The 55,028-nt window shown below is 64.0% G+C and carries 57 protein-coding genes; 34 read left to right on the top strand and 23 right to left on the bottom strand.

The window, feature by feature from the left end; genetic code table 11:
- Positions 1–216: 216 nt before the first annotated feature.
- Positions 217–630 carry a universal stress protein gene (locus tag DC366_RS10865; protein ID WP_108692228.1) on the bottom strand — a complete coding sequence of 138 codons (414 nt, stop codon included), beginning with the start codon at positions 628–630 and terminating at the stop codon, positions 217–219.
- A gap of 86 nt (positions 631–716) precedes the next feature.
- Between DC366_RS10865 and DC366_RS10860 the strand changes: the two genes are divergently transcribed.
- Positions 717–1,052, top strand: coding sequence for an ArsR/SmtB family transcription factor (locus tag DC366_RS10860; protein ID WP_108692227.1), 336 nt, complete (start codon positions 717–719; stop codon positions 1,050–1,052).
- A 181-nt stretch (positions 1,053–1,233) separates the two neighbouring features.
- Here DC366_RS10860 and DC366_RS10855 read toward each other — a convergent pair whose 3' ends face one another.
- Both DC366_RS10855 and DC366_RS10850 read right to left on the bottom strand, forming a co-directional pair.
- Positions 1,234–2,118, bottom strand: coding sequence for a DMT family transporter (locus DC366_RS10855; protein ID WP_243405101.1), 885 nt, complete (start codon positions 2,116–2,118; stop codon positions 1,234–1,236).
- A complete protein-coding gene (locus DC366_RS10850) occupies positions 2,115–2,996 on the bottom strand; it encodes a LysR family transcriptional regulator (RefSeq protein ID WP_108692226.1) in 882 nt (293 codons plus the stop codon). Before DC366_RS10850 ends, DC366_RS10855 begins: the two co-directional genes overlap by 4 nt.
- 269 nt (positions 2,997–3,265) lie before the next feature.
- Here DC366_RS10850 and ffh point away from each other — a divergent pair, with 269 nt between their 5' ends.
- The 17 genes from ffh (at position 3,266) to DC366_RS10765 (ending at position 16,895) form a co-directional block, all read left to right on the top strand.
- Positions 3,266–4,759 carry a signal recognition particle protein gene (ffh, locus tag DC366_RS10845; protein WP_108692225.1) on the top strand — a complete coding sequence of 498 codons (1,494 nt, stop codon included), beginning with the start codon at positions 3,266–3,268 and terminating at the stop codon, positions 4,757–4,759.
- Positions 4,760–4,832: 73 nt separating this feature from the next.
- Positions 4,833–5,381, top strand: a complete 549-nt coding sequence (locus DC366_RS10840) for a GNAT family N-acetyltransferase (RefSeq protein ID WP_108692224.1) — start codon at positions 4,833–4,835, stop codon at positions 5,379–5,381.
- On the top strand, positions 5,378–5,674 hold the full coding sequence (locus DC366_RS10835; RefSeq protein WP_108692223.1) for a chorismate mutase: 297 nt from the start codon (positions 5,378–5,380) through the stop codon (positions 5,672–5,674). The genes DC366_RS10840 and DC366_RS10835 overlap by 4 nt, the downstream gene beginning before the upstream one ends.
- 24 nt (positions 5,675–5,698) lie before the next feature.
- On the top strand, positions 5,699–6,100 hold the full coding sequence (gene rpsP / locus DC366_RS10830; protein WP_108692222.1) for a 30S ribosomal protein S16: 402 nt from the start codon (positions 5,699–5,701) through the stop codon (positions 6,098–6,100).
- A 16-nt stretch (positions 6,101–6,116) separates the two neighbouring features.
- The gene (gene bluB / locus DC366_RS10825) at positions 6,117–6,746 is read left to right on the top strand and encodes a 5,6-dimethylbenzimidazole synthase (protein WP_108692221.1); all 630 of its coding nucleotides are present in this window, start codon (positions 6,117–6,119) and stop codon (positions 6,744–6,746) included.
- 135 nt (positions 6,747–6,881) lie between these two features.
- On the top strand, positions 6,882–7,403 hold the full coding sequence (rimM, locus tag DC366_RS10820; RefSeq protein ID WP_108692220.1) for a ribosome maturation factor RimM: 522 nt from the start codon (positions 6,882–6,884) through the stop codon (positions 7,401–7,403).
- A gap of 87 nt (positions 7,404–7,490) precedes the next feature.
- Positions 7,491–7,652 carry a DUF1328 family protein gene (locus DC366_RS10815; RefSeq protein WP_108692219.1) on the top strand — a complete coding sequence of 54 codons (162 nt, stop codon included), beginning with the start codon at positions 7,491–7,493 and terminating at the stop codon, positions 7,650–7,652.
- Positions 7,653–7,717: 65 nt separating this feature from the next.
- Positions 7,718–8,512 carry a tRNA (guanosine(37)-N1)-methyltransferase TrmD gene (trmD, locus tag DC366_RS10810; RefSeq protein WP_108692218.1) on the top strand — a complete coding sequence of 265 codons (795 nt, stop codon included), beginning with the start codon at positions 7,718–7,720 and terminating at the stop codon, positions 8,510–8,512.
- Positions 8,513–8,808: 296 nt separating this feature from the next.
- Positions 8,809–9,183: a 50S ribosomal protein L19 gene (gene rplS, locus DC366_RS10805; RefSeq protein ID WP_108692217.1), complete on the top strand. Its 375-nt coding sequence runs from the start codon at positions 8,809–8,811 to the stop codon at positions 9,181–9,183.
- Between the two features lie 11 nt (positions 9,184–9,194).
- Positions 9,195–9,416 carry a 50S ribosomal protein L31 gene (rpmE, locus tag DC366_RS10800; RefSeq protein ID WP_108692216.1) on the top strand — a complete coding sequence of 74 codons (222 nt, stop codon included), beginning with the start codon at positions 9,195–9,197 and terminating at the stop codon, positions 9,414–9,416.
- Between the two features lie 130 nt (positions 9,417–9,546).
- Positions 9,547–10,434: a fatty acid desaturase gene (locus tag DC366_RS10795; protein WP_108692215.1), complete on the top strand. Its 888-nt coding sequence runs from the start codon at positions 9,547–9,549 to the stop codon at positions 10,432–10,434.
- 60 nt (positions 10,435–10,494) lie between these two features.
- Positions 10,495–11,568 carry a phenylalanine--tRNA ligase subunit alpha gene (pheS, locus tag DC366_RS10790; RefSeq protein WP_108692214.1) on the top strand — a complete coding sequence of 358 codons (1,074 nt, stop codon included), beginning with the start codon at positions 10,495–10,497 and terminating at the stop codon, positions 11,566–11,568.
- Between the two features lie 601 nt (positions 11,569–12,169).
- Positions 12,170–12,451, top strand: coding sequence for a YrhK family protein (locus tag DC366_RS10785; RefSeq protein WP_108692213.1), 282 nt, complete (start codon positions 12,170–12,172; stop codon positions 12,449–12,451).
- Positions 12,452–12,519: 68 nt separating this feature from the next.
- Positions 12,520–14,931: a phenylalanine--tRNA ligase subunit beta gene (gene pheT, locus DC366_RS10780; RefSeq protein WP_108692212.1), complete on the top strand. Its 2,412-nt coding sequence runs from the start codon at positions 12,520–12,522 to the stop codon at positions 14,929–14,931.
- Between the two features lie 17 nt (positions 14,932–14,948).
- The gene (locus tag DC366_RS10775; protein WP_108692211.1) at positions 14,949–15,398 is read left to right on the top strand and encodes a YtoQ family protein; all 450 of its coding nucleotides are present in this window, start codon (positions 14,949–14,951) and stop codon (positions 15,396–15,398) included.
- 132 nt (positions 15,399–15,530) lie between these two features.
- Positions 15,531–15,962 carry a large conductance mechanosensitive channel protein MscL gene (gene mscL, locus DC366_RS10770; protein ID WP_108692210.1) on the top strand — a complete coding sequence of 144 codons (432 nt, stop codon included), beginning with the start codon at positions 15,531–15,533 and terminating at the stop codon, positions 15,960–15,962.
- A gap of 120 nt (positions 15,963–16,082) precedes the next feature.
- A complete protein-coding gene (locus DC366_RS10765; RefSeq protein WP_108692209.1) occupies positions 16,083–16,895 on the top strand; it encodes a mechanosensitive ion channel family protein in 813 nt (270 codons plus the stop codon).
- A gap of 34 nt (positions 16,896–16,929) precedes the next feature.
- Here the strand turns inward: DC366_RS10765 and DC366_RS10760 are convergent, their stop codons facing one another.
- Complete coding sequence (locus tag DC366_RS10760) at positions 16,930–17,532, bottom strand: alpha-ketoglutarate-dependent dioxygenase AlkB family protein (RefSeq protein ID WP_165802885.1); 603 nt, start codon at positions 17,530–17,532, stop codon at positions 16,930–16,932.
- Between the two features lie 198 nt (positions 17,533–17,730).
- On the opposite strand from DC366_RS10760, the gene dnaK reads away from it, so the two are divergent.
- From dnaK to DC366_RS10735, 5 genes are all read left to right on the top strand, one after another.
- Positions 17,731–19,644, top strand: coding sequence for a molecular chaperone DnaK (dnaK, locus tag DC366_RS10755; protein ID WP_108692207.1), 1,914 nt, complete (start codon positions 17,731–17,733; stop codon positions 19,642–19,644).
- 72 nt (positions 19,645–19,716) lie between these two features.
- Positions 19,717–20,874 (top strand): molecular chaperone DnaJ, encoded by a 1,158-nt coding sequence (gene dnaJ, locus DC366_RS10750; protein WP_108692206.1) that lies wholly within the window; start codon positions 19,717–19,719, stop codon positions 20,872–20,874.
- 105 nt (positions 20,875–20,979) lie between these two features.
- Positions 20,980–21,189, top strand: a complete 210-nt coding sequence (locus DC366_RS10745; RefSeq protein ID WP_108692205.1) for a hypervirulence associated TUDOR domain-containing protein — start codon at positions 20,980–20,982, stop codon at positions 21,187–21,189.
- Entirely contained in the window at positions 21,189–21,728 is a 540-nt protein-coding gene (locus DC366_RS10740; RefSeq protein ID WP_108692204.1) for a DUF488 domain-containing protein, read from the top strand. Before DC366_RS10745 ends, DC366_RS10740 begins: the two co-directional genes overlap by 1 nt.
- A 99-nt stretch (positions 21,729–21,827) precedes the next feature.
- Positions 21,828–22,637, top strand: coding sequence for a division plane positioning ATPase MipZ (locus DC366_RS10735; protein ID WP_108692203.1), 810 nt, complete (start codon positions 21,828–21,830; stop codon positions 22,635–22,637).
- Here DC366_RS10735 and DC366_RS10730 read toward each other — a convergent pair.
- Entirely contained in the window at positions 22,594–23,493 is a 900-nt protein-coding gene (locus tag DC366_RS10730) for a DMT family transporter (protein WP_108692202.1), read from the bottom strand. The two genes, DC366_RS10735 and DC366_RS10730, sit on opposite strands and share 44 nt — an antisense overlap.
- 136 nt (positions 23,494–23,629) lie before the next feature.
- Here DC366_RS10730 and DC366_RS10725 point away from each other — a divergent pair, with 136 nt between their 5' ends.
- The 3 genes from DC366_RS10725 (at position 23,630) to pdeM (ending at position 26,652) form a co-directional block, all read left to right on the top strand.
- Positions 23,630–23,917 (top strand): hypothetical protein, encoded by a 288-nt coding sequence (locus tag DC366_RS10725; RefSeq protein ID WP_108692201.1) that lies wholly within the window; start codon positions 23,630–23,632, stop codon positions 23,915–23,917.
- Between the two features lie 98 nt (positions 23,918–24,015).
- The gene (locus DC366_RS10720) at positions 24,016–25,971 is read left to right on the top strand and encodes a DNA gyrase/topoisomerase IV subunit B (protein WP_108692200.1); all 1,956 of its coding nucleotides are present in this window, start codon (positions 24,016–24,018) and stop codon (positions 25,969–25,971) included.
- 18 nt (positions 25,972–25,989) lie between these two features.
- A complete protein-coding gene (gene pdeM / locus DC366_RS10715) occupies positions 25,990–26,652 on the top strand; it encodes a ligase-associated DNA damage response endonuclease PdeM (protein ID WP_108692199.1) in 663 nt (220 codons plus the stop codon).
- Between the two features lie 6 nt (positions 26,653–26,658).
- Here pdeM and folD read toward each other — a convergent pair whose 3' ends face one another.
- The 13 genes from folD to DC366_RS10650 form a co-directional block, all read right to left on the bottom strand.
- The gene (folD, locus tag DC366_RS10710) at positions 26,659–27,552 is read right to left on the bottom strand and encodes a bifunctional methylenetetrahydrofolate dehydrogenase/methenyltetrahydrofolate cyclohydrolase FolD (protein ID WP_108692198.1); all 894 of its coding nucleotides are present in this window, start codon (positions 27,550–27,552) and stop codon (positions 26,659–26,661) included.
- Between the two features lie 143 nt (positions 27,553–27,695).
- Positions 27,696–29,372 (bottom strand): formate--tetrahydrofolate ligase, encoded by a 1,677-nt coding sequence (locus DC366_RS10705; RefSeq protein WP_108692197.1) that lies wholly within the window; start codon positions 29,370–29,372, stop codon positions 27,696–27,698.
- 30 nt (positions 29,373–29,402) lie between these two features.
- Positions 29,403–32,183, bottom strand: coding sequence for a formate dehydrogenase subunit alpha (gene fdhF, locus DC366_RS10700; RefSeq protein ID WP_108692196.1), 2,781 nt, complete (start codon positions 32,181–32,183; stop codon positions 29,403–29,405).
- Positions 32,183–33,868, bottom strand: coding sequence for an NAD(P)H-dependent oxidoreductase subunit E (locus tag DC366_RS10695; protein ID WP_108692195.1), 1,686 nt, complete (start codon positions 33,866–33,868; stop codon positions 32,183–32,185). The genes fdhF and DC366_RS10695 overlap by 1 nt, the downstream gene beginning before the upstream one ends.
- A 150-nt stretch (positions 33,869–34,018) precedes the next feature.
- Positions 34,019–34,798, bottom strand: coding sequence for a succinate dehydrogenase iron-sulfur subunit (locus DC366_RS10690; protein ID WP_108692194.1), 780 nt, complete (start codon positions 34,796–34,798; stop codon positions 34,019–34,021).
- 13 nt (positions 34,799–34,811) lie between these two features.
- Entirely contained in the window at positions 34,812–35,132 is a 321-nt protein-coding gene (locus DC366_RS10685; protein WP_108692193.1) for a succinate dehydrogenase, read from the bottom strand.
- Entirely contained in the window at positions 35,132–36,937 is a 1,806-nt protein-coding gene (sdhA, locus tag DC366_RS10680; RefSeq protein WP_108692192.1) for a succinate dehydrogenase flavoprotein subunit, read from the bottom strand. Before sdhA ends, DC366_RS10685 begins: the two co-directional genes overlap by 1 nt.
- 12 nt (positions 36,938–36,949) lie before the next feature.
- Positions 36,950–37,321 (bottom strand): succinate dehydrogenase, hydrophobic membrane anchor protein, encoded by a 372-nt coding sequence (gene sdhD, locus DC366_RS10675; RefSeq protein WP_108692191.1) that lies wholly within the window; start codon positions 37,319–37,321, stop codon positions 36,950–36,952.
- A gap of 13 nt (positions 37,322–37,334) precedes the next feature.
- Positions 37,335–37,718 carry a succinate dehydrogenase, cytochrome b556 subunit gene (gene sdhC, locus DC366_RS10670; protein WP_108692190.1) on the bottom strand — a complete coding sequence of 128 codons (384 nt, stop codon included), beginning with the start codon at positions 37,716–37,718 and terminating at the stop codon, positions 37,335–37,337.
- Positions 37,719–37,992: 274 nt separating this feature from the next.
- The gene (locus DC366_RS10665) at positions 37,993–38,226 is read right to left on the bottom strand and encodes a TM2 domain-containing protein (RefSeq protein WP_108692189.1); all 234 of its coding nucleotides are present in this window, start codon (positions 38,224–38,226) and stop codon (positions 37,993–37,995) included.
- A gap of 56 nt (positions 38,227–38,282) precedes the next feature.
- Entirely contained in the window at positions 38,283–38,564 is a 282-nt protein-coding gene (locus DC366_RS10660; RefSeq protein WP_133176196.1) for a TM2 domain-containing protein, read from the bottom strand.
- A 121-nt stretch (positions 38,565–38,685) separates the two neighbouring features.
- Positions 38,686–39,888 carry a bifunctional phosphopantothenoylcysteine decarboxylase/phosphopantothenate--cysteine ligase CoaBC gene (gene coaBC / locus DC366_RS10655; RefSeq protein ID WP_108692187.1) on the bottom strand — a complete coding sequence of 401 codons (1,203 nt, stop codon included), beginning with the start codon at positions 39,886–39,888 and terminating at the stop codon, positions 38,686–38,688.
- A gap of 69 nt (positions 39,889–39,957) precedes the next feature.
- Positions 39,958–40,836, bottom strand: coding sequence for an RNA polymerase factor sigma-32 (locus DC366_RS10650; protein WP_108692186.1), 879 nt, complete (start codon positions 40,834–40,836; stop codon positions 39,958–39,960).
- Between the two features lie 106 nt (positions 40,837–40,942).
- Here DC366_RS10650 and cobU point away from each other — a divergent pair, with 106 nt between their 5' ends.
- The 3 genes from cobU to DC366_RS10635 all read left to right on the top strand — a co-directional run bounded on the left by cobU (position 40,943) and on the right by DC366_RS10635 (position 43,633).
- Positions 40,943–41,467 (top strand): bifunctional adenosylcobinamide kinase/adenosylcobinamide-phosphate guanylyltransferase, encoded by a 525-nt coding sequence (cobU, locus tag DC366_RS10645; RefSeq protein WP_108692185.1) that lies wholly within the window; start codon positions 40,943–40,945, stop codon positions 41,465–41,467.
- Complete coding sequence (locus tag DC366_RS10640) at positions 41,464–42,036, top strand: histidine phosphatase family protein (RefSeq protein WP_108692184.1); 573 nt, start codon at positions 41,464–41,466, stop codon at positions 42,034–42,036. The genes cobU and DC366_RS10640 overlap by 4 nt, the downstream gene beginning before the upstream one ends.
- A gap of 82 nt (positions 42,037–42,118) precedes the next feature.
- Positions 42,119–43,633, top strand: coding sequence for a YifB family Mg chelatase-like AAA ATPase (locus DC366_RS10635; protein ID WP_108692183.1), 1,515 nt, complete (start codon positions 42,119–42,121; stop codon positions 43,631–43,633).
- Here the strand turns inward: DC366_RS10635 and DC366_RS10630 are convergent.
- Genes DC366_RS10630 through rsmI form a run of 4 tightly spaced genes read right to left on the bottom strand, consistent with a single transcriptional unit; the run spans position 43,611 to position 46,747 of the window.
- A complete protein-coding gene (locus DC366_RS10630) occupies positions 43,611–44,510 on the bottom strand; it encodes an alpha/beta hydrolase (protein ID WP_108692182.1) in 900 nt (299 codons plus the stop codon). The two genes, DC366_RS10635 and DC366_RS10630, sit on opposite strands and share 23 nt — an antisense overlap.
- On the bottom strand, positions 44,507–45,442 hold the full coding sequence (gene gshB / locus DC366_RS10625; RefSeq protein ID WP_108692181.1) for a glutathione synthase: 936 nt from the start codon (positions 45,440–45,442) through the stop codon (positions 44,507–44,509). Before gshB ends, DC366_RS10630 begins: the two co-directional genes overlap by 4 nt.
- Positions 45,443–45,500: 58 nt before the next feature.
- A complete protein-coding gene (locus DC366_RS10620; RefSeq protein ID WP_165802884.1) occupies positions 45,501–45,911 on the bottom strand; it encodes a YraN family protein in 411 nt (136 codons plus the stop codon).
- A gap of 11 nt (positions 45,912–45,922) precedes the next feature.
- Positions 45,923–46,747, bottom strand: a complete 825-nt coding sequence (rsmI, locus tag DC366_RS10615; RefSeq protein WP_108692307.1) for a 16S rRNA (cytidine(1402)-2'-O)-methyltransferase — start codon at positions 46,745–46,747, stop codon at positions 45,923–45,925.
- A 124-nt stretch (positions 46,748–46,871) separates the two neighbouring features.
- Here rsmI and DC366_RS10610 point away from each other — a divergent pair, with 124 nt between their 5' ends.
- From DC366_RS10610 to murJ, 4 genes are all read left to right on the top strand, one after another.
- Positions 46,872–48,059: a penicillin-binding protein activator gene (locus DC366_RS10610; RefSeq protein ID WP_108692179.1), complete on the top strand. Its 1,188-nt coding sequence runs from the start codon at positions 46,872–46,874 to the stop codon at positions 48,057–48,059.
- A gap of 21 nt (positions 48,060–48,080) precedes the next feature.
- Positions 48,081–50,867, top strand: a complete 2,787-nt coding sequence (locus DC366_RS10605) for a [protein-PII] uridylyltransferase (RefSeq protein WP_108692178.1) — start codon at positions 48,081–48,083, stop codon at positions 50,865–50,867.
- Positions 50,868–50,969: 102 nt separating this feature from the next.
- Entirely contained in the window at positions 50,970–51,590 is a 621-nt protein-coding gene (locus tag DC366_RS10600; protein ID WP_133176195.1) for a hypothetical protein, read from the top strand.
- 95 nt (positions 51,591–51,685) lie between these two features.
- Positions 51,686–53,230, top strand: a complete 1,545-nt coding sequence (gene murJ, locus DC366_RS10595; protein WP_108692176.1) for a murein biosynthesis integral membrane protein MurJ — start codon at positions 51,686–51,688, stop codon at positions 53,228–53,230.
- Here murJ and DC366_RS10590 read toward each other — a convergent pair.
- Positions 53,221–53,907 (bottom strand): rhomboid family intramembrane serine protease, encoded by a 687-nt coding sequence (locus DC366_RS10590; protein ID WP_108692175.1) that lies wholly within the window; start codon positions 53,905–53,907, stop codon positions 53,221–53,223. The two genes, murJ and DC366_RS10590, sit on opposite strands and share 10 nt — an antisense overlap.
- Before the next feature lie 82 nt (positions 53,908–53,989).
- Here DC366_RS10590 and trpS point away from each other — a divergent pair, with 82 nt between their 5' ends.
- A complete protein-coding gene (gene trpS, locus DC366_RS10585) occupies positions 53,990–55,009 on the top strand; it encodes a tryptophan--tRNA ligase (protein ID WP_108692174.1) in 1,020 nt (339 codons plus the stop codon).
- The last annotated feature ends 19 nt before the right edge of the window (positions 55,010–55,028 follow it).

The raw sequence follows: 55,028 nt of genomic DNA, 5'->3' as shown, positions 1-55,028 counted from the left end.
CTGCCCTCACCCGGTACGGATGGCGCATTGCTAAGCGCAGGAGGGCGGTGAGTCAAGCGCGCGGAAATTGGTGGCGCAGATGGGTTAAGCGTTTGAAATAGAGTATTATTTTCAAGAAGGCAAAAGTCGCCGGAGCTTACCCCCGAGCGGGAGGCCGACCATTCCAACCCCCGGCGTCATTCAACCAAATGGTTGAGTCAGATCAGGGCCCCGCGATCAGCGGACGACAAAAACCGAGCATTTCGCATGCTGCGCGACGTAACCGCCATGCGAGCTGAAGATGTGCTCCATGATCCCCGGCTGGTGCGACGCCATGATGACCAGATCGGCGCCCACGTCATCGATCGCGCGCATCAGGTGACGGGTGGCGTCGGTGGCTGGATCGGGTGAAGTGATGGGGTGGGCGTCAACTTCGATGCCGTATTTCGTCTTCAATTCCTCGGCAAAAGCGTTCAAGGTAGCGCCGAATTCGGACGGTGTGTGACCCAGTTTTCCGGGCAGCACGCCGCCCACGCTGACCACATGCACCTTGGCGCCGCTCGATTTGGCTATCTGGCCCGCGACATCCAGCGCCTTTTGCAGCTTGTCCTTGTGGACAAGATCGACGGGGACCATGATTTGCGTGAACATCTGCTTTCCTTTCAATGTGCGAGCGCCGACAGGCCAGAACGCAGCAAACCCCGGACGCGGCGGGGCGCATCCGGGGAATGAAAGCAATGACCGAGCAGCTTGACATGACATTCGCCGCCCTGTCGGACCCGACACGGCGCGCGATCTTGTCCATGCTTCTCGAAGACGACATGGCGGTCACCGATGTTGCCGAACCGTTCGAGATGAGCCTTGCGGCGATTTCCAAGCATCTGGCCATTTTGGGCCGGGCCGGTCTGATCAGTCAAGAGCGGCGCGGGCGCGTCAAATGGTGCAAGCTGGAGCCGAACGCCCTGCGCGCCGCATCGGTATGGATGCAGGGCTTTGGCCAATTCGAACCCGTCGACCTCGACGCATTCGAGGTCTTTCTTGCGGTGGAGCTGTCGAAGCAGAACCCCGAATGACCGGCAGGACCTGACGCCGTTACAGAACGAAGCCGACGATGGCCAGAACGATGACGACGAGACCGACAAGATAGATGATATTACGCATAGTGCCCTCATTTTCCGTTATGTTGTGCGCCCTCAACGTCAGCGCGGCACGAATGGTTCCTTGGCTCCGCCGCTCCGTCCTCTGGCGGATGCATCAATGCTCGTCCTTGAGCAGCAGCGCCAGCGCCAGCACCGTCAGACCCACGCCGATCAGCACAAGCGGGCCGGGCAGCGGATTGCCCAGCGCCGCCTGCCAGCACAGAACCCAGCTGGGCGTCAGATAGGTATATGCCATAACCTTGGCACTGGGCAGCCGCAGGGACGCGTATTGCAGCAGCACGAAGGTGACGGCACTGGCGAAAACGGTCACATAGGCCAGCGTCACCCACACGATACCGGGCAGTGCGGCCCAGTCTGTCGCCACCAGATCGGGCGCCCCGACCACCAGCAATATCGCCGCGGCCGCCGCCATGGTGCCGAAGGAGAACACCAGCGGCGATTCTCCCCGGTTCAGCAGCCGGACTAGCGGCGTGTAGATCGCATGCGCCGCGCAGCCCCAGAAATAGATCACCTCGCCGCGCCCCACCTCGAAGCGCAGCAGGGCCGCCAGATCGGCGCGAAAGATCACCCACAGCGCCCCGGCGGCCCCGACCGCCAGCGCGGCCGCCATGCGCCGCGTCGCGATCTGGCGCAGCAGGACGTATCCCGCAATGCCCGACAGGATCGGCGACAGGGTGAACACGGCAGCCGCCGAGACCGGCGGCGCCGTCTTGAGCCCCTCGAACATCAGCACGAAGTAAAGGCCCATCAAGCCGCCAAGGATCCCGTAGCGCCACGGCGCCGCGAAATCGCGGCGGCGCAGCCCCACGCTCGCCACCACGGCCACCCCGATGAGGATCGACGCCATCCCAAACCGCAGCGCATTCAGGGCCGTCGGCGCAATATACGGCGCCGCGAGCGAGCCCAGCGCGAAAGACCCGGCAATCAGCCCCGAGAAGGCCAGCATCGCCAGATGGCCGCGCATCTGCCCGCCGCTCATGTGTCCTGCCACTGCGCCGCGCGCGCCTTGAGAAAGGTCAATAGCGCCTGCACCTTTGCCGTGCGGTGAAGGTCCATATGCGTGACCAGCCACAGCGGCGCGCTCCATTCCGGGCGCGGCGCGAAAAGCTGCACCAGCCCCGGCATCTCGCGCGCGTGCAGGCAGGGAACAAACCCGATACCGGCCCCGGCGCAGATCGCGCGCCATTGTGCGTCATCGTCGTCGCTGCGAAACACTGCACGCGGCACGGGCACGGCCTTGGCCAGCCAGCGGGCATGGGGCGCGCGCGGTGGTTGGCTATCGACGCAGACAAGGCGGTGATCGCCCAGTTGATCGAGCTCCGCAGGCCGTCCGTGTCGCGCGATATACCCCTCGCTGGCATAAAGCGCCGCCCCGAGATCAAAGAAAGGCTGCGCCACATTGTCGGGCTGGTCCGGGGCGCCGCCGGCGCGGATGGCAACATGCGCTTCGCCATATTCCAGACGGAACAGCCGCTCGGCTGTCAGATAGCGCAGCGCAAGGTTGGGATTGGCCTGCTGAAATTCGGCCAGCGCCGGCACCAGGAAATGGCTGAGGACACCCAGCGACGTCACCACCAGATCGCCGCTGACGTCGCTGGCGCTGCCCTTGATGCGCCCGGCCATCTGCCCGAACCGGTCGTTTGCCTCCTGCGCGACACGCATCAGATCCTCGCCCGCCTCTGTCGGGGTGTATCCGCGCGGATGACGCTGAAACAGACGCACGCCCAGCCGGCGCTCCAGCGCGTCGATGTGGCGGATGACGGTGGCGTGATGCACGCCCAGAACCTCGGCGGCGCCGCTGACCGTGCCGACGCGGGCAACGTGGTAGGCCGTCCTGATCTCGTCCCAGTTTTCCATGCGCCGCCCTGCCCCGACCTTTGGCCTTTGTTTTGGCGGCACTGTGTTCAGATGCGGCCGCAACGCGCAAGGCCCCGGCATCTTGACTCCGGTTCGGCGCGCGCATAAACAGCGCCGCAACACCCGGAAGCGTCGCACCTTCCGGTCCCTTGGCCATCGGCCGGGATCGCCCTCCGTCAGCGCGTTTGCGCCCACGGGGGCCATTCCGCTTTGGTCGCCCGCGAGGCCCATTCCGGCCGCATCACTGCCATAACCGCGAGGAGCGCGAGATGTTTGAAAATCTGTCCGAACGCCTCTCCGGTGTCTTCGACCGCCTGACCAAACAGGGCGCGCTGAGCGAAGACGATGTGAAAACCGCCCTGCGCGAGGTGCGCGTCGCCCTGCTGGAGGCGGACGTATCGCTGCCGGTGGCGCGGGACTTCGTGAAAAAGGTGCAGGATCAGGCCACGGGCCAGTCGGTGCTGAAATCCATCACGCCCGGCCAGCAGGTCATCAAGATCGTGCATGACGCGCTGATCGACACGCTGCGCGGCGAGGGTGATCCCGGCGCGCTGAAGATCGACAACGCGCCCGCGCCGATCCTGATGGTAGGCCTTCAGGGCTCGGGCAAGACGACGACCACCGCCAAGCTGGCCAAGCGCCTGACCGAGCGCGAGGGCAAGCGCGTGCTGATGGCGTCCCTCGACGTCAACCGCCCTGCGGCGATGGAGCAACTGGCGATCCTCGGCACGCAAATCGGCGTCGACACGTTGCCCATCGTCAAGGGCGAGGATCCCGTTGCCATCGCCAAGCGCGCCAAGACGCAGGCGGCCTTGGGCGGCTATGATGTCTACATGCTCGACACTGCCGGGCGCCTGCATATCGACGCCGAGCTGATCGCGCAGGCCGCCGCCGTGCGCGACGTGGCAAACCCGCGCGAGACATTGCTGGTGGTCGATGGTCTGACGGGCCAGGACGCGGTCAACGTCGCGACCGAGTTCGACGACAAGATCGGCGTCACCGGCGTGGTCCTGACCCGCATGGACGGCGACGGGCGCGGCGGTGCGGCCCTCTCGATGCGCGCCGTCACCGGCAAGCCGATCCGCTTCGTCGGCCTCGGCGAGAAGATGGACGCGATCGAGACCTTCGATCCCGAACGCATCGCGGGCCGCATCCTCGGCATGGGCGACATCGTATCCCTCGTCGAGAAGGCGCAGGCCACGATGGAGGCCGAACAGGCCGAGCGCATGATGAAGCGCTTCCAGAAGGGTCAGTTCAACATGAATGACCTGCGCATGCAGCTGGAACAGATGCAAAAGATGGGCGGCATGGAATCGGTGATGGGCATGATGCCGGGCATGGGCAAGATGGCCAAGCAGGTGCAGGAGGCCGGTTTCGATGACAAGATCATCGCGCGCCAGATCGCCCTGATCCAGTCGATGACAAAGAAAGAGCGCGCCAACCCCCAGATCCTTCAGGCCAGCCGCAAGAAACGCATCGCCAAGGGCGCGGGGCTTGAGGTCAGCCAGCTGAACCAACTGCTGAAGATGCACCGCCAGATGGCGGACATGATGAAGAAGATGGGCAAGGGCGGCATGCTGAAACAGGCCATGAAGGGCATGTTCGGCAAGGGCGGCGGCCCCTCCCCCGAGGAGCTGCAGGGCATGGACCCCAAGGCGCTGGAGCAGGCAGCCAAGCAGATGGGCGGCAAACTTCCCGGCATGGGCGGGCTCGGCGGCGGTGGCCTGCCGCCCGGCCTTTCCGGCTTCGGCAAGAAAAGGTGACGCAGGTGATTTCGTCTTTCCAGAAACGCTCCCGCCGGGGACTGCGCCTTCTTTCGGCATGTGAGGGCACGCGATGAAGCTCGACATCCCTCGTCTTGAGACGGACCGCCTGATCCTGCGCGCGCCCGCGAACGCGGATTACGAGCCGGTGGCCCAGTTCCTGATGGATCCGGTCCGCGCGCTCGGTTTCGGGATCGAGGCGGACCGCAGCCGCGCGTGGCGCTGGTTCGCGATGAATATCGGCCATTGGGCGCTGCGCGGCTGCGGCTATTTCATCATCGAGGACAAGGCCAGTGGCGCGGCGTGCGGCCTGACCGGCATCTGGTGCCCCGAAGGCTGGCCCGAGCCCGAGCTTGGCTATGCCGTGTTCGAGGGGTTCGAGGGGCACGGCTATGCCTATGAGGCCGCCATGCGGACACGCGAATGGGCCTATACCGATTTCGGCCTGAGCACCGTCGGCTCGCATATCGTGCCGGGCAACACCCGCTCGATCGCGCTGGCCGAGCGGATGGGCGCGACCTATGAGCGGACCTACAAGAACCCCTATATGGGCGAGGACATGATCTATCGTCACCCCTCGCCCGCCGATCTGGGCCTCGCGTCCAAGGATGGTGCGGCATGAGCCACAGCTCGCAAAAGGCCGCGCAGCTTCTGAAGGATCACCGCGACAGCATCGACCGGCTGGACGCGATCCTTGTCTATACGCTGGGCGAGCGGTTCAAGCACACCCAGTCCGTCGGCCGCCTCAAGGCCGAGCACGACCTTCCCCCGTCCGATCCCGCGCGCGAGGCCGCGCAGATCGCACGACTGGAGGATTTGGCAAATCAGGCCGATCTGGACCCTGAATTTGCCAAGAAGTTCCTGAACTTCATCATCGCTGAAGTCATTCAGCACCATAAGCAGCACCAATCGTAAACAAACACCTTAGGAGATACCCCCATGGCCATGAAAATTCGTCTCGCCCGCGGCGGCAGCAAGAAGCGCCCGCATTATTCCATCGTTGCCGCCGACAGCCGCATGCCGCGCGACGGCCGCTTCATCGAAAAGCTGGGCACCTATAACCCGCTGCTGCCCAAGGACAGCGAAGAGCGCGTCAAGATGGACATCGAGCGCGTTCAGGCGTGGCTCGACAAGGGTGCGCAGCCCACCGACCGGATCGCCCGGATGCTGGAGGCCGCCGGCGTGCGCGAGAAGGCAGAGCGCGCCAACCTGAAGAAGGGCACGCCCGGCAAGAAGGCACAGGACCGCGCCGAGGAGCGCGCCGCCAAGGCCGCCGCCGCGACCGAGGCCGCAAACGCCCCGGCCGAGGAAGCCCCCGCCGAAGCGGCCGCGGAAGAGTAAGCAGGGCCGCGCTGGAATGTCCGCGTTCACGCCAGACTTCCAGTCGCAGCTGGCCGATCTGATGCGCTGGCGGCGCGATGTGCGCCGCTTTCGCACGGATCCGGTAGACGAGGCAGCGCTGCGGCGCTGCCTCGATGCGTTTTCGCTCGGCCCGTCCGTCGGGCTCAGCGAGCCGTGGCGCCTGATGCGTGTGGACGGCGTCGCCGCGCGCGCCGCGGCGCTGGCGAATTTCGAAGCGGCAAACGCCGATGCACTGGCGGGTCACAGCGGCGAGCGGGCAGCGCTTTACGCCGGGCTCAAGCTGTCGGGCATGCGCGATGCACCGGTTCAGCTGGCGGTCTGGTGCGATGACGCCACCGAAAAGGGCGCGGGGCTGGGCGCCGCGACCATGCCGGAAATGCGCCGCTATTCGGTGGTCTGCGCGATCATGCAGTTCTGGCTGACGGCCCGCGCAGAGGGGCTGGGCGTCGGCTGGGTGTCGATCCTGGACCCTGCGCAACTGGCCCGCGATCTGGACGCGCCGGCGGGCTGGTGCCTGATCGCGTATCTGTGCATCGGCTGGCCGGAGGAAGACAGCCTCGTGCCCGAGCTGGAACAGGCCGGCTGGGAAGCGCGCGCGTCCGCCCTGCCCATGCTGAGGCGCTAGAGAGATGTTGCGCAAGCTTATCTTTTGGGGTGTCCTTTTCCTTGCCGGTTGGGGATACGCCAAACATCAACACACCGAACGCTGCGCGGCGGCGGGCGGTCAGGTCGTCCACGGCCTGTGCAAGGGAGAAACGCGATGACGGGTGATAGCGATCTTATCTGTATCGGGGCGATTGCCGGTTCCTTTGGCGTGCGCGGCGAGGTCCGCCTGAAAAGCTTTGCCGCCCAGCCCGAGGATATCGCGGCCTACGGCCCGCTGACCACCGAGGATGGCGCGCGCAGCTATGACGTCACCCTGACAGGCCAGACCAAGAACGGCCTGACCGCCCGGCTGACGGGCATCACCACCAAGGAAGAGGCGGACGCGCTGCGCGGCGTGCAGCTGTTCGTGCCGCGCGCCGTCTTGCCGGCGCTGCCCGATGACGAATTCTATCACGCCGATCTGGTCGGGCTGGAGGTGGTCGATACCGGCGGCGCGCCGCTGGGCCGCATCAAGGCGGTGCTGAACCACGGCGCGGCCGACCTGCTGGAGCTTTCGGTGCCCGGCACATCCGAGACCGTGTTGCTGCCCTTTACCCGCGCCGCCGTGCCGACGGTCGATCTGGGCGCCGGGCGCGTCATAGCCGATCCGCCGGATGGATTGTTCACCGATGGCTGACGTTGGGGGAACCCAAGCCCCGCCTGCGGGTTAGGTCCACGCATGCGGGTGCATTACGCGCCGCAAGGTCATCGAAGGATATACCCCATGTTGCAGTGGATTCTCGTTTTGCTGGCGATTGCCGCCATCGCGGCCATTCTGGGCTTTGGCCGGCTCTCAGGCGTCGCATTGTCCGGTGCGAAGATCCTGATCGTCATTGCGCTGATCTTCTTCCTCCTGATGCTGTTCGGCATCGTCGCGATCGCCTGATTTGCGGGATCGGGCACGGCGATTGCCCTGTCGCAAGGCGGCGCGATATGCGCTAAGAGGGCGCCATGTCCGATCCCGATACACCCACCCGGTCCCATGGCCGCAAATCCGCCCTTCCAGACACGCGGCCCCGTGACCTGATGGGCGGCGCCGAACGGCGCGCCGGTCATTGGCATGTGCAGGTGATCACCCTGCTGCCGCAGGCCTTCCCCGGTATTCTGGGCCATAGCCTGACGGGCCGCGCACTGGCGGACGGGCTGTGGTCGCTGGGCGTCACTGACCTGCGCGAACACGGTATCGGCAAACATCGCAACGTTGACGACACGCCCGCAGGCGGCGGTGCGGGGATGGTCCTGCGCGCTGATGTCATGGGCGCCGCGATCGACGCCGCGCAATCCGTGGCAGCGCCCGGCAGTCCGCTGATCTATCTCAGCCCCCGCGGCTGCAGGTTCGATCAGGCGATGGCACAGGATCTGGCGCAGGCGCCGGGAATGACGCTTATCTGTGGCCGGTTCGAGGGGCTCGACGAGCGGGTGATCGACCATTACGGCGCGCTGGAGGTGTCCTTGGGCGATTTCGTGATGACCGGCGGCGAGATCGCAGCGCAGGCGATGATCGACGCGGCGCTGCGGCTGCGGCCCGGCATCCTCGGCAATGCCGAAAGCGCCGTCGAGGAAAGCCATTCCAGCGGCCTTCTGGAGCATCCGCAATATACCCGGCCCGCCGAGTGGCAGGGCCGCACGATCCCCGATATCCTGATGTCCGGCAATCACGGCGAGATCGCCAAGTGGCGGCGCGCGCAGGCCGAGGCGATCACCCGGACGCGGCGGCCTGATCTTTGGGCCCGGCACAAGGCGTAATTCACCAGGGCCGCGCAGCGCACCATCCCGGCCCTTGCATAAAATTCCCATCTCGCCTAAATCCCGCACATCCCGTCCCGGCACTGCCTGAGTCGGGCGCCGAAAGGCGTGTCATCTTGGCGGATGTTCTTTGCATTCGCCGCAGGCGCGCCGCTTGGCATCACGCAGACAAAGGACGATCCGATCTGGGGCGGACTTTCGGCATGGCGCCGGGGGGATCCGGGCAAAGACCACCAGCTCTTGGAACGCGAAAACACTTTGCGGGGCAAAACCGCAAGCCATTCAGGAGAACAGCGATGAATCTTCTCGCTCAGATCGAAGCGGAACAGATTGCCGAACTTGGCAAGGACATTCCCGATTTCAAGGCCGGCGACACCATCCGCGTCGGCTACAAGGTGACGGAAGGCACGCGCACCCGCGTGCAGAACTTTGAAGGCGTTTGCATCAGCCGCAAGAATGGCGCAGGCATTGCCGGATCGTTCACCGTCCGCAAGATTTCCTTTGGCGAAGGGGTGGAGCGTATGTTCCCGCTCTATTCGACCAACATCGACAGCATCGAGGTCGTGCGCCGTGGCCGCGTGCGCCGTGCCAAGCTGTACTATCTGCGCTCGCGCCGCGGCAAATCGGCCCGTATCGCCGAAGACAGCACCTATAAGCCCAAGAAAGCCTGAGGAGCGGACCGATGAAAAAAGACATCCACCCCGATTATCACGAGATCAACGTCAAGATGACCGACGGCACGATGCTCAAGATGCGCTCGACCTATGGCAAGGAAGGCGATCAGCTGTCGCTGGACATCGACCCCACCGTGCACCCCGCCTGGACCGGCGCGTCGGGACGCCTGATGGACTCCGGCGGCCGCGTGTCGAAGTTCAAGAAGAAGTACGAGGGTCTGGGATTCTGATCCAGCCGCCTTTTGCGAATGTGAAAACGCCGCTCCACCGGGGGCGGCGTTTTTCGTTGGGCTGGATGCCTTTACGTCTGGCGGCCGCTTGGCACTGGATCGCCCTCCTCTTCGCACCTATATCCCGCCCATGGATCACAAAGCCTTCATAGCGCGGCTTCCCGCCGAAACGCTCGCCGACCTGAGCGCGACCGAGAATGCGGCGGGGCTGCGCCATCTGGCGGGCCATGCGGCGCTGATCGCTGGGCTTGCGCTGTGGATCGCGCAGGGCTGGCCGCTGTGGCAGGTGGCCGTCATCGTGCAGGGAATCGCCATCTGCTTTCTCTTCACGCTGGAGCATGAGGCGACCCACAAGACGCCCTTTCGCTGGGCCGCGCTGAATGAATGGGTCGGCCGTGTCTGCGGCGTTCTGCTGCTCTTGCCGTTCGAGTGGTTCCGCTATTTCCACCTTGCTCATCACCGCCACACCAACGATCCCGAAAAGGATCCCGAGCTGCTGACGGGCATGAAGCCGCAAACGCGGTGGGAGTATATTCGCCACGTCTCGGGCCTGCCCTATTGGCTGGGCATGGCGCGCGTGACATGGGACAGCGCGCGCGGGCGCATGGATGCGTCCTATATCCCCAAGCGTGCCCGCCCGCGTATCATCCGCGAGGCGCGCGTGATGCTGGCGATCTATGCCGCCGCCCTGGTCAGCCTCATCTTCACGCCGCTCCTTTTCTGGATCTGGCTCTTGCCGGTGCTGCTGGGCCAGCCTTTCCTGCGGCTCTACCTGCTGGCCGAGCATGGGCGCTGCGCCTTTGTCTCGAACATGCTGGAGAACACGCGCACCACCTATACCAACCGGATCGTGCGGTTTCTGGCGTGGAACATGCCCTATCATACCGAGCATCACACGCTGCCGAACGTTCCGTTTCACAAGCTGCCCGCACTGCATGCCCACATGCAGTGCCACCACGGCGTGACGCAGGACGGCTATGCCGCCTTCACGGCCGAGTATGTGCGCGACCTGCACTGAGGCTTGCGCGCAAGGGGGATGCGCGGTAACTCGCGGGCATAACAGACGATAGGTGCCCCGATGGACGATCTGCGCGACAAGTATATCAGCCTCATAGCAGGTGCCGCCGACGAGGCCGCGCTGGAGGATCTGCGCGTGCAGGCCGTCGGCAAGAAGGGCGAGATCAGCCTGAAGATGCGCGAGCTGGGCAAGATGAGCGCCGAAGAGCGTCAGGCCGCCGGGCCGCGCCTGAACGCGCTGAAGGACGAGATCAATTCAGCGTTGGCCGCCAAGAAAGAGGCGCTGGGCGATGCCGCGCTGGATGCGCGTCTGCGCGGCGAATGGCTGGACGTAACCTTGCCGGTCCGGCCGCGCCGCCAGGGCACGATCCACCCGATCAGCCAGGTGACCGAAGAGGTGACCGCGATCTTTGCCGACATGGGCTTTGCCGTGGCCGAAGGGCCGCAGATCGAAAGCGACTGGTACAATTTCGACGCGCTGAACATCCCCGGCCACCACCCCGCGCGGGCCGAGATGGACACGTTCTATACCCATCGCGGCGAGGGCGACGAGCGTCCGCCGCACGTCCTGCGCACCCACACCAGCCCCGTGCAGATCCGCACGATGCAGGAACAAGGCGCGCCCTTGCGCATCATCGCGCCGGGCCGCGTCTACCGCGCCGATTACGACATGACGCACACGCCGATGTTCCACCAGGTCGAGGGGCTGGCGATCGAGCGCGATATTTCCATGGCCAACCTGAAATGGGTGCTGGAAGAGTTCGTCAAGGCGTTCTTCGAGGTGGACGACGTCGAGCTGCGCTTCCGCGCCTCGCACTTTCCGTTCACCGAACCGTCGGCCGAGGTCGACATCCGCTGCTCATGGGAGGGCGGCACGCTGAAGGTGGGCGAGGGCGACGACTGGCTGGAGATTTTGGGCAGCGGCATGGTGCATCCGAAGGTTCTGGAGGCCAGCAAGATTGACCCGAGCGCATGGCAGGGCTTTGCCTTCGGCATGGGGATCGACCGGATCGCGATGTTGAAATACGGGATACCGGATCTGCGGGCGTTCTTTGATTCAGACCTGCGGTGGTTGCGGCATTACGGGTTTGCGGCGCTGGATGTGCCGACGCTGAGGGGTGGGTTGAGTAGGTGAGTAAGATTATTACTTCTCGGCTAGCACGCATTGCAAATTTTAAATGGAATCCAAAAGAGCGACTGTGGAACCGCAAGACAGTTGCTGGAACCAGCCTGGGTGCTGCTGGCGCAATGTCAGTTCTTGGACAGGTCTTTGGCATCTCCGCAGTACCCCATAGCTCTGGCGCAATGATCCTTACTGGATCCGCTGGCAATATTTCGGGAACATTCATTGCTGGCACGCTTGTTTGGATTATTTGGCCGCTTCTAGTGATCGTCGGCCTAATAGCTCTCTTTTGGAAGAGGATCGTGAGGGCGTTCGATTGGGCCATTCGTCGCATCTATTTTTGGAGAAATGACAGATGAGCTTCACCCTCTCCTGACACAAAGAACATCTTTGCCCAACCCAAGCCGGGCGAGCGCCTGCCCGTGGGGTGGCGCTGCGACAGCGCCGTAACACGCTTTATCCCGGCCAAGCCCCTCCACACCACCCAACGATGCACCACGCATCTAAAGCGCCAGCCCGCCGGGACGGGCAGGCGCTCGTCCGGCGGCTTCGCCTTGATTCCGGACGAAGGGGTGTTTCTTATTGGCGGTGCAGCCAAAAAAGGAACCCGTCCATGCGTCTCTTCCAGCACCGCAATCGCCAGCACTCCGCCGAAAGCCGCCGCATCTATGCGCTTTATGAGATCGCCTATACGGTGGTCGATTTTGCCGCCGCCACCAGTTTTGTCATCGGCTCGCTGCTGTTCTTCTGGAAAGAATACGAGACGCCCGCGATCTGGCTGTTCCTGATCGGCTCGATCTGCTTCGCGCTCAAGCCCACCATCCGCATGGCGCGCGAATTCAGGCTGCTGGAACTGGGCGATACCGAAGATCTGGCCAAGCGCTACGAAGGCTGACCGCCCTTCCCCCTTTGCGCCATCTGCGCTATGCGGGGCCAACCCAACTCACCTGCGGATGACGGCACATGAAATTCACGCTTTCCTGGCTCAAGGACCATCTCGACACTACGGCCTCGGTCGATGAGATCACCTATGCGCTGACCGATCTGGGCCTTGAGGTCGAGGGCATCACCAACCCCGCCGCGCGGCTGGCCGATTTCACACTGGGCCGCGTAACGCATGCCGAACCGCACCCCGATGCGGACCGTCTGAAAGTCTGCAAGGTGGCCACCGGCGAGGGCGAGCTTCAGATCATCTGTGGCGCCCCCAACGCGCGCGAGGGGATCACCGTCGTCGTCGCCAAGCCGGGCGTTTATGTGCCGGGCATCGACACCACCATCGGCGTGGGCAAGATCCGCGGGATCGAAAGCTACGGCATGATGTGCTCGGAGCGCGAGATGGAGCTGTCGGACGAGCATGACGGCATCATCGAGCTGCCCCCAGAGTCAATTGGGGCCGAGGTGGGCGAGCGTTATATCGACTGGCTGGCGCAGAATGATCCGGCCAAGGTGGACCCCGTCATCGAGATTGCCATCACCCCCAACCGCCCCGACGCGCTGGGCGTGCGCGGCATTGCCCGCGATCTGGCGGCACGAGGCCTCGGCATGCTGAAAGACGCGCCCACCGCCCATGTCGAGGGCCAGTTCCCCTGCCCCATCACCGTCACCATCGACGAGGACACCCAAGCGAACGGCTGCGAGGTTTTCGCCGGGCGCCTCATTCGCGGCGTCACGAACGGCCCCAGCCCCGAATGGCTGCAGGACCGCCTGCGCGCCATCGGGCTGCGCCCGCGCTCGGCGCTGGTGGATATCACGAACTTCTTCACCTTCGACCGCAACCGCCCGCTGCATGTCTTTGACGCAGGCAAGGTGCAGGGCGACCTGCGCGTTCACCGCGCCAAGGGTGGCGAGACGCTGACCGGGCTCGACGAGAAGGTTTACACCTTCCAACCGGGCCAGGTGGTGATTTCCGATGATAATGGGATTGAGAGCATCGGCGGCATCATGGGCGGGCTGGCCACCGGCTGCACCGCCGAGACGACCGATGTGTTCCTTGAGGCCGCCGTTTGGGACCATGTCCAGATCGCCAGCACGGGGCGCGCGCTGAAAATCAACTCCGACGCGCGCTATCGCAATGAGCGGGGCATCGATCCGGCCTTCAACATGGAGGCGGTCGATCTGGCAACGCAGATGATCATGGATCTTTGCGGCGGCACGCCCTCGAACGTGGTGAAGGCGGGCCGCGTGCCGGATACGCGCCGCGCCTACAAGCTGATCCCGTCCAAGGTCCAGTCGCTGGTCGGCATGGACATTCCCGAATCCGAGCAGCGCCAGACGCTGACGGCGCTCGGCTTCCGGCTGGATGGCGACATGGCCACCGTGCCCAGCTGGCGTCCCGATGTGCAGGGCGAGGCGGATTTGATCGAGGAAGTCGCGCGCATCGCGTCCCTGACCAAGCTGGTTGGCCGCCCCCTGCCTCGCGCGCAGGCCGGCGTTCCCGCGCCGATCCTGTCACCGATGCAAAAGCGCGAGCAGATCGCGCGGCGCACGGCGGCGATGCTGGGGTATAACGAATGCGTCACCTACAGCTTCATTGATCACGCGTCGGCCACGCTGTTCGGCGGCGGTGATGACGCTACGATGCTGGCCAACCCGATCAGCAGCGAGATGAGCCATATGCGCCCCGCCCTGCTGCCCGGCCTTTTGCAAGCAGCTGCGCGCAATCAGGCGCGCGGGATTTCGGACATGGCCCTTTTCGAGGTCGGCCATGCCTTCCACGGCGGCGAGCCGGGCGAGCAGCATTTGCAGGTCGCGGGCGTGATGCTGGGCCGCACGGGGCCGAAGGACGTGCATGGCTCCGCCCGCGCGGTCGACATCTACGACGTCAAGGCCGACGCCGAGGCGATCCTGTCGGCCATCGGCGCGCCCGCCAAGGTGCAGATCCTGCGCGGCGCGCGCGACTGGTGGCATCCGGGCCGCCACGGCATGATCTGTCTGGGGCCGAAAAAGATGCTGGGAATTTTTGGCGAATTGCACCCCAAGACCCTGCGTGCGCTGGATATCAAGGGGCCTGCGATGGCCTTTACCCTCTGGCCCGCCGAGATACCCCTGCCGCGCAATGCAACGGCCAATCGCGGCGCCGCGCAGATGCGCGATCTGCAGGCGGTCGAGCGTGATTTCGCCTTCGTCGTCGATGCCGAGGTTGAGGCGCTGACGCTGGTCAATGCCGCCGCGGGCGCCGACAAGGCGCTGATCGAGGATGTGCGCGTGTTTGACCAGTTCATCGGCGGCAGCCTTGGCGAGGGGCGCAAATCGCTGGCGATCACGGTGCGGCTCCAGCCCACCGAGGCGACATTGAAGGACACCGATATCGAGGCCGTCTCGGCGAAGATCGTCGACAAGGTCGCCAAGGCAACCGGCGGCGTGCTGCGCGGCTGAACCAAAGGAGGAATGACATGCTGAACGTCTATCTGAGCGGAGAGATTCATACCGACTGGCGCGACCAGATCGAAGCGGGTGCCAAGGGGCTGAACATCACCTTTAGCGCGCCCGTGACCGACCATGGCGCCAGCGACGATTGCGGCGTGGCGATCCTCGGGGCCGAGCCGGACAAGTTCTGGCATGATCGCAAGGGCGCGCAGCTGAACGCGATCCGCACCCGCATGGGGATCGAGGAGGCCGATGTCGTCGTCGTGCGGTTCGGCGACAAGTACAAGCAGTGGAACGCAGCCTTCGATGCCGGATATGCCGCCGCGCTGGGCAAGGCGCTGATCATCCTTCAGCCCGAAGAGCATGATCACGCCCTCAAGGAGGTGGACGCCGCCGCGCTGGCGGTTGCGCGCACGTCCGATCAGGTTGTTCAGATCCTGCGCTATGTGCTGGAAGGAACCCTGCCGAAGGCGTAATTGCGGCACGGCCCTCATCCGCGCCTTGATGACATCATAAATCGTGGAAAGGTTAACGCTTTTCTGCAATATAATTTCCCTTCATTGACGTCTGAGGCGCAGAAGCGTTCAAACAAAAAGTGAGGGACATTTATGCTGAATGAATTCAAGGACTTCATCGCCAAAGGCAATGTCATGGACATGGCCGTCGGCATCATCATCGGTGCGGCATTCACGGCCATCGTCACATCGATGGTCGGCGATCTGATCAACCCGATCATCGGGCTCTTCACCGGCGGCGTCGATTTCACCAATAATTACCTGGTGCTGGCCGGTGACGTGCCTGCCGGCGCCTCGCTGGAGCAGGCCCGCGAGACCGGCGCGTCGATTTTTGCTTATGGCGCGTTCCTGATGGCGGTCATCAATTTCCTGATCATCGCCGTCGTCGTCTTCATGCTGGTGCGCTACGTGAACAAGGTAAAATCGCTGGCGGAAAAGCCCGATCAGGTCGCGCCCGAAGTGCCGACCGGTCCCTCCGAAAAGGATATCCTGATCGAGATCCGGGACAGCCTCAAGGCGCGCTGAGCGCGCCTGAATGCGCCGAGAATATGCGGCCCCGGAACTTCCGGGGCCTTTTTTTATTGGGAAATGCCGGATATAGGCGGCAAAACCGAAATTTAACTTTTGAGACCTAGAAGGACAGACATGGAAAATGTGATCGAGGAGCTGGGCGCATATACGCCACTGGTCATCGCGACCGTCAAGGCGCTGGTGGTTCTGATCGTTGGCTGGACCATTGCGGGCTTTGTCGGCAGCTTTGTGAGGCGGCAGGTCAACAAGCATCAGCGCATCGACAAGACGCTGGGAAATTTTGCGGCCACCGTCGCCACATGGGCGATCCGCATCATGGTCCTGCTGGCGGTCCTGAACCTGTTCGGTATCGAGGCGACCAGCGTGGTTGCCGTGCTGGGCGCCGCGACGCTGGCCGTCGGTCTGGCACTGCAAGGCACGCTGGCCGATCTGGCGGCGGGGATCATGCTGGTCATCTTTCGTCCCTACCGACTGGGGCAATATGTCGACATCAGCGGCACCAGCGGCACGGTGACCGAAATCGCGCTGTTCTTTACCGAACTGACTACACCGCAGAACGTTCAGATCATCGTTCCGAACGGCCAGGCGTGGGGGTCCGTCATCACCAACTATTCGGCCCATGATACACGGCGGCTGGATCTGACCTTCGGCATCGACTACGCCGATAATGCCGATACGGCGATGCAGATCGTTCTCGATCAGGCGCGCGCCGACAGCCGCGTGATGGACGAGCCCGAGCCATGGGCGCGGGTGACAAACCTGGGGTCCAGCTCGGTCGACATCACGGCGCGGCTATGGACCTCGACCGATGATTTCTGGAACGTGAAGTTCGAGTTGACGAAGGCCATCAAGGAAGAGTTTGACGCCAAGGGCATCTCCATCCCCTTCCCGCACCAGGTCAACGTGGAGCCGAAGAAAGCCGGTTGAGACATCGCGCCGGGGCGGTCGCCGCCCCGGCGCGTCAATCGACCACCCGGCAGGTCAGATTGATCCGCCCGCCGCCGCTGAGCAGCGAGGAGGAGCCGAACCTGATCCGGTCCACCCCGTGATAGGTCAGCCGCGCGTCCCCGCCCATCACCACGACATCGCCCGAACGCAGCCAGTGCGACACCGTGCTGCCCCCGCGCGCCGTATTGCCGACGCGCAGCAGCCCATCGTCGCCCAGTGAAATCGACAGCACGGGCCAGGAAAAATCCGCCTCGTCACGATCCTGGTGCAGGCCCATGCGGGCGCCTTCGCCGTAGTAGTTGATCAAACAGCAATCCGGATCGCGGCGGGCGCTGACCAGATCGCGCCAGATTTGCAGAACGCCGCCGGGAATATCGGGCCAAGGCCCCCCGCCGGGATGCGCGGCATCATAGCGATAGCCCGAGCTGCCGGAGACCCACCCATACCGCCCGGCCGAGGTCATGCGCACGCTCATCGCGCGGCCCATCGGCGTCATCGGCGTAAACAGCGGCGCCTTTGCGGCCACGGCGCGCAGCCCATCAACCAGCGCCGCCTGCCGCGCGCCGTCCAGATATCCCGGCAAGATACGAAATCCGCGCAGCTCCAGTTCCGTCATCGCCGTCCTTTCGCGCAAAAAACCCGCCTTTTGCGCAAAAACCATTGCAAGCCACCGCTTGCAGGGCGTTGCGCCCCTCCCTATATACGCCTCGACGCAAGGCCAGCAATCGCCAGCCGCGCCGAAACTCAAACCGGGGCCGGGATGCCGAAACGGGTCGCGCCCTGTCATATCGCCTGAAGAGAAAGGGATGAAAACATGTCCAAAGTCATTGGTATTGACCTGGGAACCACCAATAGCTGTGTCGCCATCATGGATGGCAAGACCGCGCGCGTGATCGAGAACTCCGAAGGCACGCGCACCACGCCGTCGATCGTCGCCTTCACCGAGAACGAGCGTCTCGTCGGCCAGCCGGCCAAGCGGCAGGCGGTCACGAACCCCGAAAACACCGTCTTTGGCGTCAAGCGCCTGATCGGCCGCCGCGCCGATGACAGCCACCTGGCCAAGGACAAGAAAAACATGCCCTTCACCGTCATCGACGGCGGCAATGGCGACGCATGGGTTCAGGCGCGCGGCGAGAAATATTCGCCCAGCCAGATCAGCGCGTTCATTCTGGGCAAGATGAAGGAAACCGCCGAGAGCTATCTGGGCGAGGAAGTGACGCAGGCCGTCATCACCGTTCCGGCCTATTTCAACGACGCCCAGCGTCAGGCCACCAAGGATGCGGGCAAGATTGCCGGCCTTGAAGTCCTGCGCATCATCAACGAGCCGACGGCCGCCGCGCTGGCTTATGGCCTCGACAAGGACAACGCCCAGACGATCGCGGTCTATGACCTTGGCGGCGGTACGTTCGACGTGACCATCCTTGAGATCGAGGACGGCCTGTTCGAAGTGAAGGCCACCAATGGCGACACGTTCCTGGGCGGCGAAGATTTCGACATGCGGATCGTCAACTATCTGGCGGACGAGTTCAAGAAAGAGCACCAGGTCGACCTGACGCAGGACAAGATGGCCCTGCAGCGTCTGAAAGAGGCTGCCGAAAAGGCCAAGATCGAGCTGTCCAGCTCCAGCCAGACCGAGATCAACCAGCCGTTCATCTCGATGTCCTCGAACGGCCAGCCGCTGCACATGGTCATGAAGCTGACCCGTGCCAAGCTGGAAAGCCTTGTCGGCGATCTGATCAAGGCGTCGCTCAAGCCGTGCCAGGCCGCGCTGAAGGATGCGGGCCTGTCGGCCAGCGATATCGACGAGGTCGTTCTGGTCGGCGGCATGACCCGCATGCCCAAGGTGATCGAAGAGGTAACCAAGCTGTTCGGCAAGGAGCCGAACAAGGGCGTCAACCCCGATGAGGTCGTTGCCATGGGCGCCGCCATCCAGGCCGCCGTCCTGCAGGGCGACATCAAGGACGTGGTCCTTCTGGACGTCACGCCCCTGAGCCTTGGCATCGAGACGCTGGGCGGCGTGTTCACCCGCCTGATCGACCGCAACACGACGATCCCGACGAACAAGAGCCAGGTCTTCTCGACCGCCGAGGACAACCAGAACGCCGTGACGATCCGGGTGTTCCAGGGCGAGCGCGAGATGGCAGCCGACAACAAGATGCTGGGCCAGTTCAATCTGGAGAACATCCCGCCCGCACCGCGCGGCATGCCCCAGATCGAGGTGACGTTCGACATCGACACCAACGGCATCGTTTCTGTCTCCGCCAAGGACAAGGGCACCAACAAGGAGCAGAAGATCACGATCCAAGCGTCGGGCGGTCTGTCCGATGAAGACATCGAAAAGATGGTCAAGGACGCCGAGGAGAACGCAGACGCCGACAAGGCGCGCCGCGAGCTTGTCGAGGCCCGGAACCAGGCCGAAAGCCTGATCGACTCCACCGAGAAATCGATGGAGGAGCACTCGGACAAGGTGGATCCCACCACGGTCGAGGCGATCGAGCTGGCCATCTCCGCGCTCAAGGACGATCTGGAGAAGGATGACGCCGGCAAGATCAAGGCGGGCATCCAGAACGTTACCGAGGCGGCGATGAAGCTGGGCGAGGCGATCTACAAGGCGGCCCAGGAAGAAGACGACGGCAGCCCCAAGGGCGCCGACGAAGCTGCAGGCCCGGGCGACGACGACATCGTCGATGCCGATTTCGAGGACCTTGACGACAGCAAGCGCGGCTAATGCGGCGCTAGGAGACTTTCGGGCCGGTCCTATCAGGCCGGCCCGTTTCGTTTCAGGTACAGGAGTTCTCGAATGGCCAAACGCGATTATTACGAGGTGCTGGGCGTCGCGCGCGGGGCCTCGGCGGACGAAATCAAGAAAGCGTATCGCCAGAAGGCGAAGGCGCTGCATCCCGACAGCAACAAGGACAACCCCGAAGCCGAGACACAGTTCAAGGAAGCGGGCGAGGCGTATGATGTTCTGAAGGACGCCGAGAAGAAGGCGGCCTATGACCGGTTCGGCCACGCGGCCTTCGAGGGCGGCATGGGCGGCGGCGGCAACGGACGGCGCCCCGGACCGGGCGGACAGGGCCAAGGCGATTTCGCCAGCGCCTTTTCCGACGTCTTTGACGATCTCTTCGGCGATTTCATGGGCGCACGCGGCGGCGGCGGGCGGCAACGTGCCGCGCGCGGGTCCGACCTGCGCTATAACATGCGCGTGACGCTGGAAGACGCCTTCAAGGGGCTGCAAAAGACGATCAACGTGCCAACCTCCGTTCAGTGCAACGCCTGTGACGGATCGGGCGCCGAGGGCGGCGCCGAGCCGACGACCTGCCCGACCTGTTCGGGCATGGGCAAGGTGCGCGCGCAGCAGGGGTTTTTCACGGTCGAGCGGACCTGCCCCACCTGTTCGGGCATGGGCCAGATCGTGCAGAACCCGTGCAAATCCTGTGGTGGTCAGGGCCGCGTCGAAAAGGATCGCGCGCTGAGCGTGAACATCCCCGCTGGCGTCGAGACCGGAACGCGCATTCGCCTGTCCGGCGAGGGCGAGGCCGGCATGCGCGGCGGTCCTCCGGGCGATCTTTATATCTTCATCGAGGTTGCCAAGCACAGCCTCTTTGACCGCGAGGAAAGCAACCTTTATTGCAAGGTTCCCGTGTCGATGATCACGGCAGCCATCGGCGGCGATATCGAGGTGCCCACCATCGACGGCGGACGCAGCAAGGTGAAGATACCGGCAGGCAGCCAGTCGGGCCGCCAGATGCGCCTGCGCGGCAAGGGCATGCCGGCGCTCCGCGGCGGCGGCGCGGGCGACATGTTCATCGAGATGGCGGTCGAGACGCCGGTCAACCTGACCTCGAAGCAAAAAGAGCTTCTGCGCGAGTTCGAGGCCCTGTCGGAGGACAACAACCCCGAAAGCAAGAGCTTTTTCCGCTCGGTCAAGTCCTTCTGGGACAGCATGAAGGGCTGAGCCGCCCCGCCGACCGGACCCATCAAAGGCCCCGCACCCTGCGGGGCCTTTTGCGTTTGGAACGATGCCGCGCGCCGCGACGTTTACCCTGAAAAGGAGGCGACAATGGCAAAGTTTTCAAAAGGCGATCACGTCAGCTGGAATTCCGAAGCGGGCCGCGTCAGCGGCAAGATCATCAAGGTCCATGAACAGGATTTCGACTACAAGGGCCATAAACGGCGCGCGTCCAAGGACGATCCGCAATACGAGATCGAAAGCGACAAGACCGATCACATCGCCGCGCACAAGGAAGACGCCCTGACCAAGCTGGATTGATGTCCACCGGGTTCACCACCATCGGACATTCGACCCGCGATCTGGCCGAGTTCGCAGGAATGCTTCGCGATGCGCAAGTGAATGTCGTTGCCGACGTGCGATCATTCCCGAAATCGCGGAGCAATCCCGCTTATAATACGGACACCCTTCCCGACGATTTGCGCAAATGGCAAATCGACTATCGGCATTTTCCGGACCTTGGCGGGCGCCGCAAGGTGCAGCCGCAGGTTGACGATGCGGTCAATGCGATGTGGCGCGTGCGCAGTTTCCAGAACTATGCCGACTATGCCCTGGGGCGTGAATTTGCCGCAGCGTTCGACGAGCTTTTAACGCTGGGAAAACGCCGCAAGGTTGCGATCATGTGCGCCGAAGCGGTCTGGTGGCGCTGCCACCGGCGTATCATCACCGACTATCTGCTGGCGCGCGAACATCCGGTCGACCATCTGATGGCGCCGGGCCGAACCGAGCCCGCCAAGATGACGCAGGGGGCGCGCATACGCGACGACCGAAATGTCGTTTATCCTGCCGAGGATGAATAAACCGCGCCCTCACTGGCGCGCTCTTTCCTATCACCGATCCGCGCGATACTATGCGCGAAACGCTCCGTGCCGAGGGCGTAGGGTAAGGGAACTTGGGACATGGCGCATATCATCGTCGTCGGAAACGAAAAGGGCGGCGCGGGCAAATCGACCGTGTCCATGCACGTCGCAACCGCCTTGGCGCGGATGGGCAAGACGGTCAGCGCGCTGGATCTGGACCTGCGGCAAAAGACGTTCGGGCGCTATGCGGAAAACCGCAAGGCGTTTCTGGCCAAGTCGGGTCTGGACCTGCCCAGCCCGTTTTATCACGACCTTCCCGAGGTGGATCAGGCAACGCTTGGCCCCGGTGAGAACGTCTTTGACCGCCGCCTGTCCGAGGCAGTCGCCTCGCTGGAGCCGGACAGCGATTTCATCGTGATCGACTGCCCCGGCTCGCATACACGGCTGAGCCAGGTCGCGCATTCGCTGGCCGATACGCTGATCACGCCGCTGAACGACAGCTTTGTCGATTTTGACCTTCTGGCCCATGTCGACGAAGACGGGCGCAAGATCCTGCGCCCTTCGGTCTATTCCGAGATGGTCTGGAACGCGCGCCAGTTGCGCGCGCAGGCGGGGTTGAAGCCCATCGACTGGATTGTCGTGCGCAACCGCGTCGGCGCGCAGGCCATGGTCAACAAGGAGAAAATGGGCGCCGCGCTGGATAATCTGGCCAAGCGGATCGGATTTCGCACCGCTCCCGGCTTTAACGAGCGGGTGATTTTCCGCGAGCTCTTCCCGCGCGGTCTGACATTGCTGGATCTCAAGGACGTGGGCGTGAAGCAGTTGAACATCTCGAACATCGCGGCGCGGCAGGAGCTGCGCGATCTTATCTCGGCGCTGAAACTGCCGGGGGTCGACGCGAATTTCTGACGCGCCCGCGCCGCAAGGCGATCACGTTGGAGATCAGGAGCGCGCCGATCACCACCGCGCCGCCCAGGATTGCCCAGGCTCCGGGATCTTCGCCTATCGCCGCCCACACCAGAAGCGGCGCCAGCACCGATTCCAACAAGATCAACAGCGACACCTCCGCCGAAGCCAGGTAGCGCGGGCCAAGCGTCAGGAGGGACGTGGACACAGCGATGAACGCGCCATGGCCCAGCACCAGCGGCCATTGTGATGGCATCGCCTGACCGGGGGTCGCCCAGATCAGCATGACAAACGCCGACAGCAGATACGCTATCGGGATGGCCGGGATCATCGACGTCGCCCGCACCCTGCGCACGGCCGTCAGCGCAGCCGCGAAACTGGCCGAGACGGCCAGCGCGATCAGATCGCCCCGCCAGTTTGCGATCGCGTTTTCCGAGCTGCCATAGGCAATGACCCCAAGCCCCGGCAACACCGCGGCCAACGTCAAGATCATGCGTTTGCTGAACGGCTCGCCCAGAAAGATCCGGCTGAAAATCGCGGCAAATACCGGGATGGAGGCGAAGATGAACACCACATTCGCCACGCTGGTCAGCGATATTGCCATGACGAACCCCGGCGCGGTCGTCGACATCAGCAGAATATACAGCGCGCCGGGCCAACCGGTGCGCAATACGGCGCGAAAGCCGGATAACCCTTGGAAAACAAGGCATCCGATCAGGATCAGGCCGCCCGCGATCAGGGCGCGCCAAAAGGTGATCGTGACCGGATCCGCCTGAATCAGGCGCACGAAAAGGGAGTCGGGAACCACCATGAGCACGCCCAGCGCGGTGATCAGCAATCCCTTGAAATGCTCGCTCATCCAGATGACCCTCGCGCATATTCCGGCTCAGCCGCAAAACGCCTTAGCGATCTGTTCATGCGAATCGGCCCATTGTAAAGCGCGGGCGCCAGCCGGGCGGCGCCGCGATGTTTCGGTGATGTGAGCAGGGGGCGCGATGATACCGCTGATACAGACGATTTGGCTGGCCCTGTCGGCCGTGCTGTTCGTCCTGTGGATATGGTGGATGTTTCACGCCCTTTTCACCCTGACGCGGGCCGCACGCGCTTCGGCCCAAGACCGCGGCCGCATGTGGCCCACCCCGCGCGAGCAAGCGGCGGAATTCTGGCGGTTCATCCGGGATCCGATCCATCGGCGCGCGCGCTGGCAACTGGCATGCCTGACCGCCGGGCTGCTGGCGATGAACCTTCTGGGCCTTGCCATCTGGAATACCGCACCGCCCTGATGCGTTCCGCGCCTGCGTGACGCCACGCGCGGCTTTCAACCGGTGCGCAGCTCTGGCATAATCACCAAAATCCATCATAAAAAATGAGCAGCGCCCCGATGTCCGATCTTCTGACTGCCGCCACCTCGTCCGGCGACTATGACGCGTCCTCGATCCAGGTTCTGGAGGATATGGAGCATGTGCGCCTGCGCCCCGGAATGTATATCGGCGGCAAGGATGATCGCGCGTTGCATCACATGGTGGCCGAAATCGTCGACAACTCGATGGACGAGGCGGTTGCCGGTCACGCAACGTGGATCGAGGTGGAGCTTCACGAGAACGGCCATGTTTCGGTCCGCGACAACGGGCGCGGCATCCCCACCGGCCCGCACCCCAAGGATCCGGCCAAATCCGCGCTGGAAATCATCTTTTGCACGCTGAACGCCGGCGGCAAGTTTTCCGGCGACAGCTATGAGACATCGGGCGGCTTGCACGGTGTCGGCTCGTCCGTGGTCAATGCGCTGTCGGACCATCTGCGGGTGGAAGTGGCCCGCAACAAGGAGCTGTTCGCGATGGAGTTCTCGCGCGGCCTGCCCGTCGCGCCGCTGGCCAAGATCGGTGCGGCTCCCAACCGGCGCGGAACCGCTGTGACCTTCCATCCCGACCCCGAAATCTTCGGCTCGCTCAAGTTGAAGCCCGCGCGCCTGTTCAAGATGGCCCGCTCCAAGGCGTATCTGTTTTCGGGCGTTGAGATCCGCTGGAAAACGGAAATCGACGATGGCGAAACCCCGCGCGAGGCGAAATTCCATTTCCCCGGCGGCCTTTCGGATTACCTGACCGAGGCGATGGGCGGCGCAACCACCTATGCCGACACGCCCTTCGCCGGCTCCGTCAGCTTCGAGAAGTTCAAGGTTCCCGGCAAGGTCGAATGGGCGATCAACTGGACGCCGGCCCGCGACGGTTTTATCCAGTCCTACTGCAACACGGTGCCCACGCCCGAAGGCGGCACGCACGAGGCCGGGTTCTGGGCCGCGATCCTCAAGGGAATCAAGGGCTACGGCGAGCTGGTCAGCAACAAGAAGGCGGCGACCATCACGCGCGAGGATCTGATGACCGGCGCCGGCGCGCTGGTCAGCTGCTTTATCCGCGAGCCTGAATTCGTCGGACAGACCAAGGACAGGCTGGCCACGGTTGATGCCCAGCGCATGGTGGAAAACTCCGTGCGCGATCATTTCGACAACTGGCTTGCCGCCGACACCAGGTCAGCGGGCGCGATCCTTGATTTTCTGGTCCTGCGCGCCGAAGAGCGTCTGCGCCGCCGTCAGGAAAAGGAAACCCAGCGCAAGACGGCGACCAAGAAACTGCGGCTGCCCGGCAAGCTGGTCGATTGCTCCTCCAACACCCGCGACGGCACCGAGTTGTTCATCGTCGAGGGAGATTCGGCCGGCGGCTCGGCCAAGATGGCGCGTGACCGCAAGACGCAGGCGCTGCTTCCCTTGCGGGGCAAGATCCTGAACGTGCTGGGGGCTGCAAGCTCGAAACTGGGCAGCAATCAGGAAATCAGCGATCTGACGCAGGCCCTTGGCGTCGGGCTCGGCTCCAAGTTCAACCTCGACGATCTGCGCTATGACAAGATCATCATCATGACCGATGCCGATGTCGACGGCGCGCATATCGCATCGCTGCTGATGACATTCTTCTTCACGCAGATGCGCCCGATGATCGACGCGGGCCACCTCTACCTGGCCTGCCCGCCCCTCTACCGCCTCAGCCAGGGCGCACGCCGCGTCTATTGCATCGACGAGGCCGAGCGGGATCTGTGGATGGCCAAGGGCCTTGGCGGCAAGGGCAAGATCGACGTCAGTCGTTTCAAGGGCCTCGGCGAAATGGACGCCAAGGACCTGAAGGAGACGACGATGGACGTCAAATCGCGCAAGCTGATCCGCGTGACGATAGACGAGGATGAACCGGGCGAGACAGGCGATCTTGTCGAGCGGTTGATGGGGAAAAAGCCGGAGCTGCGCTTTCAATACATTCAGGAGAATGCACGGTTTGTGGAGGAACTGGATGTGTGAGGCGCCTCGACACCGCCAATGACGGGCCATTCCTTTACTCTCGCAGGCGCGCGCCTCATCGCCCTGCCTTCAGGTGCGCTGTTCTGGCCGGACAAGTCGCTGCTCTGCGTGTCTGACCTGCATCTTGGTAAATCCGAGCGCCGCGCGCGGCTGGGCAGCGCGTCCCTGCCGCCTTATGAGACCCGCGACACGCTTGCCCGGCTTGAGGCCGATCTGCGCGCCACTGGTGCGAAAACCGTCATCTGTCTTGGCGACAGCTTTGACGACATCGCGGCGGCTGACGCGCTGAGCGACGGGGAAAAGCTGTGGATTGCGACGCTGCAATCCGGGCGGCGCTGGATCTGGATCGAAGGCAATCACGATCCGGGGCCGGTCGATCTGGGCGGCACATATCTGGCCGAGCTTGCGCTGGCGCCCCTTACATTCCGCCACATAGCCCGCCTTGGCGCCCATGGCGAGGTGTCGGGGCACTACCACCCCAAAGCGAATGTCAAAACGCGGGGCCGCAGCCTCAGCCGCCCCGCGTTTCTGATTGATACGGCGCGTGTCATCATGCCGGCCTACGGCACCTATACGGGCGGGCTGCGCAGCGACAATCCGGCGCTGGCAACGCTCATGAGCGCGCAGGCGATCGCGGTGCTGACCGGCAAAACCGCCCGCGCGATCCCGATGCCACGCTAAGGCGCTTCAGACGGTCAGGCCTTCGGGCTCGTCCAGCCCATTGGCCCGGCAGGCGGCAGTCAAGGTATTCGCCAGCAAGCATGCGATCGTCATCGGCCCGACCCCCCCCGGAACCGGAGTGATGGCACCGGCGCGCTTTGCGCAGCTTTCATAATCGACATCACCGACCAGCTTGGTCTTGCCGTCGTCCTTCTCGATCCGGTTGATGCCCACGTCGATGACGGTAGCGCCTTCCTTGATCCAGTCGCCCGGCACCATTTCGGGGCGTCCGACGGCGGCCACGACAATATCGGCGCGGCGGACCACATCGGCCAGGTCCTTGGTGCGCGAATGGGCAATCGTCACCGTGCAGCTATCGCCAAGCAGGAGCTGCGCCATCGGCTTGCCCACGATATTGCTGCGCCCGATCACGACGGCGTCCATTCCCGACAGCGAGCCATGATGATGACGCAGCATCATCAGGCACCCCAGCGGCGTGCAGGGCACCATGCTTTTCTGGCCGGTCCCCAGCAGACCGACGTTCGAGATGTGAAACCCGTCCACATCCTTGGCGGGATCGAGGGAATTGATCACCAGATCCTCGTTCAGATGCTTGGGCAGCGGCAGCTGCACCAGGATCCCGTGAATGCTGTCGTCCTTGTTCAGCTTGTCGATCAGCGCCAGCAGATCGGCCTCGGACGTATCCGCGTCCAGCTTGTGCTCGACGCTTTTCATGCCCACTTCGGTCGTCTGCTTGCCCTTCGAGCGGACGTAGACCTGGCTGGCCGGGTCCTCGCCCACCAGCACGACGGCAAGGCCGGGCACCAGATCGTGCTTTTCCTTCAGCCGCGTCACATGCTCCGCAACCTTGCCCCGCACCTCGGCCGCAAAGGCCTTGCCGTCAATCACCTGAGCCGTCATCGCGCGCCCTCTCCTCATGTTGCAAAGGCGCTGCCCCTGCCTTCATCTTGGGTTAAATACTCCCCGCGCGGAGCGCAGGAGCCGCCCATAGGGCGGCGACCGGAGCGCCGGGGGGTCGATCCCCCCGGCGCTCCGCGCCCCGTTCAGAACAGACCTTCGATCTCGCCGCCATCGTTCAAGCGGATCGACTGCGCCGCAGGCGTGCGCGGCAGGCCCGGCATCGTCATGATCTCGCCGCAGACGACGACAACGAAACCGGCACCGGCGCTCAGCCGCACTTCGCGGATCGGCACGGAATGGCCCGTGGGCGCGCCCCGGCGGCTGGGATCGGTGGTAAAGCTGTACTGCGTCTTCGCCATGCAGATCGGCAGGTTGCCATACCCGGCCTCCTCCCACTGCTTCAGCTGGTCGCGGATCTTGCTGTCGGCCACCACGGCGTCGGCGTGATAGATGTTCTTCGCGATCGTCTCGATCTTCTGGAACAGCGGCATTTCGTCGGGATAGATCGGCTTGAAGTTGCTCTCGCCGCTCTCGGCCACTTCGGCAACGCGGCGGGCCAGATCGGCGCTGCCTTCGCTGCCCAGCTCCCAGTGACGCGACAGGATCGCCTCGGAGCCTTGGGCCTTGACGTAGTCCTTGACCGCCTGAACCTCAGCGTCGGTGTCATTGACGAAATGGTTGATCGCCACGACCACCGGCACCCCGAAGGATTTGAGGTTGGCGATGTGACGTCCGAGGTTCGCGCAGCCTTCCTTGACCGCGTCGACATTTTCGGCGCCCAGATCACCCTTAGCAACGCCGCCGTTCATCTTCATCGCGCGCACGGTGGCGACCAGCACCACGCAGTCGGGTGCCAGACCCGCCTTGCGGCACTTGATGTTCATGAACTTCTCGGCGCCCAGATCGGCGCCAAAGCCGGCCTCGGTGACCACGAACTCAGCGATCTTCAGCGCCGTCGTTGTCGCCGTGACCGAGTTGCAGCCATGCGCGATATTGGCAAACGGGCCGCCATGGACGAAGGCCGGGTTGTTCTCCAGCGTCTGCACCAGGTTGGGCTGCATCGCGTCCTTCAGCAGCACGGTCATCGCGCCCTGCGCCTCGATATCGCGGCAGAAGACGGGGCTGCGGTCGCGGCGATAGGCCACGATCATGGCGCCCAGACGCTCCTCAAGATCCTTGAGGTTCTTGGCGAGGCAGAGGATCGCCATGACTTCGGACGCAACGGTGATGTCGAAACCGCTCTCGTTCGGGAAGCCGTTGGCCACACCGCCCAGCGACGCGGTGATCTGGCGCAATGCGCGGTCGTTCATGTCGACAACGCGGCGCCACACGACGCGGCGGATGTCGATGTCCAGCTCGTTGCCCCAGTAGATGTGGTTGTCGATCATGGCCGACAGCAGCGAGTGGGCGCTGGTAATCGCGTGGAAGTCGCCCGTGAAGTGCAGGTTCATGTCCTCCATCGGGACAACCTGCGCATAACCGCCGCCCGCGGCGCCGCCCTTCATGCCGAAGTTCGGCCCGAGGGATGCCTCGCGGATACACACCATCGCCTTCTTGCCGATGGCGTTCAGACCGTCGCCCAGACCGACGGTCGTGGTGGTCTTGCCTTCGCCGGCAGGCGTCGGGTTGATCGCCGTGACAAGGATCAGCTTGCCGTTTTTGTTCTTCTGAACGCTGTCGATATAGGCCTGGCTTACCTTGGCCTTGTCGTGGCCATAGGGCAGCAGATGCTCGCCGGGGATGCCCAGCTTGTCACCGACCTCCTGGATCGGTTTCTTGTTTGCTGCGCGCGCAATTTCGATATCGCTCTTGTAGGCCATTTAGGTAGTCTCCCTGGGGTTATTCGGACGTCACTCGGCGGCGACGGATTTGGCGTTGTCGGCTTCGACCTTCACGGCGGAGAATTTGAACTCCGGGATCTTGCCGTAGGGGTCGATGGCCGGGTTTGTCAGGATGTTGGCTGCCGCCTCGACGAAGGCGAAGGGCAGGAACACCATGTCCGGGGCCACGGCGCGGTCGGCCCGCGCCATGATGCTGATGCTGCCACGCTTGGTGGTCAGGCGCACATGCTCGCCCGGTGCGACGCCCAGCTTGCGCAAGGTGCTGGGATGCAGCGAGCAGTTTGCCTCGGGCTCGACCGCGTCCAGAACGCTGGACCGGCGCGTCATGGAGCCTGTGTGCCAATGCTCCAGCTGGCGGCCGGTGGTCAGGATCATCGGATACTCCTCGTCCGGCACGTCATCGGGCGCGATGATCGAGGCAGGCGTAAACCGCGCGCGCCCCTCGGGCCGGGGGAAGCCGTCGCCAAACACGATGGGCTGGCCCGGGTCGGTCGGGCTGAGCGACGGATAGGTCACCGCGCCTTCGGTCTCCAGCCGCTCCCACGTGATGTTGTCGAGACTGCGCATGTTCAGCTTCATCTCGGCGAACACATCGGCGGGGCTGTCATAGGACCAGCCAAGGCCCAGACGGTTGGCCAGATCGATGGTGATGATCCAATCCTCGCGCGCATCGCCCATGGGCGGCAGCGCGGCACGGGCCAGTTGCACCTGCCGGTTGGTATTGGTCACCGTGCCCGATTTCTCGGCAAAGGCCGAGGCGGGCAGGATCACATCGGCATAGTTGGCCGTTTCGGTCAGGAAGATATCCTGCACCACCAGATGATCCAGTTTGGCCAGCGCATCGCGGGCATGCTCGACATCAGGGTCCGACATGGCCGGGTTTTCGCCCAGGATATACATCGCCTTGATGTTGCCGGCGTGCACGTCGTCCATGATCTCGGTGACGGTCAGGCCCGGTTTTCTGCTGAAATCGCCGCTTTCCCAGACCTCGGTAAAGGCGTTTCGCACGCCCTCGTCCGTGACGCTCTGATAATCGGGCAGGAACATCGGAACGAGGCCCGCGTCGGACGCGCCCTGCACGTTGTTCTGTCCGCGCAGCGGGTGCAGGCCCGCGCCGGGGCGGCCAACCTGGCCGCACATCAGCGCCAGCGAAATCAGGCAGCGCGAGTTATCCGTGCCGTGGATATGCTGGCTGACGCCCATCCCCCAGAAGATCATGGCGGATTTCGCGCCCGCAAAGGTGCGCGCAACCTCGCGCAACGTTTCCGCCGGGATGCCGCAGATGCCTTCCATCTTCTCGGGCGAGAAATCGGCCAGATGCGCCTTTTCGGCCTCCCAATTCTCGGTATAGGCGTCGATATATTGCTGATCATACAGCTTTTCTTCGACGATCGTGTGCATGATCGCGTTCAGCATCGACACGTCCGCGCCGGGGCGGAATTGCAGCATGTGAGTGGCGAACCGCTTCATGCCCTGCCCGCGCGGGTCCATCACGATCAGCTTGCCACCGCGCTTGGTGAACTGCTTGAAATAGGTGGCGGCGACGGGATGGTTCTCGACCGGGTTGGCGCCGATGATGATGGCGACGTCGGCATTCTCGATCTCGTTGAAGGTCGCCGTCACGGCGCCCGATCCGACATTCTCGATCAGCGCGGACACGGACGACGCGTGGCACAGCCGCGTGCAGTGATCCACGTTGTTGTGGCCAAATCCCTGGCGGATCAGCTTCTGGAACAGATAAGCCTCTTCGTTGGTGCATTTGGCGCTGCCGAAACCGGCCACTTCGCGGCCGCGGCCTTTCAGCCCCTTGGCAGCGAAATCCATCGCCTCATCCCATTCCGCCTCGCGGAAATGCTTGCTCCAGTTGCCGGGATCGACGTTCAGCCCCTTGGCGGGCGCATCCTCGCGGCGAATCAGCGGCTTGGTCAGGCGGTGGGGGTGGTGGATGTAGTCAAAGCCAAAGCGTCCCTTGACGCAAAGCCGTCCCTCGTTCGCGGGGCCGTTGATGCCCTCCACATACTTGACGCGGCCATCCTTGACCTTCAGAGAAATCTGGCAACCGACGCCGCAGAAGGGGCAGATGCTCTTGGTTTCACTGTCGAAATCGGCGCTGTCGCCGACCTGATTTTCGTCCACGACACTCGATTCCATCAACGCGCCGGTCGGGCAGGCCTGCACACATTCTCCGCAGGCGACGCAGGTGCTCTCGCCCATGGGGTCGTCAAAATCGAATACCGGGTAGGCTTCATGCCCGCGCCCGGCCATGCCGATCACGTCATTGACCTGAACCTCGCGGCAGGCGCGCACGCACAGGCCGCACTGGATGCAGGCATCCATGTTGACGCTCATCGCAATATGGCTGTTGTCGGTGCAAGGGACATTGGCCGGTTCCAGCTGCGGAAAGCGGCTGGTCTCAACGCCTTGCAGCGCGGCCATATCCCAGAAATGGCTGGATTTATCGTGCGCGACGTCCTGTTCGGGCTGATCGGCGACCAGCATTTCCATCACCATCTTGCGGGCTTGCTTGGCGCGGGAGGTGTCGGTTTTCACCACCATCCCCTCGCCCGGCTCACGGATGCAGGACGCGGCCAGCACGCGCTCGCCCTCGATCTCGACCATGCAGGCGCGGCAGTTGCCATCGGGGCGATAGCCCGGCTGCGGCTTGTGGCAGAGATGGGGGATGATCAGGCCGCGACCGTGGCTGATTTCCCAGATCGTCATGCCCTTCGGTGCGGTGACTTCGGCGCCGTCGAGCGTGAAGGTGACTGTCTCCGTATTCGTGTCGAGCATCAGATTTCCTCCGGGAAAAACTTTATCGTCGAGCGTATCGGATTCGGGGCCGCCTGTCCCAGACCGCAGATCGACGCGTCGCCCATTGCGGTGCAAAGCTCGTCCAGCAGGGGCTGATCCCACGTATCCGCCTCCATCAGCTTGACCGCCTTTTCACAGCCCACCCGGCACGGGGTGCACTGGCCGCAGCTTTCATCCTCGAAGAACCGCAGCATGTTCAGCGCGGCCTGCTTGGCGCTGTCCTTGTCGCTCAGCACGACAACGGCGGCGGAGCCGATAAAGCTGCCATGAGGCTGAAGCGTGTCGAAATCCAGCGGAATATCGCTCATCGACGCGGGCAGCAGGCCAGAGGACGGGCCGCCCGGCTGATACGCCTTGAAGCTGTGGCCGTCCATCATGCCGCCCGCAGCCTTGATGATGTCGGTGATCGTCGAGCCGGCATAAAGAAGATAGACACCGGGGTTCTTGACGCGGCCCGAGACGGAATAGCTGCGCAGGCCCTTGCGGTCATTATGCTCGTGATCCGACAGGATCTCGGGGCCCTCGCGCAGAACGCGCGCGACCCAGTGCAGCGTCTCGATATTGTTGACCAGTGTCGGGCGGCCAAAGACGCCGACCTGCGCAACGAAGGGCGGACGGTGGCGCGGGATGCCGCGCTTGCCCTCGATGCTTTCGATCATGGCGCTTTCTTCGCCGCAGATATAGGCGCCGGCGCCGCGGCGCAGTTCGATATAGCCCTTCGGCGCGATGCCCGCCTCCTCCAGCGCCGCAATCTCGCGCGCGAGAATTTCCAGAACCGCGGGATATTCGTCGCGCATGTAAATGAAGCACGTATCGGCCTCGACCGCCCAGGCGGCGATCAGCATCCCCTCAAGGAAAAGATGCGGCACCCGCTCCAGATAGTAGCGGTCCTTGAACGTGCCCGGCTCGCCCTCGTCGCCGTTGACGGCCACATAGCGGGGGCCCGGCTCGGCCCGCACGAAGCCCCATTTCTTGCCCGAGGGGAAACCCGCGCCGCCAAGGCCGCGCAGCCCCGAATCCAGCAATCTTTGCTGCACCGTCTCGAAATCGCCGTTCTTGCGCAGATCAGCCAGCACCGAGTAGCCGCCATTCGCGAGGCAGGTCTCCAGCGTCTCGTAGTCGGGGATGGTGGGGTGCGTGTGCCCTGCGGCAATGGCGGCATCCACCTTTTCCGGCGTGGCAAAGTCGATATGCGCGTGGCCCAGTTCCAGCACCGGCGCGGTATCGCAGCGGCCCATGCAGGGCGCGCGCAGCACGCGCACCTCGGCGGGATCATAGCCCTTTTCCAGCGCCGACTTCAGCTCTTGCGCGCCGGCCAGCTCGCAGCTGAGCGAATCGCAGACCCGGATCGTCAACGCCGGAGGGGGCGTCTCGCCCTCTTTGACCACGTCGAAATGGGCGTAGAACGTCGCAACCTCATAAACCTCGGCCATGCCGATGCGCAACTCTTCGGCCAGCGCGCGCAGATGCGCCGCCGACAGATGGCCGAACTTGTCCTGAATGAGGTGCAAATACTCGATCAGCAGATCACGGCGCAGCGCACGCCCGGCCAGCAGCGCCTGAACGTCGGCCCATGCCTGATCGTCCAGCTGCCGCCCCTTGGGCGTGACCCGGCCCTTGCCGCGTCCGGATTTCCATACACCGCTACCTTGATCCGCGCCCATGACGACTCCCCCACATAATTTCCCAGTGTTTAACTAATTTTCCCGTCAGTCAACAGCAGAGCGTCGAATTTCTCTCGGCTCGCACACTGGCTCGCAAATAGAAAAGCAGGCCGCAAGGCGGCCTGCTATACTGCGTGCGTCACTTCAGCATCAAACTGCGCGCTCTACCATCATCTTCTTGATGTTCGCGATGGCCTTTGCAGGGTTCAGACCCTTGGGGCACGTCTTGGTGCAGTTCATGATCGTGTGGCAACGATAGAGCTTGAACGGGTCTTCCAGATCGTCCAGCCGCTCGCCCGTCGCCTCGTCGCGCGAATCGATGATCCAGCGATAGGCATGCAGCAGCGCGGCCGGGCCCAGATACCTGTCGCCATTCCACCAATAGCTGGGACACGCGGTCGAGCAGCAGGCGCACATGACGCATTCGTAAAGACCGTCCAGCTTCTCGCGGTCCTCGATGGACTGCTTCCATTCCTTTGCCGGCTCGTTTGTCTCGGTCTCCAGCCACGGCATGATGCTGGCATGCTGGGCGTAGAAATGGGTGAGGTCGGTGATCAGGTCGCGCACGACGGGCATGTGCGGCAGCGGGTAGATCTTCACGTCGCCCTTCACCTCGTCCATGCCATAGATGCAGGCCAGCGTGTTGATGCCGCCGATATTCATCGAGCAACTGCCGCAGATCCCCTCGCGGCAGGACCGCCGGAAGGACAGCGTCGGGTCGATGTCGGTCTTGATCTTGATGAGCGCGTCCAGAACCATCGGGCCGCAATCGTCCATGTCGACGAAATAGGTGTCCACGCGCGGGTTCTGGCCGTCATCGGGCGACCAGCGATAGATGCTGAACTTGCGCAGGTTGGTGGCGCCCTCGGGCTTGGGCCATGTCTTGCCCGTCACCATGCGGCTGTTTTTCGGCAATGTGAGTTGAACCATTCTTCTACTCCTGTCAGCTGAGCAAGGTCACGCCGTTCCGGGCAATGCATTGTATGGATTCGGGGCGGCGCGCGATCCGGCTGATCTGCTCGGCCGTTGCGGCATCAAGGCCCGTCACCGTCGCGCTGGCGATCTGCATGATGTCGCGCGCGTCGGCGGCGTCGATGATGCAATCGGTGATCGGCGCGGCGTTCAGCCCCGGATACCTGTCGGCGACATAGCCGTTCACCACGGCCTTGGCCCGGCCGCGCGCCAGATCGTCGGCCATGTCATTGGCCGTGGCGCAGGCACTCAGCGCCGTTGCGCAAACCGCGAGTATGCCAAGTGCGCGCATCAGAACGTCCGCTCTTTCGGGGCGATCTTCTTCATCGAGATGCCGCCCTCTGCCTCGGTCGTCAGCGGGGTCTCGACGATGGGGCGATAGCTGAGATCGACCTTGGGGCCATCCACCCGCGCGATCGTATGGACGCGCCAGTTTTCATCATCGCGTTTCTCGAAATCCTCGTGCGCGTGGGCGCCGCGGCTTTCATGGCGCGCCTCGGCCCCGGCGATGGTGGCCATCGCATTGGGCATGAGGTTGGTCAGCTCCAGCGTTTCCATCAGGTCGGTGTTCCAGACCAGGCTGCGATCGGTGACGTGCAGATCGTCCAGCTTGGCCGCGATTTCGCCCATCTTCTCCAGCCCTTCGGCCAGCGTCTTGGACGTGCGGAACACGGCGGCATCGGCCTGCATGGTCTTTTGCATCTCGACGCGCAACTCGGCGGTGGGGGTGCCGCCATTGGCGTTGCGGATGCTGTCGAAACGCTCGAACGCCTTTTCGACGCCCGCCTTGTTCGTCGCGGGCACGGCCGAGTCGGGGTCCACTACCTTGCCCGCGCGGATCGCGGCCGCGCGGCCAAAGACCACCAGATCGATCAGCGAGTTCGAGCCGAGCCGGTTTGCCCCATGCACCGAGGCACAGCCCGCCTCGCCCACGGCCATCAGGCCCGGCACGACGGCGTTGGGCGCGTCCGCGGTCGGGTTCAGCACCTCGCCCCAGTAGTTCGTGGGGATGCCGCCCATGTTGTAATGCACGGTGGGAATGACCGGGATCGGCTCTTTGGTCACATCGACACCAGCAAAGATCTTGGCGGATTCCGAGATGCCCGGCAGGCGCACATGCAGCGCCTCGGGCGGCAGGTGCGACAGGTTCAGGTGTATGTGATCGCTGTCCTTGCCGACGCCGCGCCCTTCGCGGATTTCCATCGTCATCGAGCGGCTGACATAGTCGCGCGGGGCCAGATCCTTGTATTGGGGCGCATAGCGCTCCATGAACCGCTCGCCCTCGGAGTTGGTCAGATACCCGCCCTCGCCGCGCGCGCCCTCGGTAATCAGGCAGCCCGCGCCGTAGATGCCTGTGGGGTGGAATTGCACGAACTCCATATCCTGAAGCGGCAGGCCCGCCCGCGCCACCATGCCGCCGCCATCGCCGGTGCAGGTATGCGCGGAGGTGGCTGAGAAATAGGCGCGGCCATAGCCGCCGGTGGCCAGAACCACCGTCTTGGCGTTGAAGACATGCATCGTGCCGTCGTCCAGCTTCCAACAGACGACGCCGGTGCAGGCACCATCGTCGGACATCAGCAGGTCGATGGCGAAATACTCGATATAGAACTCGGCCTTCTGCTTCAGGCTCTGACCATAGAGCGTGTGCAGAATCGCGTGACCAGTGCGGTCGGCGGCGGCGCAGGTGCGCTGCACCGCGGGGCCTTCGCCGAATTCGGTGGTGTGGCCGCCAAAGGGGCGCTGATAGATCTTGCCCTCTTCGGTGCGGCTGAACGGGACGCCGTAATGCTCCAGCTCATACACCGCCTTGGGCGCCTCGCGGGCCAGATACTCCATCGCGTCTGTATCGCCCAGCCAATCGGACCCCTTGACCGTGTCATACATATGCCACTGCCAGTGATCGGGGCCCATGTTCGACAGCGACGCGGCAATGCCGCCTTGCGCGGCAACCGTGTGCGAGCGGGTCGGGAACACCTTGGTCACGCAGGCGGTGCGCAGCCCCTGCTCGGCCATGCCAAGCGTCGCGCGCAGGCCGGCGCCGCCGGCGCCCACAACCACGACGTCGTAATCATGCGTCTCGTATTCGTATTTGGCCATTGGGTCAGTTCCTCAAATCGCGATTTTGGCAACGGCAAAAAGCCCGGTCGCCGTCAACCCGTAGGACAGCACCGTCACCGAAATGATCAGCACCTTGCGGGTGAGGCCGTCGGAATAATCCTCGATCATGGTCCGCGCGCCCTTGCGGAAATGCTCCAGCCCGACGAACAGCACGAGGCCGAACAGGATGGCCACGGCCGGATGGCCGAGCGTGGCGATCACCTCCTCGCGGGTGCCGCCCAGTGTGGACCCGAAGATATAGAGGAATGTCGGCACGATCAGCGCAAGGCCAACGGCGCTGACAATCATGTACCAGTGATGCTCGGTGCCGGAATGTGCGGCGCCCTTGCCAATCGCGCGCTTGCGGGCGGTCAGATAACGCATGATTTGCCCTTCCTCAGATGATGATGATGGTCAGAACGGTCAGCACGACCGAACCGATCACGCAGACCCAGCCCAGCGTCTCGGCAGACTTGATGTCCAGCGCGCGGCCCGTGTCCCAGATCAGGTGCCGCAGCCCCGCCAGGTAGTGATACCAGATCGCCCAAAGCGAGAGCGTCAGCACCAGATCGCCGAACCATGACGTGAGCACGGCATTTGCGGTATCGAAATATTCCGGTCCGGTCGCCGCCGCCAGAAGCCACCAGACCATCAACAGCACCGAAACGATCAGCGCATTGCCGGTGATCCGTGTCAGGATCGAGCTAATGGACGTCATCTGCGGGCGATAGATTGAAATATGCGGTGAAAGCGGGCGATCGCCCCGGTTCACATCAGCCATTCCGATTGATCCTTTGCTTGCCACTTGCGCCGGTCGCCAAGTGCGCCGATGCAATCACTTGAATGATGTTCTAGCCGTCTTGGCGCGCTTGCCCAGCCCAAAACCACCTAAAATGGCATACATGCAGGTCAGAATCGCGTTTTGTGATCACACATTATGGCGTGTGATCACAAATATCATGCCGTGAGGCGCGTGGCTGCCCTGCGGCGCGCCCGCCCGAGTCGGCAAAGGCGTCTCGCCGCGCCCACGTCCCGGCGGGCGCGGCAAAACCGGTTCAGTGCTGCAGCGGCAGACCGTTCTTGTCCTTGAGCGAGCCGACGATCAGGCGGACGAAATCGATGATCGTCCAGATGCCGAGGCCGCCCAGCGTCAGCAGCATCAGGATGCCCGTGCCGATCTTGCCCAGGTAAAACCGGTGAACGCCAAGCCCGCCGAGGAAGAAGCAGAGCAATACCGCCGGCACGAACTTCTTGTCGCTGACCGGCTGAACGAGGGTGGAATCTGTCATTTCAATGTCCCTATGAATGGGGCGCCCCACTGGCGCCTGTTTGTGGCGGCCGCGGACTAAAGCGTCACGGGCCGCCCCTGGCCATCGCGCCACTTCTCGATGATCAGGTAGTAGAAGATTATGATCGTATGGACGGCATCCAGAAGAACCGTCAACAGCGCCAATCCCGGATATCCCTGAACGGCAAATCCGATCGCCATGACGACAAGCGCGACATCCGCCAATCCATGCAACCAGTCCTCAAGATAGAAATGGTGCAGCCCCAGCACTCCGAAAACCCCGCATAACGTGACCGCCACCCCGTAGGATTTAGGCGACCTTTCGGAAGCTTTCTGCATTATTTCGACCGTCCTGGGGCACTGCGCCGCTTCTTTTGGCGCAAACCATGGCACCGCGCAAGAAATATTGCGCCACGCCATGACGCGGCGTCATCCCTCGTGCCCATATCGCATCACGATCTCAGTCAGAGCCCGTCAGTACGTCCGCGATTTTCCCGGCCAGACGCGCCGCGACGCGGTACTTCGACATGCGCGGCCAGCGTTCCGTGCCGGACTGTGTTATCAGCGTAACGGCATTCTCGGTCCCGCCCATGATCCCCATCGCCTCGCTCACATCGTTGGCCACGATCCAGTCGCAGCCCTTGCGTTTCAGCTTGGCCGCGGCATTGGCCTCCAGATCGTCGGTTTCGGCGGCGAACCCGATCACCAGACCGGGCCGGTTCTCCGCCCGCTGAGACAATGCGGCGAGGATGTCGGGATTTTCGGCGAATTCCAGTTGCGGCAGCCCGCCCGCGGTCTTTTTCATCTTCGACGGTGACGCAGAGGCCACCCGCCAATCCGCCACAGCCGCGGCGCAGACAGCCGCATCCACCGGCAGCGCGGTCTCGCACGCAGCCAGCATTTGCTGCGCCGTCTCCACCCGTTGCACTTCAACGCCGCCCGGCGCAGGCATGTCGGCGGGTCCGGTGACGAAAACCACCTCGGCGCCAAACGCCGCCAGCGCGCGGGCGATCGCGGTGCCTTGCGCGCCGGACGAGCGGTTGGCGATGTAGCGCACCGGATCAATCGGCTCGTGGGTCGGGCCGGAGGTGACAAGGATGCGCCGCCCTTTCAGCGGGCCGTCCGCCAGCGCGGATTGAACGGCCGCGACAATCTCTAACGGTTCGGCCATGCGGCCCGGCCCGTGTTCGCCGCAGGCCATGTCGCCATCATTCGGGCCGACGAACCGGATGCCATCGCCGCGCAGGGTGGCAATATTGCGCTGCGTCGCCGCGTGCTGCCACATGCGCACGTTCATCGCGGGCGCGATCAGAACGGGCGTGTCGGTCGCCAGCAGCAGCGTCGAGGCCAGATCGTCCGCCCGCCCCTGCGCCATCCGCGCCATGAGATCGGCGGTCGCGGGCGCGACAACGATCAGATCGGCGCTGCGGCTCAGCTCGATATGGCCCATTTCGGCCTCATCGGTGAGGTCGAACAGATCGCTGAACAGCTTTTGACCGGCGAGTGCGGAGACCGACAGGGGCGTCACGAACTGCGCCCCGGCGCGGGTCAGGACCGGCGTGACCGAGACGCCGCGCTCGCGAAGGCGCCGGATCAGATCCAGCGCCTTGAAGGCGGCAATGCCGCCGCCGATGATCAGCAAGATACGCTTCGAGGTCAGCATCCGGCCCTCCGGGTGTCAGGTGTTGCGAACACTAGGTGCGCACCCCGCCCGTGACAAGACCGTGAGCGACTAGGCCAGAAGGCTCTGAACCTCGGCGCCGTTGGCCTCCAGCGACTTGCGCATCTTCAGGAACGCGGCCGCTTCCAACTGGCGCACGCGCTCCTTGGACAGGTTCAGCTCGGTGCCGAGGCTTTCAAGCGTGCGCGGCTCGTCGCGCAGCTTGCGCTCGCGCACGATGAACCGCTCGCGCTCGTTCAACTGCTCCATGGCGGCAACCAGCCATCTGCGCAGCGCCTCCATGTCGTGATCGACCTCGACCAGCTGATCGCCGCGAGGTGCGTCATCCTCCAGCGCGTCGATCCATTCGCGCCCTTCATCCTCGGAGCTTTGCGTCGCGTTGAGCGAAAAGTCCGACCCCGAAAGACGGCCCTGCATCATTTCGACGTCGCGCAGCGGCACGCCGACCTCTTGCGCAATCATCTCGCGCAGCTGATAGCCATCCAGTTCGGCGCCCTGCGCCATCGCCTCACGCTCCAGCCGGGCCTGCACGCGGCGCATGTTGAAAAACAACGACTTTTGCGAGGATGTGGAGCCGGTGCGCACCATGGACCAGTTGCGCATCACGTAATCCTGAACGCTGGCCTTGATCCACCAGACCGCATAGGTCGAAAACCGCACACCGCGATCGGGATCGAACTTTTCGGCGGCCTTCATCAGGCCCAGCCCAGCCTCCTGAATGAGGTCGTTCATCGGCGCGCCGTATCTGCGAAACTTGGATGCCATGGAAATCGCGAGGCGCATATATGCGTTGATCAGACGGTGAAGCGCCTCTTCGTCGCGATCATCGCGCCACGCATATGCCAGCTTCAGCTCGGTCTCGGCATCCAGCAACTCGGCCTTCATGGCCTTGCGGGACATCGAGCTTGATTGTTGCATATCCAGAGCCATCGTTCTTCCCCCGGTTTGCGAGCGTCAGGCGGCGCGCTCTTCCTCAGTGTTTCGCTAGGTGTTACGGGAGAAGTAACGCTTCGGATCAATAAAGGGTTCAGTTTTAATGTTGCCAAGCCTGACTTTGGTGCTAGGGGGCGCGGCCTCGGGCAAGTCGGCCTATGCGGAGGGGCTGGTGCGGCGCGCCAGCACGCGGCGTCTCTATCTGGCCACCGCCGAGGCATATGATGACGAGATGCGCGCGCAGATCGCGCAGCACCGCGCGGCGCGCAGCAAAGACGGGTGGACCACGATCGAGGCGCCGCTGGACCCCGCCCCGGCGCTGGGCGCCGCGCAGGCGGATCAGGCGATCTTGCTGGACTGCGCGACCTTGTGGCTGAGCAATCACATGCTTGCGGGCAGCGATCTGGCAGAGGCCGAGGCGGCGCTTTTGCAGGCGCTCGATGCCTGCGCGGCGCCGGTCGTGGCGGTCAGCAACGAGGTCGGGCTGTCGGTGGTGCCGGATAACGCATTGGCCCGCCGGTTCCAGCGCGCCCAAGGCGGCCTGAACCAACGGCTGGCCGCGCGCGCCGGTCTGGTCGTTCTCATTACTGCCGGTCTGCCATCCGTGCTGAAAGGCGCGCTGCCGTGAGCCGCTTTTTCTGGGTCCGGCACGGCCCCACGCATGCGCAGGCCATGGTTGGCTGGACCGATCTGCCCGCGGATCTGAGCGATACCGCGCAACTGGCGCGCCTGTCTGCACACCTGCCGCAGGATGCGCTGGTTGTTTCCTCCGATCTGATCCGCGCCCATGACACGGCCACCGCGATACAGGGCGCGCGCCTGCGCCTGCCCGACAATCCCGGCCTGCGCGAGATCAATTTCGGCGCGTGGGAGATGGCAAGTTTCGACACGGCCCCCGAGCGTGAACGCCTGCGCGCCTTCTGGGACACGCCCGGCGATCTGACCGCGCCGGGCGGTGAGAGCTGGAACGCCGCCAAAGCGCGCGTGACCGCCGCTGTCGCCATGCTGCGCGCGGCCCATCCGGGACGCGACATCATTGCCGTGGCGCATATGGGGGCGATCCTGACGCAGCTGCAGACAGCGCTGGGGATCACCGCCTATCAGGCGTTCGGCCACCGCATCGACAATCTGTCGGTCACCACGCTGCGCCATGACGGCGCGCGCTGGCAGGCGGACGGCATCAACCATCTGCCCTGACATGCTCAAATTCCCGCATCTGCGTTAACCATTCCTAAATCTCTGCCGCGGTAACGTTAACCAAAAGCCAGAGGGGCAGGACATGATTGCGCGCGCCTATACGGTCGCCTTCGAGGGGGTAGAGGCCCGCCATGTCGAGGTGCAATGCGCCGTCACGCCCGGCGTGCCGGCCTTTTCGCTGGTCGGCCTTCCCGACAAGGCCGTCAGCGAGGCGCGCGACCGCGTGCGCACCGCGCTGACCTCGATGGCCATCGCGCTGCCCAGCAAACGCATCACGGTCAATCTCAGCCCTGCCGACCTGCCCAAGGAGGGCAGCCATTTCGACCTGCCCATCGCATTGGCGCTGTTGGCGGCGCTGGAAATCATCCCCAAGGACGCGATCGAGGGCACGACATCGCTCGGCGAGCTGTCGCTCGACGGCACCATCATGCCGGTGATCGGCGCCCTGCCCGCCGCCATGGCCGCGGCCGAGGAGGACCGGACGCTGCTATGCCCCAAGGCATCGGGGGCCGAGGCGGCCTGGGTCGGCGCGGCGCATGTCATCGGCGCGGCGACGCTGGCCGACGTGGTGCGCCACTATACCGGCCAATCGCCCCTGCCCCCGGCGCAGCCCGGCGAGGTGACGCCGCCAGCGCTCGGCCGCGATCTGCGCGACGTGAAGGGGCAGGAACGCGCAAAACGCGCGCTGGAAATCGCCGCCGCAGGTCGGCACCACCTGATGTTGATCGGCACGCCAGGGTCAGGCAAATCCATGCTGGCCGCGCGCCTGCCGGGCATCCTGCCGCCGCTCAGCGCGCGCGAGGCGCTTGAGACATCCATGATCCACTCGCTCGCCGGGTTGCTGGATGAGGGCGGCATCAGCCGCACCCGTCCCTTTCGCGAGCCGCATCACACTGCGTCGATGGCCGCCATCGTCGGCGGCGGGCGCCGCGCCTCGCCCGGCGAGATCAGCCTTGCGCATAACGGCGTGCTGTTCATGGACGAATTTCCCGAATTCTCGCGCACCGTTCTGGAAACCCTGCGCCAGCCGATCGAGACGGGCGAGGTGATGATCGCCCGCGCCAACGCGCATGTGACCTATCCCAGCCGTTTCATGCTGATCGCCGCCGCCAACCCTTGCAAATGCGGCTATCTCAGCGAGCCATCCCGCGCCTGCGGCCGCGCGCCGGTCTGCGGCGAGGATTATCTGGGCCGCATCAGCGGGCCGCTGATGGACCGGTTCGATCTGCGCGTCGAAGTGCCGCCGGTGAGCTTTGCCGATCTCGACCTGCCACCATCGGGCGACAGCTCGGCCGACGTGGCAGCGCGCGTTGCGGCCGCGCAGGCGGTGCAGTCCGCCCGCTTCGAGGGGATGGACGGCATGCGGCTGAACTCGGACGCCGAAGGCGGCGCGCTGGATGCGGTCGCGACACCGGACGCCGAAGGGCGCGCCCTTCTGACGCGCATGGCCGAACGGTTCGGTCTGTCGGCGCGCGGCTATCACAGGGTGCTGCGCGTCGCGCGCACCATCGCCGATCTGGACGGATCGCCCGAGGTACGCCGCCCCCACGTGGCCGAGGCCGCCAGCTATCGGATCACCTCCGCGAAAGAGACGTGATCCACGCCGCAAGCTCGTCCAGCGTCTGCCGCGCCTCGGGCAGGATCACGTGCATCAGCGGCCAGACATGCGGCAATCCCGGCGCGATTGTGCAGGTGACGTCCACACCCTGATCGGTCAGCCGTCCGGCCATGCGGCGCGTATCGTCCAGCAGGATTTCGGTATCACTCACCGTCAGCCAGACCGGCGCCGCACCGGCAAACTCCGCAAAAAGCGGCGATGCGCGCGGATCGGCGGGGTCCGCGCCCTGCAGATACATCTGGGCGATATCCTCGGCCCGGTGCGCGGGCAGCAATGGATCGATTTCGGCGTTGGCGGCAAAACTGTCGCCTGAAAACGTGACATCCGTCAGCGGCGAAAAGCAGAACGTGGCCAAGGGTTGCCGCAACCCCTCCTGCGTGATCTGCGCCAGCAGCGCGAGCGCCAGACCGCCGCCGGCACTGTCGCCACCCAGGATGACACCCTGCGGATGATCCATCACCGCGCGATAGGCCGCCATCGCGTCATCGATTGCGGCAGGAAACGGGTGTTCCGGCGCCAGCCGGTAGCGCGGCAGAACAGCACAAGACCCGGTGCGCATGGCCAGTTGCGCCATCATCGCGCGATGCGTGCGCGGGGCGCCGAAAACATAGCCGCCGCCATGCAGATAGAGGATCAAAGGCGCCCCCCTTCGCTCCTTGGCTGGTGTCACCCGCGTTGCGGCGAGGTCAGCGCCCAAGGCGATCTCATCGAACACCGTGCCGCGCGGCGGATGGAAAAACAGCCGCGCACTGCGCTCGACACGCCGGCGCAGCGTCGCGGGATCTTCGGCGCGCGCGATGACGCGCTTTTCGGTCTGGCGCAGCCAGCCGCAGAGCAGACGCGCGCGCAGGCTCAATCCCGCCGCGCCTCGATCGCGTCCCAGATCTTGCCTGCGATGTTCACGTTGTCAAAGCGCTCCAACTCCTGAATACCGGTGGGCGAGGTCACGTTGATCTCGGTCAGATACTCGCCGATAACGTCGATTCCCACGAAAATCTGGCCCTTTTCGCGCAAAAGCGGACCGATCGCCGCGCAGATTTCCCGGTCGCGATCAGTGAGGGCCACCTTTTCGGGCCGCCCGCCCACATGCATGTTGGACCGCGTCTCGCCCTTTGCGGGGACGCGGTTGATCGCGCCGACCGCTTCGCCATCAACGAGGATGACACGCTTGTCACCCTTAGACACGTCCGGCAGAAATTTCTGAACGATCAGCGGCTCACGGCTGAAGCCCGTAAACATCTCGTGCAGCGAACTCAGGTTGCTGTCACCGCCCTTGAGGAGGAAAACGCCAGCACCGCCATTGCCATAAAGCGGCTTGAGAATGACATCGCCGTGCCTGTCCCGAAACGCGCGGATCGTCGCCAGATCGCGGGCGATGGCGGTGGGCGGCATCAGGTCCGGGAAATCGAGAATCAAAAGCTTTTCGGGAAAGTTGCGCACCCAGAACGGATCGTTCACCACCAAAGTGCCGGGCGTAAGGCGGTCCAGCAAATGCGTCGTGGTGATATAGAACATATCGAACGGCGGATCCTGCCGCAGCCACACCACATCGAAATCGGCAAGATCGACAGTCTGCATCTCGCCCAGAATGGCGTGATCACCCTCAATGCGCTGCACCTTCAACGACTGGCCGCACGCGGTGATCCGCCCTTCGTCATAGGCAAGGTTTTCGGGCGTGTAGTAAAACAGCTCATGCCCACGCGCCTGCGCCTCCTCTGCCAAGCGGAACGTGCTGTCGGCGTCGATATTGATCGGACCGATCGGATCCATCTGAAACGCAATTTTCATGGCGATACCCCCGGTACTGTGCCCTGACTACATGCGCGAAGGATCCAAGGGGTGCAATTCAGAAATGCGAGAACACCCCCTCCATGATACTGCAGCGGCCGGCGGCATCGACCACCGCCAGATCGAAACGGACATCCGTCAGCTGGCCCTTGGGACAGTAGGCCAGATACTCCGACCCGGCGGCGTGGATGCGGCGCATTTGGGCAGGTCGAAGGCTGGCGATCGCCGCATCATGGGTGCGCGCCTGCTTCACTTCGGCGAAAACGATCACTTCTCCATCGGCAAGAATCAGATCGATTTCACCACTTTTGCCGCGCCAACGGCTCTCAAGCAGGCGCAACCCGGCGGCAGTGTAGAGCGCCACGGCGCGCTCTTCGGCCGCAAGACCGCTGTTATAGGCGCGTTTGCCGCGATCGCGCCGGGCGGGCGCCGTAACGCGTGGCAGGGTGATATCCAGCAGTTCGGTCATGTTTCCCTCCGTCATTCGGAATCCAGCCTCAAAGCGATCTGGTAAACCTGACGCCGTTTCAGCCCCAGATCATGCGACACCGCATCCGCAGCATCCCGCACAGACATATCACCCATCACGGCACGCAGGGCCTGTTCTATGTCAGATAAGTTAACAGACAGTTCCCCCGGCCGATCAATCAGCACGACCATCTCGCCTTTTCGCGGATTTTCACCCAGTTCCGCAGCAAGTTCGTCAAGAGTTCCGCGCAACACCTCCTCGAACTTCTTGGTCAATTCCCGGCAGAGTGCTGCCTGGCGTTCCGCGCCCAGCACATTCCGGGCGTCGCGCAACATGGCGGCGACGCGTTTGGGCGATTCGTAGAATGCCAGCGTCGCGGGCACCTGCGCGAGGCTGCGAAGCGCGGTTTTTCGCGCAGAGGACGTGTTCGGGAGAAACCCGGCGAACAGGAAGCGATCCGTCGGCAATCCCGACAGGGTCAGCGCGGTAATCACGGCCGACGGGCCCGGCGCCGAGATCAGGCCGTGACCCGCGCCAATCGCTTCGCGCGCCAGGTCAAACCCTGGATCGGCCACCATGGGCGTGCCGGCCTCGGACGCGTAAACCACTGATTTGCCTTCCTCAAGCGCGGCCATCAGCCTTGGACGCGCCTGTGCGCCATTGTGGTCATGATAGGCGATGAGCGGTCGGCCCTCCAGCGCGATACCGTGGATATCCATCAGCTTTCGCAGGCTGCGCGTGTCTTCGGCCGCGATCACATCGGCCGCTGCCAGAATGTCCAGCGTGCGCAAAGTGATGTCGCGCGCGGCGCCGATCGGGGTCGCCACCAGATACATGCCCGGCGCCAATGACGCCTTGTTCAGATTCACCACTGGACCCGCCCCATATCACGTTTATGATCGCCTCGACGACGTTGGCGCCGCATCGCGCGCCCTTCATTCCCTGAACGAGGTATCGCCCATGTTTGCTGTTTTGCCAATCGCCCGCAAGGTGCTGGCCCGCCTGATCGCGGTGCTGTCCATTCTTTGGATCGCTGCATGCGAGCCCATGGGACCGGGCGGCGGCGGTGGCGGTGCAGGTCAGCCGATCGATCCCGGCGCGCCGGTTTCGGTGGCGCTGCTGGTTCCGCATGGCTCGAACGCGCCGGGCGAGGCGGCGCTTGCCCGCGATCTGGAGGCCGCGGCGCGCATGGCAGTTGCCGATCTGGGCGGCGTCAAGATCGACCTGCGCGTTTACGGAACCGCGGGACAGCCCGGCCAGGCACAGCAGGCGGCGCTGAACGCGGTCGCCGACGGGGCCAAGATCATCATCGGGCCACTGCATGCCGAATCGGCCAATGCCGTCGCCGTTGCCGTGGCCCCGAAGAACGTGAATGTTCTGGCGTTTTCCAACAATCCGACCATCGCGGGCGGCAACCTCTTCATCCTTGGCCAGACCTTCGACAACACCGCGGATCGCCTGACGCGCTATGCGGCGCGCCAGAGCAAGGGGCGTATTCTGACGGTGTATTCCAACAATCTGGCCGGCCAGCTTGGCCAGCAGGCCATCGCCAAGGCTGCGGCGAATTCGGGCGCGCAGATCGTCGGCAATGTGCCCTATGATTTCTCGCAGGACGGTGTCGTGGCCGCGGTGCCGCAGATCGTGAGCAGCGCGCGCACCAATTCCGCCGATGCCATTTTCCTGACCGCAAACTCCGCCGGTGCGCTGCCCCTCTTTGCGCAGATGCTGCCGGAAAATGGGCTGGATGCCGCGAGCATGCAGTATATCGGTCTGGCGCGCTGGGACACTCCGGCGCAGACGCTGGAGCTGCCGGGTCTGCAGGGCGGCTGGTTCGCGATGCCCGACACGGGCAAGGCGGCCCGTTTCCAGGCGCGGTTTCAGCAGACCAACGGCAATCAGCCGCATCCAATCGCCGGGCTGGCCTATGACGGCATCGCCGCGGTCGGTGCGCTGGTCAAGACCGGCAAGCGCGATGCGCTGTCCAAATCCTCGCTGACGCAGTCGGCGGGTTTTCAGGGCGTCGATGGCGTCTTCCGCCTGCGCCGCGACGGCACCAACCAGCGCGGTCTGGCAGTGGCCACTGTGCGCGACAAGAAGGTGGTGATCCTTGATCCGGCGCCGCGGGGATTTGGCGGCGCAGGTTTCTGATCCTGCCCGGTCCAACGCAAGATGAACACTGACACGGCTCCGGCGCGGAATCCCGCGCCGGACACCCTGATCTGCCCGGCAGACGATATCTTTGACCGCGCCGCGGTGGATGCCGCGCTGGATGGCGGACACTCGGGCGCGCCGGGCGATCTGCGCAAGCTGGCCGTCGACGTTCTGGGGGCCGAGATCGCGCGCGGGCGTGCATCCATCGCCGCAGCATTGGCCGCGGATCCGCTGCGCGCGCGCGAGGCGACGCACAGTTACAGCTGGCTGACCGATTGCCTCGTGCTGACCGCCTACCGCATCGCCACCGAAATCATGCACCCGCTGGCCACACCGACCGAGTCCCAGCGCCTGACCGTGCTGGCCGTCGGCGGCTATGGCCGGGGCGAAATGGCGCCGCATTCGGATATCGATCTGCTCTTCGTCACGCCCTACAAGATCACCGGCTGGGCCGAGAGCGTGATCGAATCCATGCTCTATATCCTGTGGGATCTGCGCCTGAAGGTAGGCCATGCCAGCCGCACCATCCGCGACTGCCTGCGCCTCGGGACCGAGGATTTCACGATCCGCACCGCCCTTCTTGAAAACCGCTGGCTGACCGGGGACGAGCGGCTGGCGGCGCGGCTGAACCAACGGCTCTGGAATGACCTTTTTTCGGGGACCGAGCGCGAGTTCACCGAGGCCAAGCTGGAAGAGCGCGAAACCCGCCACGAAAAGCAGGGCGGCCAGCGCTATATGGTCGAGCCCAACGTCAAGGAGGGCAAGGGCGGCCTGCGCGATCTGCAATCGCTGTTCTGGATCGCGAAATACGTCTATCGCGTGCCCTATGCCGCGCAGCTGGTCACGCATGGGCTGTTCACCGAGGACGAATTCGATACCTTCGCCGAGGCCGAGAATTTCCTCTGGGCGGTGCGCTGCCAGCTGCATCTGATCACCGGGCGGCCCAATGACAAGCTGACATTCGATCTTCAGGTCGAGGTGGCCGAGCGCATGGGATATGAGGATCGCGCAGGGCGGCGCGGCGTGGAAATCTTCATGCAGGATTATTTCCGCCACGCCACCGCCGTCGGCGATCTGACCCGCATCTTCCTGAGCAAGCTGGAGGCCGCGCATGTCAAATCCCAGCCGCTTCTTCAGCGTCTTTTTCGCCGCAAGCGCAAGCTGAAAGACGGCTATGTCGTCTTGCACGGAAGGCTGGCCATTGTGGACGAGGCGGCGTTTCTGTCCGATCCGCTGAACCTGCTGCGCGTCTTCGAGGAGGCGCTGCGCACCGGCCTGCTGATCCACCCCGACGCCATGCGTTTGGTCACCGCGCATCTGGATCTGATCACCGAGGAGGTCCGCAATGACCCGGCGGCGCAAAAGCTGTTCCTTGGCCTGCTGCTGAAACACGGCAATCCCGAACGCGCCCTGCGCCGCATGAACGAGCTGGGCGTCCTGCCTGCCTTCATCCCCGAATTCGAGCCGATCGTCGCGATGATGCAGTTCAACATGTATCACCACTACACGGTGGACGAGCACACGATCCAATGCATCAGCCACCTTGCCCGGATCGAGCGCGGCGAGCTGATCGAGGAGCTGCCCATCGCCTCCTCGATACTCGAAAAGGGGGTGAACCGGCGCATCCTCTATGTCGCGCTGCTGTTGCATGACATCGGCAAGGGCCGCAGCGAGGATCACTCGATCCTGGGCGCCAAGATCGTGCGCAAGGTGGCGCCGCGTCTGGGGCTGAAGCCGCGCGAGGTGGACACCGTCGAATGGCTGGTGCGTTATCACCTGCTGATGTCAGACATGGCGCAAAAGCGCGACATTGCGGACCCGCGCACCGTGCGCGATTTCGCCAAGGCCGTTCAGGTGCGCGAGCGGTTGGACCTCTTGTGCGTGCTGACGGTCTGCGACATTCGCGGCGTGGGGCCGGGCACGTGGAATAACTGGAAGGCGTCGCTTTTGCGCGCGCTCTACCGCCAGACGCTGGGCGCGATGGAGAACGGGCTGGAGGATATCAACCGCGAGCAGCGCGGCTCGGACGCCAAGCGCAATTTGCGCAAGGCGCTCACCGGCTGGGACGCCAAGGATCTGAAGGTCGAGCTGGCGCGCCATTATCCGCCCTATTGGCAAGGGCTGCACGTCACTGCGCATGTCATTTTCGCAAATCTTCTGCGAGACATCGACCGCGAGGACGGGCGCGACGGGATCGGCATCGACCTGCACCCCGACGAGGACCGCGACGCCACCCGCGCCTGTTTCGTCATGGCCGATCATCCGGGCATCTTTTCGCGTCTTGCCGGCGCGCTGGCGCTGGTCGGCGCGGGCGTCGTGGACGCGCGCACCTATACGTCGAAGGACGGTTTCGCCACCGCCGTCTTCTGGATCCAGGACGGCGAGGGCCACCCCTTCGAGGACGAGCGCCTGCCACGCCTGCGCCGCACCATCCTCAGGACGCTGCGCGGCGAAGTGGCGGCGCAGGACGCGATCAAGACGCGCGACAAGATCAAGAAGCGCGAGCGCGCCTTTCGCGTGCCTACGCATATCACCTTCGACAACGAGGGCTCCGAGATCTACACGATCATCGAGGTGGACACGCGCGACCGTCCCGGCCTGCTCTATGACCTGACGCGCACCCTGGCCGAAGGGCATGTCTATATCGCCAGCGCGGTGATCGCGACATTCGGCGAACAGGTGGTCGATACCTTCTATGTCAAGGACATGTTCGGTTTGAAATTCTACTCCGAAGCCAAGCAGAAATCGCTGGAGGCGAAGCTGCGCGCGGCCATCACCGAAGGGGTAAAGCGGGCCAGCGGCTGATCTGCCGTGTTCCTGAACGGCAAAATTGCTTTACTGAAAATTCAGGTATTGCCAATATTGACTGATAAAATGCCGAAAATCGGTTTGGGGAAGGAATATCTGATGAACATGTCCATTGGCAAAGCGGCCATTGCAATTGCGGCAGCCTGGTTTGCCTGCGTCGCCCCTGCGCTGGCGACTGAGGTTGCCAACCTCAAGGGGTTGAAGCCGATGGCAGAGCCCGGTCTTTTGCCTGCCGGTGTGACCAGCGTCGGCATGACCCAGCACGGTGTTGCCAAGCGCAAGGTGGCCTCTGTCGAGGGCGGCGTCATCACCTACAAGGACGCCGATGGCTGCACCGTGATAGAGGACCGAAAGCGCGGCTATTTCGCACCCGAAGTCAGCGGCACCAATTGCGGGATCGCCCCCTACAGGATCGACGTCCACTCAAAGCAGGGCAATATCTGGCCGCTTGCCGTCGGCAATACCGAAAGCTACAGCGCGACCTTCCGCGCCGAGCAGGACTTCTCGGCATCGCGCGCCTGCACCGTCACCAAGGAGGTGCGGATCAAGACGCATACCGGCCTTCACGACACGTTCAAGGTGGTTTGCGCAGGGAAATGGACCGTCTACACCTATTATATGTCTCCGAAACTGGGCGGGCTGGTCAAACTGGTCCGCGCGAAAGGCAACAAGCACTCGCGCACCGAACCGCTGACATGGGAATTCACCAGACTGGAGTGATACGCACGCTCGGCCGCGAAACGAGTGCTTTTCATTTTTCCGCAAATCTATAGCACTGGCCCCCGTGACGTAACGGATCTGTCAGAGGGCGCTTCATGCAACCAGTCCGCCTGTTAAGAGGTGTTTTCACTGTCGGCGTCTGGACAATGCTCAGCCGTGTGCTGGGTTTCGTGCGCGACGTGATGATCGCGGGGCTGATCGGACCGGGGCCGGTGATGGATGCCTTCGTCGCGGCCTTCCGCCTGCCGAACATGTTCCGGCGCTTTTTTGCCGAGGGCGCGTTCAACGCGGCCTTCGTGCCGATGTTTTCCAAACGGCTGGAGGGCGGCGAGGATCCCGACGGCTTTGCCAGCCTTGCGCTCAGCGGTCTTGCGCTGGTCCTGCTCTTCGTGGTGGCGCTGGCGATGATCTTCATGCCCGCGCTGGTCTGGGCCACGGCCGAGGGGTTTGCCGGGGACGAGCGGTTCGATCTGACGGTGGAATTCGGGCGCGTCGTGTTCCCCTATATCTTCTTCATCTCACTCGCGGCACTTCTGTCCGGTGTGCTGAACTCGGGCGGACGCTTCGTGGCTGCCGCGGCTGCGCCGGTGCTGCTGAACATCATGCTTTGCGGCGCGATGGCCGCGGCGGTCTGGACCGAGGGCAGCGTGCCCGGCGCGCTGGTGTGGTCGATCCCCTTCGCGGGCGTCGCGCAACTGGCGATGGTCTGGATCGCGGCGCAGCGTGCGGGCCACCGGGTGCGCCCGACCCGTCCGCGCTGGACCCCCGCCATGCGCCAGCTGGTGCGCGTCGCGGTCCCCGCCGCGTTGGCCGGCGGCGTCATGCAGATCAATCTTCTGGTGGGCCAACAGGTGGCGTCCAATTTTGAAAGTGCAGTCAGCTGGCTTTACGCCGCCGATCGTCTCTATCAGTTGCCGCTGGGCGTGGTCGGGATTGCCGTCGGGATCGTTCTGCTACCGGACCTGTCGCGCCGCCTGCGCGCCGATGACGGCACCGGCGCGCGCATGGCGCTCAGCCGCGCGGGCGAGGTGTCGCTGGCGCTGACGATCCCATCGGCGGTGGCGCTTGTGGTGATCCCGATCCCGCTGATCACGGTGCTGTTCCAGCGCGGCAATTTCGGCACGGATGACACCGCGGCCACCGCCCTGGCCGTGGCGATCTATGGTCTGGGCCTGCCCGCCTTCGTGCTGCAAAAGGTGTTGCAGCCGATCTATTTCGCGCGCGAAGACACCAAGCGACCGTTTTACTATGCGCTGGTCTCGCTTGCGGTGAACGCCGCGCTGGCCATCGGCCTTGCGCCCTATATCGGCTGGATCGCGGCGGCGCTGGGCACCACCATCGCAGGCTGGGCGATGGTGTGGCTGCTGGCGCGCGGCGTGCGGCCCTTTGGCGATGTGGCGCGGTTCGATGACCGGTTTCGCAGCCGCCTTTGGCGCATCTGCATCGCGGCGGCCATCATGGGCGCCGCGCTCTATGGCCTGATGCTGACACTGTCGCCGTTCTTCGGTGTCGGCGGCTGGCGCTGGCTGGCGCTGCTGCTGCTGATCGTGCTGGGGACAACCGTCTATTACTTTGCCGGCCGCATCACCGGCGCCTTCCGCAAGAGCGAGCTGAAAACCGCGCTGCGCCGTCAACGCTGAAGCAGTTTCATCCGCAGCTTGCTCCACCCGCCGGGGCGCAGCACGAAGGATGCGGCGAACCCGGTCAGGAACCCCGTCCCGTCCGCGACCCAGCGCAAGGTGCCGCCAAACAGCAGGCTGAACAGCAGCTGCGCCCCCATGAGAAACCCGATCAGAACGAAGGCCCGCGCCTGGCTGCCCCCGGTCTGGCCCAGTTTCAGCCAGAGCAGATAGGTGAAGGCCCCGATCAGCCCGTAAATGCCGGGAAACGCACCGTAAAGCCACGGATTGTCGCGCGCGACCAGCCCATAAGCGACTGCTCCGCAGATGGCCGGGATGAAGAACGCCGCCACCGTCGCGGCGGGGCGGAACACCTCGCCCACGAATTTGCCCATCGCAAGCAGCAGCGCGGCGGCGAAAAGCATCTCGCTGAAGCCGCCATGCAGGAACGGATAGGTCACAAGGCGCAGCAGTTGCGCAGGCGGATAGGTGGCGTTGGCGATCATCCAGCGCATGAGATCGCCGCTGAACGCGTAGTCCTGTATCGCCGCCTGCCGCCATCCCACCGCTTGCGGCCCGCCGATCAACCCCTTGGCGCCGAGGAAGAAGGCAATCTCGGGGATCACGACCGCCAGAAACAGCACCACAACGACGGGCGGCAACGGGTTGAACGGGCTGGAATCGTCTGGATGGCTCATGGGGCTGCTCTGGCCTTTGCTTGACGGGACATAAGCGCATGGGTAAGCGAGGCTGGCACGGAAATCCAGACGGAGACGCAAGATGAGCGATACAGCCTTCACCCCAAGGGTGTTTTCCGGCATCCAGCCGTCGGGCGATCTGCATCTGGGCAATTACCTCGGCGCGCTCAAGCGGTTCGCCGATGCGCAGGACCGGGGCGTGCAATCGCTCTATTGCATGGTCGATCTGCACGCGATCACCGTCTGGCAAGAGCCCGAGCGCCTGCGCCACGCCACGCGCGAGTTGACGGCCGGGTTTATCGCCTCGGGCCTCGATCCCGAAAAATCCATCCTGTTCAACCAGTCACAGGTGCCCGAACACACGCAGATGGCATGGGTCTTCAATTGCGTTGCGCGCATGGGCTGGATGAAGCGGATGACGCAGTTCAAGGACAAGGCGGGCAAGAACGCCGAGAACGCATCATTGGGCCTGTTCGGTTATCCCGCGCTGATGGCGGCCGATATTCTTGTCTATCACGCGACGCATGTGCCGGTGGGCGAGGATCAGAAACAGCATCTGGAGCTGACCCGCGACATCGCCGCGAAGTTCAACCATGATTACGAGACCGAATTCTTCCCCATGCCGGAGCCGGTGATCGAAGGCGCGGCCACCCGCGTGATGAGCCTGCGCGACGGGTCCAAGAAGATGTCGAAATCCGATCCCTCGGACATGAGCCGCATCAACATGACCGACGATGCGGACACGATTTCCAGGAAGATTCGCAAGGCCAAGACCGACCCCGAGCCGCTGCCCTCGGATTTGGGCGGACTTGACGGCCGACCCGAGGCGCGCAACCTGGTGAACATCTATGCCGGGCTGGCGGACATGAGCGCCGAGGCGGTGATCGCCGAAATGGGCGGGCGCGCGTTTTCCGAATTCAAGCCGCTGCTGGCCGATCTGGCCGTGTCGCGGATGGCGCCGATTTCCGAGGAGATGGGCCGCCTGATGCAGGAGCCCGCCGAAATCGACGCGATCCTCTGCCGCGGCTCGGACCGGGCGCGGGAAATTGCCGCGCCGATCCTGCGCAAGACCTACGATATTGTCGGTATGGTGGGCCGCTAGATCCGGAAAATTCGCGAAT

This window comes from Pelagivirga sediminicola (genome assembly GCF_003072125.1).
In the GTDB taxonomy this organism is placed as follows: domain Bacteria; phylum Pseudomonadota; class Alphaproteobacteria; order Rhodobacterales; family Rhodobacteraceae; genus Roseovarius; species Roseovarius sediminicola.
The sequence above is the reverse complement of the archived record's forward strand: the minus strand, read 5'-3'. Positions and strand labels throughout refer to the sequence as shown.

Excerpts from the sequence above, each read along its gene's own strand:
- rplS (WP_108692217.1), top strand. The coding sequence starts at position 8,809 with ATGAATCTTCTCGCTCAGATCGAAGCGGAACAGATTGCCGAACTTGGC.
- murJ (WP_108692176.1), top strand. The coding sequence starts at position 51,686 with ATGCAACCAGTCCGCCTGTTAAGAGGTGTTTTCACTGTCGGCGTCTGG.
- gshB (WP_108692181.1), bottom strand. The coding sequence starts at position 45,442 with ATGAAAATTGCGTTTCAGATGGATCCGATCGGTCCGATCAATATCGAC.
- dnaK (WP_108692207.1), top strand. The coding sequence starts at position 17,731 with ATGTCCAAAGTCATTGGTATTGACCTGGGAACCACCAATAGCTGTGTC.
- DC366_RS10795 (WP_108692215.1), top strand. The coding sequence starts at position 9,547 with ATGGATCACAAAGCCTTCATAGCGCGGCTTCCCGCCGAAACGCTCGCC.
- DC366_RS10760 (WP_165802885.1), bottom strand. The coding sequence starts at position 17,532 with ATGACGGAACTGGAGCTGCGCGGATTTCGTATCTTGCCGGGATATCTG.
- folD (WP_108692198.1), bottom strand. The coding sequence starts at position 27,552 with ATGACGGCTCAGGTGATTGACGGCAAGGCCTTTGCGGCCGAGGTGCGG.
- DC366_RS10865 (WP_108692228.1), bottom strand. The coding sequence starts at position 630 with ATGTTCACGCAAATCATGGTCCCCGTCGATCTTGTCCACAAGGACAAG.
- DC366_RS10690 (WP_108692194.1), bottom strand. The coding sequence starts at position 34,798 with ATGGTTCAACTCACATTGCCGAAAAACAGCCGCATGGTGACGGGCAAG.
- DC366_RS10840 (WP_108692224.1), top strand. The coding sequence starts at position 4,833 with ATGAAGCTCGACATCCCTCGTCTTGAGACGGACCGCCTGATCCTGCGC.
- DC366_RS10720 (WP_108692200.1), top strand. The coding sequence starts at position 24,016 with ATGTCCGATCTTCTGACTGCCGCCACCTCGTCCGGCGACTATGACGCG.
- DC366_RS10665 (WP_108692189.1), bottom strand. The coding sequence starts at position 38,226 with ATGACAGATTCCACCCTCGTTCAGCCGGTCAGCGACAAGAAGTTCGTG.
- rimM (WP_108692220.1), top strand. The coding sequence starts at position 6,882 with ATGACGGGTGATAGCGATCTTATCTGTATCGGGGCGATTGCCGGTTCC.
- DC366_RS10730 (WP_108692202.1), bottom strand. The coding sequence starts at position 23,493 with ATGAGCGAGCATTTCAAGGGATTGCTGATCACCGCGCTGGGCGTGCTC.
- DC366_RS10815 (WP_108692219.1), top strand. The coding sequence starts at position 7,491 with ATGTTGCAGTGGATTCTCGTTTTGCTGGCGATTGCCGCCATCGCGGCC.
- DC366_RS10600 (WP_133176195.1), top strand. The coding sequence starts at position 50,970 with ATGAACATGTCCATTGGCAAAGCGGCCATTGCAATTGCGGCAGCCTGG.
- mscL (WP_108692210.1), top strand. The coding sequence starts at position 15,531 with ATGCTGAATGAATTCAAGGACTTCATCGCCAAAGGCAATGTCATGGAC.
- DC366_RS10605 (WP_108692178.1), top strand. The coding sequence starts at position 48,081 with ATGAACACTGACACGGCTCCGGCGCGGAATCCCGCGCCGGACACCCTG.
- dnaJ (WP_108692206.1), top strand. The coding sequence starts at position 19,717 with ATGGCCAAACGCGATTATTACGAGGTGCTGGGCGTCGCGCGCGGGGCC.
- DC366_RS10775 (WP_108692211.1), top strand. The coding sequence starts at position 14,949 with ATGCTGAACGTCTATCTGAGCGGAGAGATTCATACCGACTGGCGCGAC.
- pdeM (WP_108692199.1), top strand. The coding sequence starts at position 25,990 with ATGACGGGCCATTCCTTTACTCTCGCAGGCGCGCGCCTCATCGCCCTG.
- DC366_RS10855 (WP_243405101.1), bottom strand. The coding sequence starts at position 2,118 with ATGAGCGGCGGGCAGATGCGCGGCCATCTGGCGATGCTGGCCTTCTCG.
- DC366_RS10685 (WP_108692193.1), bottom strand. The coding sequence starts at position 35,132 with ATGCGCGCACTTGGCATACTCGCGGTTTGCGCAACGGCGCTGAGTGCC.
- DC366_RS10705 (WP_108692197.1), bottom strand. The coding sequence starts at position 29,372 with ATGGCCTACAAGAGCGATATCGAAATTGCGCGCGCAGCAAACAAGAAA.
- rpsP (WP_108692222.1), top strand. The coding sequence starts at position 5,699 with ATGGCCATGAAAATTCGTCTCGCCCGCGGCGGCAGCAAGAAGCGCCCG.
- sdhC (WP_108692190.1), bottom strand. The coding sequence starts at position 37,718 with ATGGCTGATGTGAACCGGGGCGATCGCCCGCTTTCACCGCATATTTCA.
- DC366_RS10620 (WP_165802884.1), bottom strand. The coding sequence starts at position 45,911 with ATGACCGAACTGCTGGATATCACCCTGCCACGCGTTACGGCGCCCGCC.
- sdhA (WP_108692192.1), bottom strand. The coding sequence starts at position 36,937 with ATGGCCAAATACGAATACGAGACGCATGATTACGACGTCGTGGTTGTG.
- DC366_RS10610 (WP_108692179.1), top strand. The coding sequence starts at position 46,872 with ATGTTTGCTGTTTTGCCAATCGCCCGCAAGGTGCTGGCCCGCCTGATC.
- DC366_RS10860 (WP_108692227.1), top strand. The coding sequence starts at position 717 with ATGACCGAGCAGCTTGACATGACATTCGCCGCCCTGTCGGACCCGACA.
- DC366_RS10745 (WP_108692205.1), top strand. The coding sequence starts at position 20,980 with ATGGCAAAGTTTTCAAAAGGCGATCACGTCAGCTGGAATTCCGAAGCG.
- DC366_RS10695 (WP_108692195.1), bottom strand. The coding sequence starts at position 33,868 with ATGGGCGCGGATCAAGGTAGCGGTGTATGGAAATCCGGACGCGGCAAG.
- DC366_RS10650 (WP_108692186.1), bottom strand. The coding sequence starts at position 40,836 with ATGGCTCTGGATATGCAACAATCAAGCTCGATGTCCCGCAAGGCCATG.
- DC366_RS10660 (WP_133176196.1), bottom strand. The coding sequence starts at position 38,564 with ATGCAGAAAGCTTCCGAAAGGTCGCCTAAATCCTACGGGGTGGCGGTC.
- cobU (WP_108692185.1), top strand. The coding sequence starts at position 40,943 with ATGTTGCCAAGCCTGACTTTGGTGCTAGGGGGCGCGGCCTCGGGCAAG.
- fdhF (WP_108692196.1), bottom strand. The coding sequence starts at position 32,183 with ATGCTCGACACGAATACGGAGACAGTCACCTTCACGCTCGACGGCGCC.
- bluB (WP_108692221.1), top strand. The coding sequence starts at position 6,117 with ATGTCCGCGTTCACGCCAGACTTCCAGTCGCAGCTGGCCGATCTGATG.
- DC366_RS10725 (WP_108692201.1), top strand. The coding sequence starts at position 23,630 with ATGATACCGCTGATACAGACGATTTGGCTGGCCCTGTCGGCCGTGCTG.
- DC366_RS10740 (WP_108692204.1), top strand. The coding sequence starts at position 21,189 with ATGTCCACCGGGTTCACCACCATCGGACATTCGACCCGCGATCTGGCC.
- DC366_RS10850 (WP_108692226.1), bottom strand. The coding sequence starts at position 2,996 with ATGGAAAACTGGGACGAGATCAGGACGGCCTACCACGTTGCCCGCGTC.
- rpmE (WP_108692216.1), top strand. The coding sequence starts at position 9,195 with ATGAAAAAAGACATCCACCCCGATTATCACGAGATCAACGTCAAGATG.
- rsmI (WP_108692307.1), bottom strand. The coding sequence starts at position 46,747 with ATGTATCTGGTGGCGACCCCGATCGGCGCCGCGCGCGACATCACTTTG.
- DC366_RS10590 (WP_108692175.1), bottom strand. The coding sequence starts at position 53,907 with ATGAGCCATCCAGACGATTCCAGCCCGTTCAACCCGTTGCCGCCCGTC.
- DC366_RS10635 (WP_108692183.1), top strand. The coding sequence starts at position 42,119 with ATGATTGCGCGCGCCTATACGGTCGCCTTCGAGGGGGTAGAGGCCCGC.
- sdhD (WP_108692191.1), bottom strand. The coding sequence starts at position 37,321 with ATGCGTTATCTGACCGCCCGCAAGCGCGCGATTGGCAAGGGCGCCGCA.
- pheS (WP_108692214.1), top strand. The coding sequence starts at position 10,495 with ATGGACGATCTGCGCGACAAGTATATCAGCCTCATAGCAGGTGCCGCC.
- pheT (WP_108692212.1), top strand. The coding sequence starts at position 12,520 with ATGAAATTCACGCTTTCCTGGCTCAAGGACCATCTCGACACTACGGCC.
- DC366_RS10735 (WP_108692203.1), top strand. The coding sequence starts at position 21,828 with ATGGCGCATATCATCGTCGTCGGAAACGAAAAGGGCGGCGCGGGCAAA.
- coaBC (WP_108692187.1), bottom strand. The coding sequence starts at position 39,888 with ATGCTGACCTCGAAGCGTATCTTGCTGATCATCGGCGGCGGCATTGCC.
- DC366_RS10765 (WP_108692209.1), top strand. The coding sequence starts at position 16,083 with ATGGAAAATGTGATCGAGGAGCTGGGCGCATATACGCCACTGGTCATC.
- DC366_RS10835 (WP_108692223.1), top strand. The coding sequence starts at position 5,378 with ATGAGCCACAGCTCGCAAAAGGCCGCGCAGCTTCTGAAGGATCACCGC.
- trmD (WP_108692218.1), top strand. The coding sequence starts at position 7,718 with ATGTCCGATCCCGATACACCCACCCGGTCCCATGGCCGCAAATCCGCC.
- DC366_RS10785 (WP_108692213.1), top strand. The coding sequence starts at position 12,170 with ATGCGTCTCTTCCAGCACCGCAATCGCCAGCACTCCGCCGAAAGCCGC.
- ffh (WP_108692225.1), top strand. The coding sequence starts at position 3,266 with ATGTTTGAAAATCTGTCCGAACGCCTCTCCGGTGTCTTCGACCGCCTG.
- trpS (WP_108692174.1), top strand. The coding sequence starts at position 53,990 with ATGAGCGATACAGCCTTCACCCCAAGGGTGTTTTCCGGCATCCAGCCG.